The organism is Pseudovibrio sp. W74 (assembly GCF_001623085.1).
Taxonomy (GTDB): domain Bacteria; phylum Pseudomonadota; class Alphaproteobacteria; order Rhizobiales; family Stappiaceae; genus Pseudovibrio.
In genome coordinates this window covers 254874-300409 of the sequence record NZ_LMCJ01000057.1, presented here as the reverse complement: position 1 = coordinate 300409, position 45536 = coordinate 254874, and the positions used below count along the sequence as shown (strand labels likewise).

At 50.9% G+C, this 45536-nt stretch carries 41 protein-coding genes; 21 read left to right on the top strand and 20 right to left on the bottom strand.

All coding sequences use genetic code 11. The features are described 5' to 3' along the window. From PsW74_RS30025 to PsW74_RS24285, 7 genes are all read right to left on the bottom strand, one after another. The coding region (locus tag PsW74_RS30025; RefSeq protein WP_244277901.1) for a cytochrome ubiquinol oxidase subunit I at window positions 1–552 on the bottom strand (552 nt) is incomplete at its 3' end. 251 nt (window positions 553–803) lie between these two features. Then, a complete protein-coding gene (locus tag PsW74_RS24310) occupies window positions 804–1178 on the bottom strand; it encodes a DUF805 domain-containing protein (protein ID WP_063287109.1) in 375 nt (124 codons plus the stop codon). A 151-nt stretch (window positions 1179–1329) separates the two neighbouring features. Continuing rightward, entirely contained in the window at window positions 1330–1776 is a 447-nt protein-coding gene (locus PsW74_RS24305; RefSeq protein WP_208988131.1) for a DUF805 domain-containing protein, read from the bottom strand. Window positions 1777–1911: 135 nt separating this feature from the next. Then, the gene (locus PsW74_RS24300) at window positions 1912–2145 is read right to left on the bottom strand and encodes a FeoC-like transcriptional regulator (protein WP_063287111.1); all 234 of its coding nucleotides are present in this window, start codon (window positions 2143–2145) and stop codon (window positions 1912–1914) included. Window position 2146: 1 nt separating this feature from the next. After that, on the bottom strand, window positions 2147–4489 hold the full coding sequence (gene feoB / locus PsW74_RS24295) for a ferrous iron transport protein B (protein WP_063287112.1): 2343 nt from the start codon (window positions 4487–4489) through the stop codon (window positions 2147–2149). After that, window positions 4486–4806 carry a FeoA family protein gene (locus PsW74_RS24290; protein WP_063287113.1) on the bottom strand — a complete coding sequence of 107 codons (321 nt, stop codon included), beginning with the start codon at window positions 4804–4806 and terminating at the stop codon, window positions 4486–4488. The genes feoB and PsW74_RS24290 overlap by 4 nt, the downstream gene beginning before the upstream one ends. A gap of 143 nt (window positions 4807–4949) precedes the next feature. After that, window positions 4950–6518: a bifunctional aminoglycoside phosphotransferase/ATP-binding protein gene (locus PsW74_RS24285; RefSeq protein WP_208981720.1), complete on the bottom strand. Its 1569-nt coding sequence runs from the start codon at window positions 6516–6518 to the stop codon at window positions 4950–4952. Between the two features lie 299 nt (window positions 6519–6817). On the opposite strand from PsW74_RS24285, the gene PsW74_RS24280 reads away from it, so the two are divergent. Continuing rightward, on the top strand, window positions 6818–8491 hold the full coding sequence (locus tag PsW74_RS24280) for a thiamine pyrophosphate-binding protein (RefSeq protein WP_063287115.1): 1674 nt from the start codon (window positions 6818–6820) through the stop codon (window positions 8489–8491). Window positions 8492–8515: 24 nt separating this feature from the next. Here PsW74_RS24280 and PsW74_RS24275 read toward each other — a convergent pair whose 3' ends face one another. Then, on the bottom strand, window positions 8516–11233 hold the full coding sequence (locus PsW74_RS24275; RefSeq protein ID WP_063287116.1) for a bifunctional acetate--CoA ligase family protein/GNAT family N-acetyltransferase: 2718 nt from the start codon (window positions 11231–11233) through the stop codon (window positions 8516–8518). 197 nt (window positions 11234–11430) lie between these two features. Further along, the gene (locus tag PsW74_RS24270; RefSeq protein ID WP_057463776.1) at window positions 11431–12261 is read right to left on the bottom strand and encodes a universal stress protein; all 831 of its coding nucleotides are present in this window, start codon (window positions 12259–12261) and stop codon (window positions 11431–11433) included. A gap of 450 nt (window positions 12262–12711) precedes the next feature. Between PsW74_RS24270 and PsW74_RS24265 the strand changes: the two genes are divergently transcribed. From PsW74_RS24265 to PsW74_RS24250, 4 genes are all read left to right on the top strand, one after another. Continuing rightward, window positions 12712–13731: a C4-dicarboxylate TRAP transporter substrate-binding protein gene (locus PsW74_RS24265; RefSeq protein ID WP_063287117.1), complete on the top strand. Its 1020-nt coding sequence runs from the start codon at window positions 12712–12714 to the stop codon at window positions 13729–13731. Window positions 13732–13872: 141 nt separating this feature from the next. Then, on the top strand, window positions 13873–14544 hold the full coding sequence (locus PsW74_RS24260) for a TRAP transporter small permease (protein ID WP_063287118.1): 672 nt from the start codon (window positions 13873–13875) through the stop codon (window positions 14542–14544). Then, entirely contained in the window at window positions 14541–15908 is a 1368-nt protein-coding gene (locus tag PsW74_RS24255; protein WP_063287119.1) for a TRAP transporter large permease, read from the top strand. Before PsW74_RS24260 ends, PsW74_RS24255 begins: the two co-directional genes overlap by 4 nt. A 95-nt stretch (window positions 15909–16003) precedes the next feature. After that, a complete protein-coding gene (locus PsW74_RS24250) occupies window positions 16004–16891 on the top strand; it encodes a GNAT family N-acetyltransferase (RefSeq protein WP_063287424.1) in 888 nt (295 codons plus the stop codon). Between the two features lie 366 nt (window positions 16892–17257). On the opposite strand, the gene xseA is transcribed toward PsW74_RS24250, so the two are convergent. Next, entirely contained in the window at window positions 17258–18793 is a 1536-nt protein-coding gene (xseA, locus tag PsW74_RS24245) for an exodeoxyribonuclease VII large subunit (protein ID WP_063287120.1), read from the bottom strand. A 196-nt stretch (window positions 18794–18989) separates the two neighbouring features. On the opposite strand from xseA, the gene PsW74_RS24240 reads away from it, so the two are divergent. The 4 genes from PsW74_RS24240 (at window position 18990) to PsW74_RS24225 (ending at window position 23850) form a co-directional block, all read left to right on the top strand. Next, entirely contained in the window at window positions 18990–19718 is a 729-nt protein-coding gene (locus PsW74_RS24240; RefSeq protein ID WP_082830698.1) for a 16S rRNA (uracil(1498)-N(3))-methyltransferase, read from the top strand. A gap of 23 nt (window positions 19719–19741) precedes the next feature. Next, window positions 19742–21577 (top strand): adenylate/guanylate cyclase domain-containing protein, encoded by a 1836-nt coding sequence (locus PsW74_RS24235; protein WP_063287121.1) that lies wholly within the window; start codon window positions 19742–19744, stop codon window positions 21575–21577. A 146-nt stretch (window positions 21578–21723) separates the two neighbouring features. Then, window positions 21724–22542 (top strand): hypothetical protein, encoded by an 819-nt coding sequence (locus PsW74_RS24230; RefSeq protein WP_208988130.1) that lies wholly within the window; start codon window positions 21724–21726, stop codon window positions 22540–22542. 429 nt (window positions 22543–22971) lie between these two features. Beyond that, on the top strand, window positions 22972–23850 hold the full coding sequence (locus tag PsW74_RS24225) for a LysR family transcriptional regulator (protein WP_063287123.1): 879 nt from the start codon (window positions 22972–22974) through the stop codon (window positions 23848–23850). A 136-nt stretch (window positions 23851–23986) separates the two neighbouring features. On the opposite strand, the gene PsW74_RS24220 is transcribed toward PsW74_RS24225, so the two are convergent. Continuing rightward, complete coding sequence (locus PsW74_RS24220; RefSeq protein ID WP_057463768.1) at window positions 23987–24310, bottom strand: DUF1127 domain-containing protein; 324 nt, start codon at window positions 24308–24310, stop codon at window positions 23987–23989. A 194-nt stretch (window positions 24311–24504) separates the two neighbouring features. Here PsW74_RS24220 and PsW74_RS24215 point away from each other — a divergent pair, with 194 nt between their 5' ends. Further along, entirely contained in the window at window positions 24505–25404 is a 900-nt protein-coding gene (locus PsW74_RS24215; RefSeq protein ID WP_057463767.1) for a LysR substrate-binding domain-containing protein, read from the top strand. A gap of 50 nt (window positions 25405–25454) precedes the next feature. Here the strand turns inward: PsW74_RS24215 and PsW74_RS24210 are convergent, their stop codons facing one another. The 3 genes from PsW74_RS24210 to PsW74_RS24200 form a co-directional block, all read right to left on the bottom strand. Continuing rightward, window positions 25455–26393 carry an EamA family transporter gene (locus tag PsW74_RS24210; protein ID WP_063287124.1) on the bottom strand — a complete coding sequence of 313 codons (939 nt, stop codon included), beginning with the start codon at window positions 26391–26393 and terminating at the stop codon, window positions 25455–25457. A 125-nt stretch (window positions 26394–26518) separates the two neighbouring features. Further along, on the bottom strand, window positions 26519–27142 hold the full coding sequence (locus PsW74_RS24205; RefSeq protein ID WP_063287426.1) for a hypothetical protein: 624 nt from the start codon (window positions 27140–27142) through the stop codon (window positions 26519–26521). Between the two features lie 85 nt (window positions 27143–27227). Next, entirely contained in the window at window positions 27228–28412 is a 1185-nt protein-coding gene (locus tag PsW74_RS24200) for a Na/Pi symporter (RefSeq protein WP_193757737.1), read from the bottom strand. A 258-nt stretch (window positions 28413–28670) separates the two neighbouring features. Between PsW74_RS24200 and PsW74_RS24195 the strand changes: the two genes are divergently transcribed. The 3 genes from PsW74_RS24195 to PsW74_RS24185 all read left to right on the top strand — a co-directional run bounded on the left by PsW74_RS24195 (window position 28671) and on the right by PsW74_RS24185 (window position 31275). Further along, window positions 28671–29468: a transporter substrate-binding domain-containing protein gene (locus PsW74_RS24195; RefSeq protein ID WP_208980525.1), complete on the top strand. Its 798-nt coding sequence runs from the start codon at window positions 28671–28673 to the stop codon at window positions 29466–29468. 173 nt (window positions 29469–29641) lie between these two features. Next, complete coding sequence (locus tag PsW74_RS24190) at window positions 29642–30466, top strand: amino acid ABC transporter permease (protein WP_063287126.1); 825 nt, start codon at window positions 29642–29644, stop codon at window positions 30464–30466. Between the two features lie 110 nt (window positions 30467–30576). Beyond that, window positions 30577–31275, top strand: coding sequence for a type 1 glutamine amidotransferase (locus tag PsW74_RS24185; RefSeq protein ID WP_063287127.1), 699 nt, complete (start codon window positions 30577–30579; stop codon window positions 31273–31275). A 101-nt stretch (window positions 31276–31376) separates the two neighbouring features. Here PsW74_RS24185 and PsW74_RS24180 read toward each other — a convergent pair whose 3' ends face one another. Beyond that, entirely contained in the window at window positions 31377–32279 is a 903-nt protein-coding gene (locus PsW74_RS24180) for an MBL fold metallo-hydrolase (RefSeq protein WP_063287128.1), read from the bottom strand. A 15-nt stretch (window positions 32280–32294) separates the two neighbouring features. Continuing rightward, complete coding sequence (locus PsW74_RS24175; RefSeq protein ID WP_063287129.1) at window positions 32295–32960, bottom strand: hypothetical protein; 666 nt, start codon at window positions 32958–32960, stop codon at window positions 32295–32297. Between the two features lie 95 nt (window positions 32961–33055). On the opposite strand from PsW74_RS24175, the gene PsW74_RS24170 reads away from it, so the two are divergent. Then, complete coding sequence (locus PsW74_RS24170; RefSeq protein ID WP_063287130.1) at window positions 33056–33961, top strand: LysR family transcriptional regulator; 906 nt, start codon at window positions 33056–33058, stop codon at window positions 33959–33961. Between the two features lie 14 nt (window positions 33962–33975). Here PsW74_RS24170 and PsW74_RS24165 read toward each other — a convergent pair whose 3' ends face one another. Then, a complete protein-coding gene (locus PsW74_RS24165; protein WP_063287131.1) occupies window positions 33976–34869 on the bottom strand; it encodes a LysR family transcriptional regulator in 894 nt (297 codons plus the stop codon). A 101-nt stretch (window positions 34870–34970) separates the two neighbouring features. Between PsW74_RS24165 and PsW74_RS24160 the strand changes: the two genes are divergently transcribed. From PsW74_RS24160 to PsW74_RS24150, 3 genes are all read left to right on the top strand, one after another. Continuing rightward, window positions 34971–35900 (top strand): tyrosine-protein phosphatase, encoded by a 930-nt coding sequence (locus PsW74_RS24160; protein WP_208988129.1) that lies wholly within the window; start codon window positions 34971–34973, stop codon window positions 35898–35900. A 139-nt stretch (window positions 35901–36039) separates the two neighbouring features. Continuing rightward, window positions 36040–37020, top strand: a complete 981-nt coding sequence (locus PsW74_RS24155; RefSeq protein ID WP_063287133.1) for a DUF2332 domain-containing protein — start codon at window positions 36040–36042, stop codon at window positions 37018–37020. Window positions 37021–37204: 184 nt separating this feature from the next. Continuing rightward, entirely contained in the window at window positions 37205–38770 is a 1566-nt protein-coding gene (locus tag PsW74_RS24150; protein ID WP_063287134.1) for a hypothetical protein, read from the top strand. A gap of 165 nt (window positions 38771–38935) precedes the next feature. On the opposite strand, the gene fbaA is transcribed toward PsW74_RS24150, so the two are convergent. Beyond that, window positions 38936–40006: a class II fructose-bisphosphate aldolase gene (gene fbaA / locus PsW74_RS24145; RefSeq protein WP_063287135.1), complete on the bottom strand. Its 1071-nt coding sequence runs from the start codon at window positions 40004–40006 to the stop codon at window positions 38936–38938. 279 nt (window positions 40007–40285) lie between these two features. Continuing rightward, window positions 40286–41101 carry a (Fe-S)-binding protein gene (locus PsW74_RS24140; RefSeq protein ID WP_063287136.1) on the bottom strand — a complete coding sequence of 272 codons (816 nt, stop codon included), beginning with the start codon at window positions 41099–41101 and terminating at the stop codon, window positions 40286–40288. Between the two features lie 222 nt (window positions 41102–41323). Between PsW74_RS24140 and nfsB the strand changes: the two genes are divergently transcribed. Both nfsB and PsW74_RS24130 read left to right on the top strand, forming a co-directional pair. Next, on the top strand, window positions 41324–41980 hold the full coding sequence (gene nfsB / locus PsW74_RS24135) for an oxygen-insensitive NAD(P)H nitroreductase (protein ID WP_063287137.1): 657 nt from the start codon (window positions 41324–41326) through the stop codon (window positions 41978–41980). Between the two features lie 184 nt (window positions 41981–42164). After that, window positions 42165–42605 (top strand): GNAT family N-acetyltransferase, encoded by a 441-nt coding sequence (locus tag PsW74_RS24130; RefSeq protein ID WP_063287138.1) that lies wholly within the window; start codon window positions 42165–42167, stop codon window positions 42603–42605. Window positions 42606–42682: 77 nt separating this feature from the next. Here PsW74_RS24130 and PsW74_RS24125 read toward each other — a convergent pair whose 3' ends face one another. Next, window positions 42683–43081 (bottom strand): cytochrome c family protein, encoded by a 399-nt coding sequence (locus tag PsW74_RS24125; RefSeq protein WP_057463750.1) that lies wholly within the window; start codon window positions 43079–43081, stop codon window positions 42683–42685. Between the two features lie 340 nt (window positions 43082–43421). Here PsW74_RS24125 and PsW74_RS24120 point away from each other — a divergent pair, with 340 nt between their 5' ends. Together PsW74_RS24120 and PsW74_RS30020 are read left to right on the top strand one after the other, a co-directional pair. After that, complete coding sequence (locus tag PsW74_RS24120) at window positions 43422–44918, top strand: FAD-linked oxidase C-terminal domain-containing protein (protein ID WP_063287139.1); 1497 nt, start codon at window positions 43422–43424, stop codon at window positions 44916–44918. A gap of 35 nt (window positions 44919–44953) precedes the next feature. After that, window positions 44954–45536 (top strand): FAD-binding protein (locus tag PsW74_RS30020; RefSeq protein WP_244277900.1); only part of this gene is annotated, 583 nt, incomplete at its 3' end.

Sequence of the window (45536 nt, the reverse complement as noted above, 5' to 3'; positions counted from 1 at the left end):
GAGCCGGTAGGGGAAGGAGGGGTTGAAGATAATCGCCCACCAATCCGCAGGCACAAACTGACCCACGTCATTCATGGCGTAGCCTGCTGGTGTCTGCATCCAGCTGTTGACGGAAAGGATCCAGAAAGCGGAAAGGGCGGTGCCAATGGCAACAACCACGGTGGCAAAGAAGTGCAACTTCTTGCCCACGCGGTTCATACCAAACAGCATAATGCCGAGGAAACCTGCTTCCAGGAAGAAGGCCGTGAGCACCTCATACCCCATGAGCGGCCCAATGACCGATCCGGTTTTGTCTGCAAAAGCAGACCAGTTGGTGCCAAATTGATACGCCATGACGATGCCGGAAACGACACCCATGGCAAAAGATAGTGCAAAGATTACGATCCAGAACTTGAAGACACGCAAGTATACATCGCGACCTGTCCATAGCCATAAGCCTTCAAGCACGGCAAGAAAACTCGCCAAACCTATAGTAAAGGCAGGGAAAATGATATGGAACGCGATTGTAAAAGCAAATTGGAATCGAGCCAGATCAACTGCTAAACTGTCCATGTGACCACCTGTCGATGGGATGTGCTGATTTTAAATCATGGATTTACCTAGCGGAACACTATTAATAATTATGTTTTTTCCGCGATCCATGACCAGTGCACCCCAAAAGATAGGGCACTTGTCTTTGCTGTAGTAACCGTTTCCTTGAGAAAGTGAGTTGCATTGGGAGCTATGCGCTATGCAAAGTGTCGCATAATTTCTGCTTATGCCCGATCCGACACAGCACTATCCAGTTTGTATTAATTCTAATTCTAATATTTCGTTTTGCTATGGAATGATGGCTGCACAAACCAGTAGAGCAGCAGCAAACCGCCTAGAATCGGTATGAAAGCGATGAGCAGCCAGAAGCCGGATCGATTGATGTCATGCAGTCGCCGCACAGCCACGGCCAGATTAGGCAAGAAGAATGCGATGTTCAAGATGGAGCTTAACGGAGCACCATCCTGCACACTCCCCGTGGGCAATCCCAGAATAGGGGCGATCACAAAGTTATCGATAAGGTGAGCTGCGATCATCACTATGAGCACGAAAAGTACCCACCACCAAAACTCGGAGCGAGGCGCACGCCCAGTGAACTGCACATACTTCTTGAAACAGGTTCTGATGGCGCTTTGAAAACTAACCACGCTACTCTCCAAGTTTTTGTAGGGACGTTAGACCGCACATGCTGACCAGAACGTCGAGGTTGGCTGTCTAACGATGTGCCAGAGAGCAAAGAACTGAGGTCTGTGCTCCTGTTTTGCGTGCGTACTTTTTGCCTTAGCTGAGTTTGAGTGTTTACTCGTAATTGGCGTTAACGGTTTGCCTTGAAGGAAGCAGATGCCAGTACAATAGAAGCAATGCCCCAAAAAACGGGATCACCGTAATGAACACCCAGAAGCCGGAACGATCAACATCGTGAAGACGACGAACGGCTACCGTTAGTGTTGGTAACAACAGAAAAAGCGTAACAATCATTGTGAGGATGTTGGGCAGGAACATACCGACTGCCACTGCAGTTCCAGAAGTACCTGATGATTGCTGAAGCTCTGAGATGCCCAAAATAAGACCACTCACAACCAAAATATCAAAAAGAACAGCTGCGGTGATGACAAGCGCATTGAACAAAAACCACCACCAGTATTCAGCGCGTGATGCACGACCATAAAAGTTAAAGTAGTTCTTCAGGCATGAGATGATAGCATCTTTGAAATTAAGTTCATCTTGTGAGTGCGTGTAGGCCATTGAGCCCTCCTTTTTGCAGGAAAGGCTAGAGCGCGCTTTCTCACCAGAAAGTTGAGGGCATAGGCCAAATGCAAAACAGGAGAGCAAAGAACGGGTCTTTACTCTCCTGTTTGTGTTTATTTGCTTAAGCAGAGCTTATTGTTTGAGCTGATACTGAACCGTCGGCGCAAAGCTGCATCCCCCACAGGAGCTTGCACAGCTACTGGAGGCGGAGCTTGAAGAGCATCCCACTTCCTCAATGCGGCCTAATGCTTTGAGTTGGGAAACCATCGCCATAGCAAAATCACTTGGGATGTTCATATCCTGAGCGATCTCGCCAACAGTAGCGCCGCCACGTTTTGCCAAAACACCTTCGATCTGCTGCAACATTTTATTCTGCGGCCTCCAGTGCTGCCTGATGCGCAATGGTGCTCTCTGCTTTCTGGCGCATAAAGACCAACACACTGACAATTGCAGCCAGCAGTCCAATGATCCAGAGCGCAGAAGATGTTGGGTGGCGAGCGAAGGTGCCAATCTGATAAGCCAGAGAAGCGCCGGAGTAGGCCAGCAAAGTGGTCCAGCCTGCCGCAAACAGAGCCCAGTTGCGCCCAACCTCTCGCCAGATCGTGGCCAAAGCCGCAGTGCATGGAATGTAAAGCAGGACCGCAATCATGTAGGCAAATGCGCCTACTTTTCCGTCAAAGTGCGCCGCAAGTGCGGTGAACAGGCCCACCTCAACCTCTTGCTCTTCAGCAGCTACGTTATAGCTGGAGGTATCACCAATATCGATGCCAAGTGGATCAAGCATCTGCGAGGTCAGATCCACAATGCTGGTCGTGAAGATATTGATGGCCTCTTGTGCAGTCTCCAGCGGGGCAGGGGCACCGCCTTCCTCATCAGTGGTCACATAAAGCGTCTGCAAAGTGCCAACCACAGCTTCCTTCGCAAAAATGCCTGTGACCAGACCAACAGTCGCAGGCCAGTCATCTTCACTCAGGCCCATAGGAGCGAAGATTGGTGTCACTTGTTTGGAAACAACAGCCAAAACAGAGTTGCCATTGGCCTCGTTGCCAACGTTTCCTTCAAAATCAACGGAGTTCAAAATAGTCAGAACAGCCACCACCGTGACAATAATCTTACCAGCGCCAAACAGGAAGATCTTCAGACGCGTCCAGACCAGCTTCATCACCTGTGCAAACTGCGGCATCTGATAGGTCGGCAGCTCAATAGCAAGGCTGGTGGATTGCCCTCTGTAGAAGGAGTTGGACAGCGCCCAGCCTGTAAAGATAGCCACGCCAACGCCAAGCAGATAAAGCGCAAACACAATGTTCTGGCCGTTGACCGGGAAAAACGCCGCTGCAAACAAAGCATACACTGGCAGGCGTGCGCCGCAGGACATGAACGGCGCCATCATGGATGTCACCACCCGCTCGCGTTCCGTCTCCAGCGTACGGGTCGCCACAACAGCGGGCACAGTACAACCAAAGCCCAGAATGAGCGGCAGGAAGGCGCGACCGGGCAGTCCGATCCGGCGCATCAAGCCATCTGCAACCACTGCTGCACGGGCCATATACCCGCTCTGCTCAAGGAAAATCTGACAGAGGAAAAGCAAGCCGACGATAGGGGCGAACGTACCGACAGTTTGTAAACCTCCGCCAAGCGCTGTGATCAGCATTTCCAGTGCACCACCTTCAAGCCCAACCGCATAAAGCAGGCTTAGGGGTGCCTGAATAAACAAGGCATCTCCCAATCCATCAAACAGATCAATGAAGTAGGAGGAAACATTAATCGCGATGAAGAACATCGCATACATCGCGCCAAGGAACACAAACGGGCCAGCCCACTTGGAAAGCACAAAGCGGTCAATCTTATCTGAGAAGCTGCGTACATCCTGTGGCTCAGGTAGTTCCATCAGTTGCGCGAGAGAATAAGCCCGATTGAAGTAACTCGTCGCCATCACCAACTCAGTTGGGTCTTGCAGGCGAAGCTCACATCTTTGGGAAACAGCTTGAGCCTTCTCCAGCACAGCAGCAGGCACCATCTCACGCGCCAGCTTGTCTCCTTCCATCAATCGATGCGCTAATGGCATGGATTGATCTGACAAGGCCGGAGCTAGTCTGGCGATCCCATCTGCGAGCTCTTTGACAGGCTCAATCAGATCAAACGGATCTGTCAGCAAACGGGAGGGGACGTCTGGTGAGCGAACGGCAGTTGACAACTCATCACGCAAACCAGCCAGAGAATGCTCGTCGTGTACGGAAGTTGCGATCACCGGCATAGCAAGCGCAGCTGAGAGGCGATCAGCAGCTGATTGCAAAACACCGGCAGGCCACAAATCTGCTTTGGTCATCACCGCTACAATCGGCACATCAAACGCGAGTGCTTGTAGTAAAATGGCAAGTGAACGTTCCAGCGCAATCGGATCAAGCACAACGGCCAGTGCGGATGGGCGATCAGACAAAAGCGCCTGACGGGTAATGCGTTCGTCAATACGGTCATCTTCAGGAGAGGAAAGCGTTGCAACGCCGGGTAAGTCCAGCAGCGCCAGCGCGGTGGTCTGCGTTTCACAAATGCCAGTCTTGCGGTCAACAGTAACACCCGGCCAGTTGCCGATAACCTGACTGCGGCCAGTCAGCTTGTTAAACAGGCTGGATTTTCCGGAGTTGGCAGTTCCAAGCAAATGGACTTGGGGTTTGTCTTCACAGCGACAAGAGCCAGTGTCGTGGCAGCTCATTGGCTAACCTCTTCCACCAGAATAGTGTCAGCCAAGTCAACACCAACAGCCACGCGCTGAGAGCCGATGGAAAGGATACGTGCCCGTGAACCGCTGCCTTCAAAAATGGAAAGCGGACGATCACTGGTCAAACCAAGAGAACGCAACTTCAGGGCATCTGCCCGGTTGCGTCCAAGGCGAACAACCTTCAGCTCAACACCTGTACGTGCTTCTGTCAGCGGCATAGCCTGTACAGGTGGAACGAATGTTTCGCGATAAGGTGCGAAGACTTCTTTATGGGGTGCTTGCTCGAATGTTTCTCTGGCTAGCAAAGACATCAACGTCTCCAAAAATCTTATTTCTTGAAGACATAAAACTGCAACTGCGAATGACTTGCAATGACGGGAATCAAACAAGAAAGGAACATTGCTGCGTTATAGAGTACTGCTATCACTTTGGAATTATTATAAAAAATGGAATACTACTGTAACTGAGACAGCCCTGTCACTCTACGTGCTTGTTCTAAAACAGCTTCCTTGGATTTAGCGCTATCCAGCCTAACCCAGTGAATCTCGCCCAGGTCGTAACTTTGCTGCATCCGCACCACCTCAGAGTCTGCATCTGATGCGTCGCCGTGTCGCGCATCAACACGGTTGATAAGCGTCTCAACGTCAGCTTCCAGCCAGATCCCCTGAAATTCTGCACCTGTCTTTACGGCAAGTTGCTCAACCGAGTCTCTTTCTGCCGACTTGCTATAAACCCCATCGATAATGACGGAGTGCCCGGCTGCCAGCACCACTTCAGCCCGATCCAGCAACTCAGAGTAGACCTTGGCTGAAAACTCTGGTGTATATGTTTCCTTGCTGGCGGTTTCGACCTCACCGAGATCCAGCATCTCCTTACGCAAAACATCTGTGCGCAGATGCACCGCTCCCGGCATACGTCCCAGTAAAGGAGCCAGTCTTTGAGCGAGCGTGGTTTTACCAGTGCCGGAAAGGCCACCAATCACACAAAGCACGGGCGGAGTTGGTTCAAGTGCTCTCCGGCAAACCTTAAAATACTCTTGCGCCTGATACTCGGTCTTCCGCCGTGTTTCACCTTCTTGGTGCAATGACGCCGCTGCCCCGATCTTGGCGCGGATCGCAGCTCGCATCATCAGATAGAACCTTAATACGCGGAGGTCTTCCAGATGCTTTGGCTGTCGCGCCAACTGGAGATAGGTATTGAGCACCACATTAGCTGCTTCAGGCTCTTTTCGCTCACATAGATCTAATAGTAAAAAGGCGAGATCATAAAGAACATCTCCCGTCGCGATCGCATCATCAAACTCAACCGCATCAAACAGAAGCGGCTTCCCGTCATGCATCACTATATTGGCAAGGTGAGCATCGCCATGATTTAGACGCACGAGCCCCAACTCGCCGCGGTCCCGGATCATGCCCTCGATATGTTGGTGCTCTTTGCGGGCAGCTTCGTCCAGTGCCAACACCTGGTCACTAGGAAAGAACTGCGGGAACTCTCGAAATGCCTCAAGGTTTTGGTCGGTGTAATTGAGCAGGTCATCAATCCACGGCTGAGCTTCCCGCCGTGTTGTCCGGCTATGGGCATCTACCATCAGTTTCGCTAAGTCTACCGCCAGCTCTCTGCTGATACCCTTTTCCTCAGCAACCCTGTCCAGCCCGAGGTGCTCGTTAAAGCGGTTCATGTGGACCACCCATTCAACGACAGCGCCATGACCAGCCAGCTCTAAAGAGCCATCCCTCTCTAACGTGATGGGCAAGGTGCTGCGGTAAATCTGTGGGGCATACTGACTGTTGAGCTTGATCTCGGCTTCACAGGCCGTTTTCCGCTTCTCTAGCGTGGAATAGTCAAGGAACGGAAACTTCACATCCCGCTTCATCTTGTAGGCATCATTTCCAACCAGAAAGGCAATATTGGCATGTGTGTCGATGCGCTTGACCTCTTGCCCCCGGTGCGCCTCCGGAGAGGTGAAAAAGCTGATGATGTCGCTTTGGGTCAGAGTATCCACGTCAAAACTGGCGGCGGTCATGGGTCCATCCATCGAAACTACGCAAAAGCAAAATACCTGGAGATGTTGTGCACCTTCAGGCTGCAATTGCCAATCTATCAATCGGGCTTAGGACTTATTCTAGGGCGAGAGACTTTGCCTTGCAGTGAAAAACAAGGGTAACTCAATAAACCACTCAATCTGTCATGCAGGCTTCATCATTTGCATTGTGATTTGCCCAGTTCATTCCATCCGGGAATAATAAAGAGAAATACTGCAGATTTTCACGAGAGCATAATCCGCGTATCTTCGCCTCAATCGAATTAAGACTGGAGTGAGGGATGAGCCAGACAATGCGGACCGGTGGTCAGTTAATCGTGGATGCGCTGGAAGATCAGGGCGCCGAGCGTGTCTTCTGTGTGCCGGGTGAGAGCTATCTTGCTGTTCTGGATGCGCTGTATGATGCTTCCGTTCCAATCACCCTGTGCCGTCAGGAAGGCGGCGCGGCCATGATGGCAGAAGCTTGGGGTAAAATGACCGGCAAGCCAGGCATCTGCATGGTGACACGCGGCCCGGGTGCAACCAACGCATCTGCCGGCGTGCACATTGCGCAACAGGATTCCACACCGATGATCCTGTTTGTTGGCCAGATTGCCCGCGATATGCGTGAGCGTGATGCCTTTCAGGAAGTCAACTACCGTCAGATGTTTGGCAGCATTGCTAAGTGGGTGGCTGAGATTGATCAGGCTGACCGCATCCCGGAAATGGTCTCTCGCGCTTACCATGTCGCAACATCAGGCCGTCCCGGTCCTGTCGTTTTGGCCCTGCCAGAAGATATGCTGATCGAGCTGGCAGAAGCACAACGTGTTCCGGCTATGCGCCCAATTGAGACTTATCCGTCCAGTCATCAGATGGAAGAGTTTAAACAACTGCTGGAAGGGGCCGAGCGTCCATTCTTCATTCTCGGCGGTTCCCGCTGGTCAGAAGAGACCTGTGACACCTTTAAGGCTTTTGCTGAAAAGACCGGTTTGCCGGTTGGCGTATCGTTCCGCCGCCAAATGCTCTTTGACAACGGCCATACCTGCTACGCTGGTGATGTGGGTATCGGCATCAACCCGAAACTCAAAGCTCGCATCGAGAACTCAGATCTCGTTGTCCTGCTCGGCGATATTCTCTCCGAGATGCCAAGCCAGTCTTATTCCATGCTGAACATTCCAGTACCGGCACAAAAGGTCGTTCACATCCATCCGGGTGCAGAAGAACTTGGTCGCATGTACCTGCCAACGCTGGGCATCAACGCCAGCCCTGCTGGTTTCTGCGAAGCTCTGGCAGAATTAGACATAAAGCAGAAAACTGGCTGGAAAGCCCAGGTTGAAGAAGCGCATGCTGATTATCTGGCATGGTCAGGCGCTCGCCCAATTGTGACGGGTGATCTGCAAATGGCTGAAGTGATGGAGTGGATTGAGAACAACCTCGACGACACCACCATCTTCACCAATGGCGCAGGCAATTACGCAACATGGGTGCACCGCTTCCATCGCTTCCGCAAATACAACACGCAGCTGGCTCCAACCTCCGGCTCAATGGGCTATGGCCTGCCAGCAGCCGTCGCAGCCAAGCTCAAGTTCCCTGAGCGTGATGTGGTCTGTTTTGCGGGTGACGGATGTCTGCAGATGACCATTCAGGAGCTGGGCACTGCAGCTCAGGATGGCGTGAACATCATTGTGGTCGTTGTCGACAACGGAATCTACGGCACAATCCGCATGCATCAGGAGCGTGAGTATCCAGGTCGCATCAGCGCAACCACACTGCACAATCCAAACTTCGCTGATGTTGCCAAAGCCTATGGCTTCCATTCAAGCACGGTGAAAACGGCTGATGAGTTCGGTCCCGCCTTTGAAGCAGCAAAAGCAAGTGGTAAGCCAGCTCTGTTGCATCTGCATCTTGACCCTGAAGCGATCACGCCAATCCGTTCGCTGTCGCAAATCCGCGAAGCCTCTATGGCGACGAGTTAAGCGAAATATTGCGGAGGCGATGGCTTAGCTCATCGTCTCCCGATCAAGGGTTGTGACGTCCAGAACAACATCAGCAAGCGCATCATCATCAGGAGAGCGCTTCACGCGGAAACCGAGGCTGCGGCACATATCCAGCATGGTGGTGTTCTCGCGTAAAACTTCACCTTTGACGGTCTGGATGCCGTCCACCTTCGCATAACGGATAATCAACTTCATCAGAACCCAACCAAGACCCATGCCCTTGAGGTTGGACTGAACCATCACCGCATACTCACCCTCAGTATGGTCCGGGTTTGCATGAAGCCGGACCACTCCCAAAATATCGCCCGTTTCAGGATCAATAGCCGAAAATGCCATAGCCCGCGCGTAGTCCAGCTGCACGAGGCGCGCTAGAAACGTATGCGAAAACTCTTTGACGGGAGCAAAGAACCTTAGCCGCAAGTCTTCTACCGAAACCTTCTCAAAGAAGTTTTTCAACTTGCCTTGGTCTTCAGGTCGGATTGGCCGGATCAGGATCGTCTTACCGTCCTTCAGCTTATGTGTGTGCTCCCATTCAACAGGGTAGGGCACGATAGACAGGCGAGACGCGCCTTGCCGTCCGGGCCGTTTGTCCGGCGCACTGATCGCGACACGCGCATCAAGGACAACAATACCATTTTCATCGACCACAACCGGATTCAAATCCAGCTCCCGCACTTCCGGAAAGTCAACGGCAATCTGAGAGAGCTTCACCAGCAGGTGCTCCACCTCAGCCACATTAGCTGATGGCCTGTTACGAAAACCTTTGAGCAATTTAGCTGTGCTGGTACGGGAGATCATCGCCTTGGCGAGGTTAAGATCAATCGGCACCAGATCAATCGCCCGGTCACCAACCACCTCAACGGATGTACCGCCTTTGCCAAACACGACCACAGGTCCAAACACCGGATCATCTGCAAGGCCAGCATAGGTTTCTAATCCAAACCTGCGTGTCACCATTGGTTGGATTTCAACACCGGTAATGTCAGCGTGCGGGTAGGCGTGTTTCACATTGCCAAGGATCTTCTCAAAAGTTGCTTTCACACCTGCAACACTGTCAACGCCAAGATGCACGCCGCCAACATCAGACTTGAAGGTCAAATCAGGGCTGCTGACTTTAAGAACAAGCTGATCGTGTTTGTCGAACAAAACCTCAGCAACTTTGGCAGCTTCCTCAACGGTTTTTACCAGATGCAATTCGACTTGATTAACTGAATAGGCCCGCAGCAGTTCCCTCGTTTGCAAAGGTGTAAGCCACTTCTGTCCGTTCTCCAGCGCAACGCGGATTGTTTCCTTCGCCAGTCGCAAATTGGGCTTGTAATCGCTGGGCAAACTGTCCGGCACAGCGGAAAGGTGATCCTTCGCTTCCTTGTATCGAACCAGGTGCATAAAGGAGCGGATTGCGCCAGACGGGCTTGGATAACAAGGCACACGTGCTTCATCCAGAACCTGTCGCGGAATATTGGCACCACCAGCCAGCGTAGTCACAAAAGCCTGATGCTTGCCAAGGCGTTTGCGGTCTTCTTGACCTGCCTCAGCAAAGGCTTTTGCAACCTGAGAGAAATCTTCAAAAGCTGTTGGTGCAGCAATGGCCAGCACACCGTCGGAATTCGGGTCTCTCAATAAAGCGCTGATGCCTTCTTTGAACTCCTCAGGACTCGCAGCTTCAGACAAGACCAACGGATTGTCCGCCCGCGCATCGGTCCTAGTCAAAGAGCAAAGCTTCTCTTTGGTCTCCTCACTGATAGGAGCCAGCTTGCCACCAACCTTCGCAAGGCGGTCAGCAGCCAGCGTTGCCAGACTACGACCATTTGCGATGATAGAAAGACGCCGCCCCGCTGATGGAGCAACGCGGGTAACAGTCTCCGCGGCTTCAAACATCTCATCAAGGTCGTAAACACGAAGCACGCCAGCACGCTGCAAAGCTGCATCATAAACAGAATCGCGCGTTGCCAGACGGCTGGAGTGGGCGGTGCCTGAAATGTGCTGGTCACGGCTCGCACCACTGCGAATTACGATCACTGGTTTGGATCGGGCAGCAGCACGGGCTGCTGACATAAACTTGCGCGGGTTTGCAATGGTTTCAAGGTGCACAAGGATCGCTTTGGTCCGATAATCCTGCGCATACCAATCCAGCAGATCAGAAACATCTACGTCCAGTCTGCGACCAAGAGAAACAACACCAGAGAACCCGATGGAGTTGGCTTTGGCCCAGGACAATGTGGTGTTGAAGATAGTGCCGGAGCGGGAAATAAGCGCCAGTTCCCCCTTCAATGCTTGCTCACTTGTCAGCAGTGTAGAGAGCTTGGAATGTGGGGAAGCGATCCCGAGGCTACCCGGGCCGAGAATTCGAATATTGTATGGATGTGCTGCTTTCAACAGCGCATCAAGGTGTTCATCCCGCCAGCTGTCAAATCCGCTTGCGGGAATAACCACTGCGCGTGTGCCTTGCTCGCCGAGAAGCCTGATGTCATCTGCTGCTGTAGTATGATCTCCCAGCAAAATGGCAAGATCTGCTTTACCATCCACCTCTGGAATTGAAGCGATACTCCTAAATCCATCTGCTGAAGTTCCGGGCAAGTTAATAAACGCTTTAGGACCAGAAAACCCGCAACCGACAAGGCTGTCGATGAGACGCTGCAGGACCACCTCCTGCTTGCTGTTTGGGCCAACAATGGCAATAGAGCGTGGAGAGGTCAAACCCTCTAGATTGCAGATCGTCATAGCGCATTTCCCGTCAAACTCTGTTGAGTTTTAGGTGCTGTTACTAAGGTATTCAATTCAGACCAATGCCCCTCATAATGGAGCTGGAGGGCGTTTGATCTTCAAAATAGAAGAGAGGTGCGACAGCAAAGCGACACCTCTCTCCCTTTCAAAATGGGCAAGGATCGGGAGACAAAATGGGACGTCCCCCGACTAAATTAGTGAGCCATCAGAACTGGAATAGTCATGGAATGCAGAATGTCGCGGGTCGCTCCACCTACGAGATATTCACGCATACGGCTGTGACCGTAACCACCCATAACAAGCAGGTCTGTGCCATTTTCTGAGACATAGTTGAGAAGCGCATCGCCAACACCGATTGGTGGGTTGTTGATCACATCAACATTGATCTCCAGGTCGTGGCGAGCAAGGTACGTTGCAATGTCGGAACCTGGCTCACCTTCAAGAGGCAGACCTTTGTTCACGATCACGATTGTAACATGCTCTGCCATTTCCAGAATTGGAAGCGCTGCATGCACTGCACGTGCTGCCGTTGCGCTGCCATCCCAAGCCAAAACAACTTTCTTCGGCTTAAAATCACCTTTGGAGATGAATGGAACGATCAGCGTAGGCACGCCAGATTCGAACAGCAGGCCTTCGATCAGCATTTCGCGCATTGGCTCAGGTGCTTCAGGGTTGTCCTGACCAATCACAACCATGTCGCTCAAGCGGCAATGACCCATGATGGATTCAAGGCTGCCACCGGTGACGATCTCTTCCACACGAGTTTCAGTGGAGATACCAGCGAGTTCTGCATAGCCTTTGAACTTCTCAGTAGAAGTCTTGGCAGCATCGATGGCCTGATTTTTAGCAACCTGCAAATAATCGGTTGGCATTGGTGCAGCCAGAAAACCGGGCACGATTGGCTCGAATGCCAGCGCAAGCCCCGTCGCATGTGCACCTGCCTGACGGGCAAATTCAACAGCAACCTTAGATGCTGTTTGATCGCCGTTCAGGTCTGTAATGGTGAGAATGTCTTTGATTGCCATAAGCCTTGTCTCCTTGCCCTCTATTTCTTAGCGGTACGGGAGGTTGTCCCTCGCCTGAAATATTAGGTCAGCATTGCAATAGCTGCTTTGATCCTTGTCAACCTTAATCATTGGGATAAGGTTTTGAAAAATAATGCAGTTTCACTATTATTATAAGTAAGGGAGTGTAAGGTAGCCCAGTTTCGACCCAAATAGGTATACTTAAAGTCTTTATACTTTAGGCAAAGAAGAACTCATTGGCTGAATAAAAGCAGAGTTTTTATACACTTGCACCCTGCAAAGATATTTTGAACGAATGAACCTAGGGGCATGTGAATAGTCATTAAATCTTCGAATTACTAAGGTTTATTACTGAGAAAATTGTGATATTTCTATATCTGACGGAATTCAGGGAGGGGCTGGATTTGCGCCTATTGCAAGGACGGCCAATTTATTTTCGGGAGTTTATAAATGAAAAATCTTAAGGTTGCGACAGCTGCGCTCGCAGCAACAATGGGCTCCGCATTTGTGGGCGAAGCTCTGGCTGCAGATGTGACCTGGAATGTCTCGTTGTGGGGCAAACGACGTGCATTTACCGAGCACGTTGAAAAGCTATCGGAAGAAGTGGCGGCACGCACAAACGGCAAATTCGAAATCAAGCTGCATTACGGTGGAGCACTCTCCAAATCTCGCGAAAACCTTGATGGTATCTCCATCGGTGCGTTCGAGATGGCACAGTTCTGTGCATCTTACCATGCAGACAAAAACCCGACATTGACCACCACCGATCTGCCATTCCTCGGCGTGCCAGATCTGGAAACTCAGGTAAAGGTAGATTTTGCGCTCTACAATCACCCTGCAGTTCAAGAGGACCTGGGCCGTTGGAATGCAAAACTGCTGATGCCATCTCCAATGCCGCAGTACAACCTGCTGGGTAAAGGCGATGCACCTGCAAAGCTGGCCGATTTTGAAGGCATGCGTGTGCGTGCTCTTGGTGGCGTTGGTAATGCGATGAAGACCATTGGCGCTGTTCCAACAACCGTGACAGCTTCTGAGGCGTATCAGGCGATTGATTCTGGTACCGTGCAGGCCGTTGCTTTTGCACCTCATGCACACCTGTCATTCAAAACAGTGGAAGCTGGCAGCTGGTGGACCAACAACCTGAACCCAGGCACCGTGAGCTGCCCGGTTGTCGTCAGCAATGACGCCTACGACATGCTGTCACCTGAGTTCCAAAAGGCACTGGATGAAAGTGTAGCCCCTGCAGTTCAGCACTACCTGGACACCTACGCAAAGGTCTACGACAAGTTCTATCCAGCTCTGGAAGCAAACGGTGTAAAGCAAATCTCCTTTACCGAAGAAGAGCTTGAAGGTTTCAAGGCTGTTGCCGGTAAGCCTATCTGGGATAAGTGGGTTGAAGACATGTCTGCAAAGGGTCTCCCAGCAGCAGAACTGCTCACGCTCGTACAAAACACAATTGCAGGTAAGTAATTACCTATCAAAAGGCGCACCTTGTTTGGTGCGCCTTTTTTAATCCGATGGGGCTGCTCATCGGAGGTTTATTTAAGAGCCTGCTCGAATGTACTCGCTCAGAGCAGGGCACAACATTTCTCTTAAAATCGGGCTGATAACATGTCCAAATCAAACGGCCCCTCATATCCTAAGTCGGATATGGCCTATCTCCGCTTTAACGGCGTGTTGGGGAAAATCGAAAACCTGTTCAACCTCATTGCAGCAACATCCATCCTCGTCTTGATGTTGCTGGCTGTCGTTCAGGTCGCTGGACGCAACTTGTTCAACCAGCCCGTACCCGGTTTTATTGATATTACAGAGCAAGCCATGGCCGTGTTTGCGTTCATGGGCATCGCTTATTGTCAGCGTGTTGGCGGCCATATCCGTATGGAGTTGGTAATCGGCATCTTCAGAGGTCGTACTCAGTGGATTGCAGAGTTCCTCGGTGTGCTGGCAATCCTCCTCGTTGTATCGGTGTTGATGTATGGCTCCTTCCTGCACTTTGATCGTGCATGGACCTTTGGGGACAGCACGATGGATATTTCCATCCCGACCTGGCCGTCCAAGTTTATTGTTCCACTTGCATTGTCTTTGTTGTGGCTTCGCCTGGTTCTTCAGCTGTTTGGCTACTCCCGCCTGATCATCAACCCGTCAGCCTCAGTTCTGGATTTGCCGCACGTGATGGATGCTGCTCAGCATGCAAAAGCTGAAATTGAGGAGACATTCCATTCCGCCGAAAACGGAGAAGAGGAGCCTGAAATGAGAACACTTGCCCATGGAGGTGTATCATGACCCCGTTTGATATCGGCCTCATCATGACCGGGATGCTCTTGCTCCTCGTCATCATTGGTGTTCGCGTTGCCTTTGCGGCAGCGTTCGTTGGCATTATGGGCATGGTCGCAATCTTTTCCATGCGCCTCGGGTTTGAACGCGGTGTCATGACCGCTGCAAAAATGGCTGGCACGATCCCGCATTCCAAATCTGTAACCTACGCACTGTCCGTTTTGCCCACCTTCATCCTGATCGGCTTTCTGGCCTATTACGCTGGCCTTACAAAGCAGCTGTTTGAAGCCTCAAAGCGCTGGCTTGGTTGGCTTCCAGGTGGCTTGGCAATCGGCACCGTTTTCGCCACAGCAGGTTTTGCAGCTGTATCAGGTGCATCGACAGCAACCTCTGCCGTGTTCGCCCGTGTCGCTATCCCGGAAATGTTGGAAGCAGGCTACTCCAAACGCCTTTCTGCCGCAGTGGTTGCGGCTGGTGGAACACTGGCCTCGCTTATCCCGCCAAGTGCGATCCTCGTGATCTACGCCATTTTGGTGGAAGAGAGCGTTGGTAAACTCCTCATGGCAGGTTTCTTGCCCGGTGTTGTTTCCGTTCTCATCTATGCAGCCATCATTTATGTCATCGCCGCATGGCAGGGCGGAGCACCTGCAATCTGTGGCTACAGCTGGAAAGAGCGCTTTGAATCTGTACCCGGCACGTTCCCTATCATTGGCGTGATCTTGATCATCTTCAGCAGCCTCTATTTCGGCTTTGCAACACCAACAGAAGCGGGTGCGTGTGGTGCATTTGTGGTGCTGCTGGCCGCGTTTTACAAAGGCATGCGTACCAAGCAGCTTTTCCTGGCCCTTCACGAGACAGCAAAGCTGACGGTGATGATCTTCACGCTCATCTGGGGCGTGCTCGTCTATGTCCGTTTCCTCGGCTTTGCAGGCCTTCCGGATGCATTCCGTGAGTTCATTGTTGCACTCGATTATCCACCAATGATGATCATTGTTTGCATTCTGCTTGGGTATGCTGTGCTTGGCATGTTCATGGATGCAATCGGTATGCTGGTTCTCACTCTTCCAGTGGTCTTCCCAGCGATCATGGCACTGAATGGTGGTCTCGATGTCAGCGCGGCAGAAAGCACACTCGGCATGTCCGGTGCAGCCTGTGCAATCTGGTTCGGCATCATCGTTGTGAAGATGGCCGAGCTCTGCCTGATTACACCGCCCATTGGCTTGAACTGTTTCGTGGTCTCCGGTGTGCGTCCAGACATCCCGGTTCAGGAAGTCTTCCGCGGTGCGACACCGTTCTTTGTAGCGGATGTGGTGACTGTAGCTGTCTTGGTGGCTTTCCCGGCAATCATAACTTTCCTGCCATCCTTGATGTAAAATGGCTGTTCAATTGAGATAATGGAAAACCCCGGTCAGTGGACCGGGGTTTTTTATTGCGCCATACTCTGTGGTTTCCAACAAAGAGCATTGCCATGAAAATCAAAAAATTATCCAATCAACATCAAGAGATAGTCTGGTCGTTCTTGATGAAGCACGTCTACAGCTCAATGTTTTTGCTCAACAACATCGAACAAACTGGCCTTGAATATACGGGCGAGCTCTATTCGGGAGAGTATTGGGGCGCTTACGATGAAGCTGACGAGTTAAAGGGTGTTTTGGCACAGTTCTGGAACGGTAACTTGATGTCTCAGGCACCTGACTTGAACGCTCTGGAAACTCTCAGTTCGCACTTCCGTGAAGTTGTAAATCGCCCGGTTGCCGGAATGGTTGGTGATGGTGAGCAAACCAGTTTTGTATTGAACAAACTGAACTTTCCCGCAAATGCCTACAATACCAACCGCAGCGAAGGCCTCTATCAACTGGCCTTGGAGGACCTGCAACTCTCTGAGAAAGCAACTAGCGATCAGTTCAGTCTGATCCCAACGTCAGAAGCTGATACGTCATTACTGTTCGATTGGCTAAAAGCGTATGAGCTGGAAGCCTTTGACGGTGAAGCCAGCGAAGAGCATGACAAACACATCACAAACCGCCTAGTGGAAATGCAAAAAAGCGGCAATGCATGGGTCTTGCTGGATAGAGAGCAACCTGTTGCACTGAGCGGATTTAATGCAACCCTCGCAGAAATCGTGCAAGTCGGCCCTGTCTGGACACCACCAGAACATCGCAACAATGGATATGCCAGAGCCGCCGTTGCACTCACACTGGATCTGGTGAAGAAACAAGGCGTAAAGAGATCGGTTCTGTTCACCGATAATCCAGCGGCAGCAAAAGCTTATGAGGCTATCGGTTTCAAGCAAAACGGAAGCTTCCATCTTGCCTTGCTTAAGGAGCCTGTTGAATTATCGAGTGTCTCCGCCTGATCTGCCTTTATCTCGCTTGGGCCACACATACCCCTTAGTCTCTCGGATAGTGATTTCTACCGAAGCTCGATAGCATCCAGAAACCCATCTCCTTTGCAAAGCTGCAGCGTGAGCCAGTCCACGCAATCGGAGAGATTAGGCACTCCGATCGTAGCAATGCCTGGTGAAGGAGGTGGTAGATGGATGAAGCTTGAACTTAAGTTCAAAATAGAAAAAGCACGGAACAGACTGGTACTCTGGTTCCGCGCAAATCTAAAATAAGCCATCGGGAAAGGGGCAGTAGCTCCCTTTCTCTTCCTCAATATAGTCCCGATCTCTTAATCACGCAATAATGAGGATATAGAGGGTATTCCTCCGTAAACACTTCTAAAACAAGCTGCCTTGCGCGTCTGGGTCAACCACATTTTTCTTCTTTCTCGGAGAAGGCTTAGCCTGCTTTGCTTTTGTCTGAGCCACATGCTCTTCCAAGTTCTTTGGAGGAGAAGTCGGCTCCGCAGTAGCCTCAACGACAGGTTTTGACACTTGCCTTACTGCTCGTGGCGGTGTTGGTGTTACACCACCTCCATCAGCTACAGCACCAACAGTACCACCCTTCATCTCCAGCTTCAGGGCTTGCCCCGCCTGAACATCCTGCGCGCTAGCCAGTGGAACACCAGCCTCATCACGCACCACCGCGTACCCGCGCTCGATCACCCGCTCATAACTTAGCGATCCTAAAAGTCCGGCAGAGTTGGTGAGACGTAAACGCTGTCGTTGTACCTGGTTAGAAAACGCTGCAACAGCTCGATCTTTCAGCACCTGAAGGCGTTCTCGTCCTTGCGCAACCTGACGCTCAAGCGTGATTGGGCGCAATCCGGAAGAAACTGCTGTCAGAGAGTTCCGGTGGATTTGCGTGTTCATCTTCAGGCCGTGCTCAAGACGACCCGCCACCATATCAAAGCGCTGGCGTGGAAGAGCGAGAAGGTCTCGTGGAGCAGGAAGTGCAGCACTTGCTGCCCGCAGTTCTGTCCGGCGTGTTTGGATCAAGCGCAACAGGCCCGTTGAGAGACGACGAGATAAATCGTCCACCTGGGCGGTCATCTCAGCCTTTACCGGAACTGCAAACTCAGCCGCACCAGTTGGTGTTGGTGCACGCACATCGGCGGCCAAATCAATCAGTGTCCAGTCTGTCTCGTGGCCAACAGCTGAAATCAGTGGGATTTGAGAGTCTGCTGCCGCACGAACCACAGCTTCATCATTAAAGCCCCAGAGGTCTTCAATCGAGCCACCACCACGCGCAACGATCAGAACATCAGGGCGTGGGATCGCTCCGTTTGCCTCAAGTGCGTTAAAACCGCGAATACCAGTAGCAACTTCGGAGCCGCAGCTCTCACCCTGTACGCGAACTGGCCAAACCAAAACATGCAAAGGAAAGCGGTCGCTGATGCGGTGCAGGATATCGCGAATAACCGCGCCTGTTGGAGACGTAACAACGCCAATCACGCGTGGCATACGTGGTAAGGCAACCTTGCGCTCTTCTGCAAACAAACCTTCTGCCGCCAGTTTGCGCTTGCGCTCCTCCAGCAGTGCCATCAACGCCCCGGCGCCGGCTGGTTCAAGGCTATCAATCACCATCTGGTATTTGGATTGCCCGGGAAAGGTGGTGATTTTACCCGTCGCAATGACTTCAAGACCTTGCTCTGGCTGCACCTTGAGCCGTGAAGCATTGCCACGCCAGATAATGCCGGAAAGCACGGACTTGTCGTCTTTCACATCCAGATAGATATGCCCTGAAGCTGGTTTGCTCACACGACCCAGCTCGCCCCGCACACGGATATAACCAAACTTGTCCTCAAGCTCGCGTTTGATATCACCGGAAATCTCGGAGACGGTATATTCAGCAATGTTGGAGCGTTCAGACAATGTCAGACTTCTTTCATATGCGGCAAAAAGTAAACCATTCTCTCTTAGTGTAGCCCGTGACAATTGCAAAGGGGAACCGTGAGAAGCGCTTCCACCTGTTGAGACATTGAGTTCTCACCAGCAAATCTTTAAGCGCAAAGTGGTATCTGCCGTGTGCTTGGCATATGGTGCCCCCATGTCCCGCTATGAGTTTCGCATGCAACGTTTATTTGTCGATCAAAATCTCCGCGCAGGCCTTCAATTGGAGGCAGACCGCGCACAGGCCAACTACCTTCTGAATGTCCTTCGTATGAAGGAGGGAGGCGACGTGCTCGTCTTCAACGGCAAGCATGGAGAGTGGCGGGCCCAGATACTGCCGACGGGGCGTAAGTCCTGTCAGCTGATTGTGACTGAGCAGCTGCGTGAGCAGACACCGATGCCAGACTTGGACTATCTGTTTGCACCGCTGAAACTGGCGCGTCTGGATTATATGGTTCAAAAGGCCGTGGAGATGGGAGCAGGGCGCTTACGCCCGGTGCTCACCCAGTTCACCCAAAACCCAAAGGTGAAGCTGGAGCGCATGGAATCCAATGCGCTTGAAGCCTGTGAACAGTGCGGCGTGCTTTCAATCCCCTCCGTATTGGAGCCGCAGCAACTTAAGAAACTTCTTTCTGCGTGGGGGCAAGAAGAAGGTGATCGTCAGATTATCTTCTGTGACGAAGGCCATGGGACGCACAATCCGTTGGATGTACTGAAAGATGTTCCTAAAGGACCTCTGGCCGTATTAATCGGCCCGGAAGGCGGTTTCTCTGAGGAAGAGCGTGCGCTTTTGCATAGCAAACCATTTGTACATGCTATCCCGCTCGGCCCACGGATTTTAAGAGCAGACACAGCTGCCGTCGCGGCTTTGGCCGTTGTTCAGGCAAAATTGGGAGATTGGTTCTAAGGTACCTCCAAATGGAGGCCTGAATGGACCTGAACAACAAGACTGCTGACGCTGAAAAGCAGCCCCAAAAAGAGAGCTCAAAAAAGAAAGATCGCAAAAGATGGCGCCTGTCCATCTCCGCCGTCTTCAGCATTGGTGCGGCGATGCTGCTGGCCTTAATTGGCGGTTCCATGCTCCTTTATGTATCTGATGCCACAAACCGTCAGACAACCGTCATTATGCGCGAAACCGGGGCTCTCATTGTCGAACGTGGTCTTGAGGTTGTTGAAGATTTCTTCCGCAATGAAGAACGGATGGGGCTGTTGGCGGCTGAAGTCCTGTCAGATCCACTAATCTACAATGCGCCTGTCGCTTTGCGTGAGCAGTTGATTTCCATCCTATCACGCCAGACCAATATCAAGCGGATTTCCTACACCTTCCCGACTGGGCGACGGATCTCGGTTCAGTTAGATCATGCGAGCCAGCCGGTTCAGCAGATGGTGGTCATGCCTCCTAATGAACAGGATATGGAAGTCGGTAATCATCGCTGGGCTCCTCCGTATTACGATGAGGGCATAGGCGAAACGTTTATGCAGTTTGCCGTCTACATCAGAAATCCGGTCGACAATACAATCTCTAAACTCACGTTGGATTATCCAATATCTCTACTCGGTCAACTGATGGCTCGCATCAAGTGGCGGGCTTCCCAGATTCCGTTTATCCTTTATGGGCGAGATCAAGTTCTGGCGAGCTCAGAGCAAGCGTTTCTGAGCTTCAAGCCGAGTAAGGCAAAGCCGATCCCATTAATCTCAGATCTGCAGGACACACCTCTGAGCAATATCTGGTCTGAAAATGCCAATCGCAGGTCTCTCAATACCAATTATAAAGCCCACATCGACACAACCACACATGGCACCTATCTGTATCTTTATGACGATTTGAGAAACGGAAATCGCTTCCCCATCATCATCGGTAGCTATGTATTAGCGTCTGAGTTCAGTGTTCCCTTCGAGAACCTGCACAAAATCTTTGTTGCAGCCACGGCTTTTCTGGCTGTCGGTGTGCTTCTTATGTTTTTGATTGGCCGGAGACTTGCAGGACCGTTTGTGGCTCTCGGAACCCAAGCAAATGCTATCCGTAAACTTAATATGGAAGGGCTGAGTGCACTGCCAAGGTCGCGGCTTAAAGAGGTTGACCAAGCCAACCAGGCCTTCAACTCTGCAGGCGTGGCTCTGAGCGCATTCTCCAGATATGTGCCTAAGGACCTTGTCAGAGTGTTGCTGGAACGAGAATTTGAAGGTCTCAACAGCACGGAGCTTCGCGAGATGACAATCTTGTTCTCTGATATCGCTGGGTTCACTGGTGTTGCCTCTAAGCTGACAGCAGAAGAGACCACGTCCTTACTCAACACGCACTTCCAGGAGCTTGCCGATTGCATAAGCCACACCCATGGAACCATCGACAAATACATTGGTGATGGTTGTATGGCGTTTTGGGGAGCTCCGGAAACCATGGAAAACCACGCGCAAGCAGCTATTGATGCAGTACATCTCATTGCGCAAAGGCTGGAGACAGAGCTTAAAAACGAGGAGGGCGCGACTGAAAAGCCACGATTGCGTATAGGAGTTCACACAGGAACCGTTGTTGTCGGCAACATCGGTGCTATTGAGCGGATGAACTATACTGTCGTTGGAGATGCAGTGAATGTGGCTGCACGTCTACAGGAGCTTGGCAAAACGGTGGATCCTGATGCCAGAGTGATTGCCCTTGCCAGCAACGCGACGGTGGACCATCTCAGGGATAAATCTCATACGAAACATTTGGGAGATTATCAGTTGCGTGGCCGTGAGGAGGCCGTTGATGTCTACCGGATTGTTTAGAGCGGGCATCACTATTGAACCCAATTCAATCAAATTTCGTCTCTTAGACATAATATTTGCAGAATACTACATCCAAAATTAGGGAACTGACGTTACGTCTGATGAGTGATTAAATAGCCGTGAGAAGCTTACGAGGGGAAAACCTCATGTTACGACATCCCAATAACAATATGTTTTCCCTTATGGAAATGCTCAGCCAAAACTATGCAAAAGCCTATAAGGACTACTGTGAGACCAGCCACGGTTTTATGCCCTTCATGCAGAAAGAGGAAACGCCCTCTGGAAAGTCGGGTGCAAAATCTGCAGGTGTTCCTGAGTTCCCATACATGAATTGGGCTGATCCGTCTAAATGGCAAGGGATGACCGGATTGCCACAGCAGGCTATGCTCTCTCAAGTCATGAGCATGTTCAGTGGCGATAAAAACATCAGTGCAGCTATGCAGCGTCACCTCAGTCGCAAAGATGCCATGAATGTTGAAAGCTGGATGGAGCTAATGCCCATTTTACTGATGCTTTCCTATGGCAACATGATGAAGAATTATCTGGCAGGACCTCAGCGCACTATGATGGAGGCCTACTTGCAAGGCTTCGCAAAAGGATGCCCAGAGTTACATCAGGACACGGATGCTGCGCGTAACCCAATCTTGGATGCGCGGGAAGCTTTCTGGTCGCAGATGATGCCATTAGAAAATCCGATGCTTGAATTCTGGACAAATGCTCTGCAAGGCACAAGTTCAGCTTCTGATGAGCACAATGAGTCACCAAAAGAATCTACAACGCAAAACAGGCGAACCAAGAAGCCATCGTCTCCGGGGAACGGATCAGGCCGTAAGGCGCATCAATCCACTGCGAAGGAATCGGGTGTGCCATCCTTGTCTGGAGGTTTGGCAGCAATGCAACAAGCTCAGGGTGAGGCTTGGCGGCAATATTGCGACGTTTTTTGGCCAACTCGATCTCATAGGTAACAATATTTCACATATATCTGAGGATAACTTTTTGTGATGAAGATCACTAATTGAGGAAGTTGTTTACTGCAATTTCCTCCGTTTCCGTTCAGACCGAGAGTTCAGAACTAGCCTGATCGTCCAAGCTAATACAAACCAACATGAATTAATCTAGCATAACTCTCTATCTCAGAGAGAATTACTAGGTGTTTTTTATATCGTAACTCCAAGTTGATTGATCTCTTTCGGATTTTATTTTGACTATTGGATTCTTTCGAGAGTCTAACCCAGAATAAGAGTAAGTTTGATTATATGAAATATTGTGATGAGTCGTCTTAAGCTCCCTAAAAGAGGGAAACGACTGCGATAATAAAGTATTATATTCCAACTCTCGGTTTTCTTTCCACCAGTTTGCTGTATATTCATATCAAATTGTTATGGATTGGGGACATGACAGCACTATTAGACTTAGATTCTCTGCGAACTCTGGTAATGATTGCGGATACTGGGAGCTTCACAAGAGCAGCAGAAGAACTTGATAAAACGCAATCAGCGATTTCCATGCAAATGCGTCGTATGGAAGATAAGCTTGAGCGCACGGTCTTCCGGAGAGAAGGGCGGCACTCGAAACTGACAGAGGATGGTGAGCTACTGTTGCGCCATGCCCGTCAGATGCTGCGTTTGAATGACGAGACATTAGCTATGTTCTCGGAACGCGAAGTGACCGGTAAGGTTCGTCTTGGTCTTGCGGAAGGCATTGACGAAACCAGAACCGCAAAGATTATCTTCGAGTTCTCTAAGAACAATCCAAAAGCTGAAGCATCCATCGTCTGCGCACCGGCAGCAGATCTTCGTAAGGCTTTGGGAGAAGGCAAACTGGATCTTGCCATCATCGGCAGCCTAGCAGATGAAGCCGAAGCTGGGGAGGGGAGTGTTCTTTCTAGCGAGCGTCTCGTTTGGGCAGCTGGCAGCAATTTTAAACTTGCTAGTGAAAGAGAATTGCCACTGGCTGTTGGCTTGGAACAATGCCGCATCCGAAAAGCTGCTGTTGAAGCGCTTGAGGATGATGAACGCGCATTCCGTATCCAATACAGTTCAAGCAATCCAGGTCTTGTTGAGATGACAGCAGCAAGCGGTATGGCAATCACAATTCAGCCGCGCTCATCTCTTGTAGCATCGGATGCTGGGCTGCTGGAACTTGAAGGCCTGCCGCAGCTACCAAACTACGTGGTCAAGCTGGTTCGCGGTAAGGAAAGCCATTTCAAAGCAGCAAATGCTTTGAGTGATTATCTGGCGAAGTCCTTTGAGAAAACAGCAGCCTCTGCCTGAGTGGCTTGCAAAGAATAAGTCCGAGTTATCGGAAAAGAAAAAGGGCCTGCGCAATGCAGGCCCTTTTCATATGTGGGTGATGAATTTTTGGCGGTTCAATTAGGGGTAGAGCCGCCAATTGAGGCTCCCACAAAAATTATGCGCGCTGGCGGCGCTTTTCCATTTCGGCGCAGCGGCGTTCGCTGGCGCGAATACGTAGATGCCAGCTTGGGTCTTTGCCATCGCCAGCAGAAAGCGCGCTGAAAACGTCATCACGAGTAATGCCGATGTCGTCCAGCATACGGTCTTCCAAGCGTGCAAGCTCAACCATTGCGCGACGATCCTGATAGTGTTTCCAGAGCTTTAGAGGCAAAGCTGTCAGCAGGTGCAACGTGTGAGCCAGCGTCAGTGGTTCAAAGGTGCCTGCATTAGCGCGATTTGGGTTGCGATATTCAGAAGGGGTAGGGAATGCAAGCGTCATGGTATCACTCTCCCGTTTGGATAGGCTGCTCTGGCCATCCATTGGAACTGGTATAGGGGGTTAAAAAAAGAGGGAACGGTGTCGTTCGATGCGTCAAATATCACCGAAAAGTTGTAGACAAACAAGAGAATGTTTTCGATTGAAATCCATTCAAGATCGTGATTGATTGATCATCGTTAAATGGGAGGGAGCCCATGCCTTATTCGATCGATGTTGATCAATTGAGAACATTTCTGGCCGTCGCAGAATTGGGAAGTTTTACCAAGGCTGGCGATGCCGTACATAAAACTCAGTCCGCTGTTTCCATGCAAATGAAGAAGCTTGAGGAGCGTATCGGACAACCAATATTTGTGAAAGACGGACGTAACTCTAGGATAACAGAACACGGAAGACGTCTTGTCGAATATGCGCGGCGCATGGTTGCTTTAAATGATGAAACGCTCTCTGCGTTTCATGAACCTGAGATCGCCGGACGAATCCGACTCGGGCTGCCAGATGACTACGCAGAACGACTGTTGCCACAAGTACTTGCAGCATTTAATCGGCTGAACCCTTGCATCAATTTGGATGTGGAATGTTCCAGCTCTAACGAAATTGGGCGACGAATCCAAAAGGGTGATCTGGACGTGGGAATTGTCACCAGCGGTGACTGTACCAGTGTACCAGGACAGATTGTGCGCCGTGAGCCTCTTCAATGGATTGGCTCTCGTGAGCATATCGTCCATGACCAGCGCCCATTGCGCCTTGCGGTTGGTCCAACAACTTGCTCATGGAGACAGGCAGGCGTTGCCGCGCTTGATCATCTGAACGTTCAGCATCAGGTGGTTTATACCAGCGCCAGCGCCGCAGCTCTTGCTGGTGCCGTGAATGCCGGACTGGCCATCGCAATCCTGCCAGCCAGTGCGTTGCGTCAGGGACAGCGTATTCTTGGAGAAAAAGAAGGCCTGCCACCACTGCCACCTTGCGACATCACCATCATCAGATCTCAAATGGCAATTGAGCCGGTTCATGATGCGCTTTGCCATCACATCGTGGCGTCCATTGGTAACGTCACGATGGAGTATAACGGAATGGAAACAGAAGCCGCTGAATAAGCGACTTCTCTACTGAAGTGCTTTAAGTCCGGTGGTTCAACACCCCGGGCTTATTTTTTGGCAGAACGGCTGAGCACGATCCAGTTGCCACCCAGCGCAAACATCAGGCCAAGAATGGATGTTGCAGTCCAGGTGTAACCTTCCATCGCAGTGGAAACGCCAAGCGCTACAATCGGGAACATCACTGTCGCATAGCCTGCGCGTGCAGAGCCGATCCGGCCAAGCAATGTCAGATAAGCTCCAAAGGCAACGATGGAGCCGATGACCACCATATAAAGGAAACTCCAGATAAACTCCGGCGTAAACGGAACCTCAAAGCTGGCACCTTGTAGCAGGCCGTTCACACCAAGAAGGACAGCGCCGTACACCATACCCCATGCACTGGCTGAGATAACCGAGATCTTTTTGGCAGTCGCACGTGCAGAAACGATGTTGCCAAAACAGAAGCTTAAGGTCCCCAAAGCACATAGACCAAGCCCGCCCAACGCTGCGATATTCCAGGTACTGCCTGCAATCTCTTGATAAAACATCAGACAGATACCAGAGAAACCAAGAACAGCACCAACCACAAGCGCACGGCTTACTTTTTGCTTAAATAAAACGAAGCCAAGGACGATGTTGAACACGGATGCAAGCGAAAACACCACCGACAGCAAACCTGATGGCAGCTCTCGTGAGCCATGATAAAACAAAAGGAAGTTGGTTGAAAACAGCAGCAGACCAAGCCCCGCAAAGCTCAGATGAGCCCGCAGCGGAAAGGCCATCTTATGACCGCCAAAAATGGCCCAGCCCCACATTAGGATTGTCGCAAACAGAAACCGCCAGAAAAGTGCAATCTCAGGGGTAATGACCGCCTGCAACTTCAAGGCGTACCAGCTGAAGCCCCACGCAAATACGGTTGTGCCATAAAGGGCGAGATCGAACATACTAAGTGCTTGAGGCTTTCGAGAAATAGCAATGCCTGCATCAACGTCGCTAGCACTTGTCATGAAATATTCCTGCCAATTCAAAGTGTTCCAAGCAACTTCCTGCATGAAATCGCGAGATGAAACAAATGAATAAACGTCATCTATTCATTTGGAAAACGAATGATTTAGAGGTCTATAGGTCAGTATTAGAGATTAAAGATGCCCCATTTGGGGCTGTAGCCATCTCTCAGGATCGCAATGATCTGTGGCGGCGTAATAAGAGTAACATCCTCGGGCAACTCCCGGTCAGCCGCCGTGTATCCCTCAAAACTCCAGCTCCACCATTTACGGTTCCTCAGAGCATAAAACTTGTCGCCACAATGAACCACAGCACCTTCCGGCCAATTCTCGTGCGGATTGATCTGCGGAAGGGAAGCCGGTGATTTCTTGTGGCCGCACCGTTGGGAATGCAAAACCAGATCCATTTCGTCAGAGCTTGGGGGCACCTCTAATCCTTCGCAGCATTTCCAATGCTCAGCAAAACGACGTGCATCCTCCTTGCGGCAGAAGAAACAAGGACGATGGCCCGCGGCCAGCGCGGTCACCTCGTCAAAGAAGAAGAGTTCCGTATAAAACTTGCCCCAGACATCACGGTGCCAGTCTTTATAGGTCGTAGAGCAACACAGCCACCTGCGAGAGGCATGCGTTCGGCCAGTCAGCTTCTGCGTCTCTGGATCATGAATACGGCCACCACGATTGCCCATGAACATGCCACGGGCAGGGACAGCACACAGCTCACCATTGGGAGCAACACGGTTTTGCAAAGGCATAACAACAAGCTCATGTAAATAGAGAGCAGCTTTTGGCACACGAAAGAGCACAGCGCTGCAATAAGGAAAGATGACTGGAGCTAGGTTATCTGCTCAGTAGGAAGATGCCAAGAGCGGGGATCAAAAAGAAAATACCGACCACATAACTGGCGGCAACTACAAACCGACGGGCACCCAAGTCACCAACAAACTCGGCAAGGCGTACAGGTAAATAGCGCGTGAATGGCAAACTGTAGATCAACACAACACCCAGTACGTTATAGACCAGATGAACAATCGCGATCTCAAACGCCAGCTCTCGCTGCCCAGTCACAGCAAATGCAGCCAGAATTGCTGTTAAACAAGTGCCAATATTTGCGCCAAGTGTGAACGGATAAACCTGCTTTGTTGTCAGAACACCAGAACCCGCCAGCGGTACAATAAGGCTGGTAGTTGCTGAAGATGACTGCAGCAGCAAGGTCGCAATTAACCCTGTGAAAATGCCGGAGGACGGAGCGACAGACGTCATCGTCTCAGCCAGACGACGTGCATGTCCGGCAAGCAATAGCTTGAGCAGTTGGCTCACAAACGTGATGCTGATAACAATCATCACAAAACCAATTGCCGCAATCACGAGGCCGTTCCACGGTTGCGCCAGCCCATAGGCTAGCTCACGGATTTCTCCAATGACGGGCTCGGTTAAGTAATTGACGAAGTTGAAGTTTGCGGTGATCAGATTGTCGGCAGGATCGAGCGCCGTAAAGAAATCACCAACAGCCATAGCGATCTTCTGCAAAAAGCCAAAGGCCAACTCCAGCGGTAGAAAGATCAGCAGGCAAATCAGGTTGAACGCATCGTGAACTGTCGCCGCACTAAAGGCGCGCCGGAAATCTGCACGGTCCCGCGCATAACCAAGGCTCACGAATGTGTTGGTGAGTGTCGTTCCAAAGTTGGCGCCAATCACAATAGGAATGGCAATGGAGATTGGCATCCCTGCCGCAACCAAGCCAACCACAATGGACGTGGTGACAGAAGAACTCTGCACTAAAGATGTGGTGAGAACGCCAACCAGCACGCCTGCAATTGGATTGGTGGCATAGGAAAAAATCTGCTCGGCTGTCTGATGACCAATAGCAACAAAGCCCGCTTCAATGAGGCCAACAGCACAAAGAAGAAAATAGATCAGGAATCCAACAGAGATCCAGTTGAGCAAACTTATGCCCAGTGGCATGTGATGCTCATCCTCAAGATAGGGCTCGTCGTTGTTCAGGGGATCTTTTTGCACCGACATATCCGTCTATAAAAGTTCACCACGACATTTAGCCGTATCTTCTAACACCAGTAGCACAACCTAGGAAATCACCAAGGCTTTCGTTGACCGCCTCTGCATTTGCAGGGTAAATACTCAAGCTAACTACGGTATTTTACAGGTCAATCACCTGCATCCTATTGCTCACTGATCGGCTAACTGTCAACATCTGCCGGGTGTGATTCTGCCAGATTTTTCTACGTGGTGGCCAAATTTTCCTTGGAGGGGACATACCCGATGATGAAGAAATTTAAACTAGCATTAGCAACTCTTGCTCTTTCTGTCGGTTTCGGAGCAGCTGCTTCCGCAACGGATCTGCCAGATCTGAAGGGCCGCACCGTTGTTGCCGTAACCGAAAATGCATACACACCTTTGAACTTTGCCGACCCCAAGACCGGTGAAGGCATCGGTTGGGAATATGACGCGTTCAATGAAATTGCGAAACGCCTCAACATGAAGGTCGACTGGCGCCTGGCCTCATGGGACAGCATGATTGAAGCTGTTCGTCAGGGCCAGTTTGATGTGGGCATGGATGGTATCACCATAAACGAAGAGCGTGAAAAGCAGATCGACTTCACCGATCCTTACATGACCTCCGAGATGTTCATGTTGGTGCGGGCGAATGAAGACCGCTTCGACAACTCAAAAGCTTTTGCTGACGATCCGGGCTTGTTGGTTGGCGCGCAGCCGGGCACCACAAACTTCTACACCGCTGTTTATGCTGTGTTGGATGGCGATGAAAACAACAAGCGCATCCAACTGTTCGAAACCTTTGGTGCTTCTGTTCAGGCATTGCGTGCTGATGATGTCGACATGGTGCTGATGGATGCAACTGCAGCAGCAGGCTACATGGGAGCATCACCAGACAGCTTTAAAGTTGTTGGCGGTCCAATCGGCTCTGAAGATTTCGGCTTCATTCTGACACCAGGTTCTGATCTGCGCGAGCCGATCAACGCAGCACTTAACTCCATGCGCGAAGATGGCACCATGGATGCTCTGAACCAAAAATGGTTCTTCGACTATAAGTCCAAGAATTAACAGTAACCTGGTTGATTTTGGCGGGTACTTGCGACCCGCCATTTTATGTCTGGGTATTGCAGGAGCGTCGAAACCGATTTTCGCACGCAAATACACCCAACAATCTGCTTCTGGTATGACTACGGATTTCCGCATCTCTTCAGGAAATTCAAACGAGATTTAAAGGAAACGCGATGGGCATGCGTTCTGCCACAAGATCCCGGTTGAACAAGCTTCCATGGTGGTTGCTCGCATCATTTGTTCTCGCAGTTTTCTTTCTCTGGCTCATCGCCGCCAACGGTGATTATCGCCAGATCTTTGAGACCCTTCTCAGAGGTGTCGGCATTACCCTGTTTGTCACCTTTGTCTCTTTCATCATCGCCAGCATTGTAGGACTCGCCATCGCATTAGGGCGAGGGTCTAAACACCGCGCTATCCGTGAGTTGTGTTCGTTCTATACCGAGATTATGCGCGGCGTACCAATGCTGGTGCTGCTCTTCTACATTGCCTTTGTCGGTGCCCCACAAATGGTTGCAGCTTACAACTGGCTCATGGGGCCGCTGATTGAATGGGAGATCGTCGACAAGCTGCGGGTGCGCGATCTTTCCATGCTTTGGCGTGCGATCATTGCGCTGTCCATCGGCTACTCTGCCTTCATTGCGGAGATTTTTCGTGCAGGTATTGAGAGCGTGGATGACGGTCAGTTGGAAGCAGGCCGGGCACTTGGCCTTTCCAGATGGCATACGTTCCGCTTCATCATCTGGCCGCAAGCACTCAAGAACATCCTGCCGCCACTTGGAAATGACTTCATCGCACTCATAAAGGAAAGTGCGCTGGTCTCCGTGCTTGGTGTGCAAGACATCACTCAGCTTGGCAAAATCTATTCTGCCTCCACATTTCAGTTCTTTGAAACTTACAATGTGGTTGCGTATCTCTACCTCATCATGACAGTCTCGCTGTCTCTGGTCGTTCGCGGTTTGGAACAACGCATGAAGCGAGCCTTTGAAAACGAAGCTTAGAGCCTGTCCCTAAAAAGCCCACAGAGGTTTTAGGTCGGGTTTCTACCAAACAATGATAAATGCAGCATGCCCAATAAAGAAGGCACAGCTGCTTATGACAGGAAGTTGGAATGACCGTTCTCGTTATTGAAAACTGCGAAAACGTAACGCTTGGCCTGCTGGGACAGGCACTGGATGAAGCGAAAATGCCGATCGATCTGCGTGTCATGGCAGAAAGTGATCCTCTGCCATCAGACATCTCCAAGTTCAGCGGGCTGGTTGTTCTGGGCGGTTTGCAACATGCCAGAGCAGATGAGGAGTTCCCATTCCTGAAAGGCGTTTGCGACACGATCCTTGCATTTCACGAAGCTGATAAGCCGGTGATGGGCATCTGCCTCGGAAGTCAGTTGATCGCACGCACATTCGGCGGCGAGAATATTTTGGGCAATCCGGTGGAAGCTGGCTGGCTACCACTGCAAGTCTCAGAGCAAGGCAAACAAGATCCGGTCATCTCCGCCTTCGAGGAAGACGACCACATCTTCATTCTGCACACGGATACTTATACTCTGCCAAAAGACGCCGTACATCTGGCATCCAGCGAGATGACACCCAACCAGGCCTTCAAAATGGGCCGCGCTACATACGCCATCCAGTTCCATTTTGAGTGTTCTGTCGATCAGGTGAACCATTGGAACGGCTGCTTCCATGGCCCAATCAATGAACTGGTGCCGCACTGGAACGAAATTCTGGAAGAGCAAGGACCAAAATTCGGCCCAAGAGCCGACGCGTTGGGACTGGAAATCTCCCGCCGCTGGATTGCTCTGCTGTAAGAAAGGCGAGTAGCAAGAAATGTGCTTGTGCCTCAGTAGCTCAATTAGAAGCAACGACAGGGAAGCCCCCGCAGAAAACTGCGAGGGCTTGAAGCCTTCGATTATTCAGCAGGCCATTTCATCTCGCCCATCACCACCTTGGCTCCAAGAGCAAGGTCACTGGTTCTGCGCTCTTCCAGTGCTGGAAACTCTGTCTTCATGAGCGTCACCAGTTCATCAGAGTTTTTTGCAAGAGCGGCATTTTTCTCAACCGCAGCCACATAGGCCTTGGTAAAGGCGATAGAACCCACCGTCTGGCTGTTGGTGTTACCAAGAAAATGCCCAGGGATCACACGTTTCGGGTTCAGAGCAAGAAGATCATCAAGGCTCTTTTGCCAGTCCTCACGCTTTTCTGAGGTCGGATTATCAGCCTGCCATATATGAGAGTTGTCATAGACCAGCACGCCGCCAACCACAGTACGCTCTGAAGGAACCCAAAGACTGGTGTGGGATGGGTCGTGTCCATCAAGACCAACAATCTCAACTGGAGTTCCATCCACCTCAAAGCTGTTGCCATCAATGACCTCAGGAACGATCAACTCCTGTGGTGCATCATCTTTCAGGATCGGTCCCCAATAAGCAAACTTGCCCTCAATGGTGGCTTTGATCTTCTCTACCGTCGGCTGCGTGGCAACGATCTTCGCATCAGGAAAGGCCGCATGAAGCGCATCCAGACCGAAATAGTAATCAGGATCACCGTGACTGATGTAAATCGATGTCAGCGTCTTGCCACTTTCCTTAATGATTGAAATTAAGTTCCGGGCATCGCGGCGCTGAAACTGGGCATCCACCAAAACAGCTTCCTTTGGGCCTTCAATCAACACCGAGGTAACTGGGAACAAACCCTCATCACTCGGATTGTAGACCTCAAAGGTGAGGGCAGCAGTATCCTGAGCATAGGTAGCAACAGGCGCAAGAGTAGCGGTTGCTGCAAGGCTTGCAGCAAGAGCAAAAGACTTTATCATTTGGTTTCCTTGGGGTTAAAGAGCAGGAGTGTCCTGCTGAATGCTGTGAAAGAAGTTGTTCAAAGCTTCCGTTAGTTGCTCGTAAGAGCCGTAAAGCAAATCAGAAGGCAGCAGCACGCGCTCACCGACCATGTCTGCAACAAGTGTTGGCACACCACGCGCACCCATCTGGCTTAAAATCACCTGTCCATGAGTAACGCGCTGTGAAGTCTCCGCCTCAACAGACGTCATATGGTCTTGAAGCAGAGTGGCAGCATCCACAAAGCCTGCATCGGAAAGCAGATCCAGCAGGATGGAAAGGTCGGTGATGTCTTTGCCGGCCACATACCGGGCATCTTGGATGAGCTTCAGCGCTTCTGGCCCTCTCGTAGGTTCCACGATTGAACATGCTGTCATGGCAAGTGTCGCAAATGTTGAGTCTAGCGTTTGTCTCTCACCATTTAGAATCTGGCTTTGATAGGCCCGGCTAAATGTCTGCCCTGTCAGCCTCGCAATCTTCTGGTCACAGGCCCATGCATCAGATGCAAAAGAATGGTCCAGAGGGCGAGCTCCAGCACCGCTAAACAAGCCCGCTGGTAACATCTCAACCTCGTAGTCCTTCGCCAAGTCCGCCAGTCTGGGAGTTGTACCGTAACACCACCCACATAGCGGATCGTAGATGTAGAGGAATGAGTGCGTCATAAGTTTCTCCTTGTTGCGGGGGAACCTAGGACAACTTGACTATCTGTAGAATACAGATAATTTCGACATACTGTCTGTAAAATAGAGACAATAATATGAGCCTCTACAATCTCAACCGCCTCCGCCATTTTGCTGAAGTCGTCGAAAGTGGTTCCTTCACCGCAGCAGCGAAAAAGCTCGGCCTGGGAAAAGCCATCGTCAGTCACCAAGTCGCAAAACTGGAAGAAGAGCTCGGCGCAGCCTTACTGGTGCGCACAACACGCTCTCTTCAAGTGACAGAAGCAGGGCAGCGGTTTTATGAAAACGCCGCAGAAATTCTCGATCAGGCAGAACGAGCGGTGCAGGAACTCCAGCATGAACAAGAGGTTCCCAGCGGTTTGCTCACAGTGACAGCGCCAGAAGATTATGGCCAGTGCGTTGTCGCCAAAGCGCTCATGCGATTGAGGGTAAAATATCCAAAAATCAGGGTCAATGCGGTCTTCACGGATGAAAAGTTGGACCAGCTTAAAGAGAAAATAGATGTCTCCATCCGCGTTGGTTGGTTAGAAGACAGCTCTGCTATCGCGAGGAAAATAGGCAGTTTCCAGCAGTTTACTGTGGCCTCACCGCAATATGTTGAAGCGATGGGACCGGTCTCCACACCAACCGATCTGCAAGATAAAGACTGGATCTACCACTGCAAGCTACCTGCGGGAATATCGTGGCGAACAGCTGAAGGGGAGGAGGTGCAATTTGTACTCCAAAATCCGCCGATCACAGTCTGGAACACACTGACTTCGCACGCATGTGCGCTCAGTCACGGCGGTCTATGTCTCCTCCCGTCCTTTCAGGTTCGCGAAGATCTGGCATCAGGTCGCTTGCAACGGGTTTTGCCGGACTGGCACCATAAGGAAGGTGGAATTTACGCGCTCTTCCCAAACAGCCGCTTTCGCCCAGCCAAGACCAGGGTGTTTGTAGAAGAGCTGATAAAGACGCACAAAGAGGCTTGCGATGTATTTTGAGAAGGTCGCTGACGCTATACCCAAGTCTTCTGGTGCAGCTGGCACATCCGGTTGATCAACCATTTACAGGCAGGTGCTTGCGCCTGCTGTTTGCCCCAGACAAGAGAGACCTTGTTGAGAATAGCATTCTGCTGAAAATCATAGGAAAGCTCTTTCAGCGCACCAGCCTTCACCTCATCATCCACCATCTGCGCAGGCAACTCTGCCCAGCCCACACCGCCATGCACCATGGTGTGTGCCACGCGCGGATTATCTGTAATCAGCAGATGCGGTCCTTTCTGGCGTGAAAACTCAGGCGAGTTTCGGTCAGTCTCTGTCTCAGAAATAATCTGTCTGTACCCGCGCAAGTCCACCAACCGGACTTCTTTCAGCTCGGCGAGAGGATGGTCCTTGTGGCAAACCGGGATCCGGCGCTCAAATCCAAGCCCACGGAAATGGTAGCCTTCCTTGTAGGGGTGCCGCTCGATAATAATCCCCAGTTGAGCGCTCTCTTCCGTCAGCCTGGAAAATACATCACCAAAAGAGGTGGTTTGGACATGCAACTCTACCTTCGAAAACTGCTTGTCGAAATCATGAAAAACCTGATTAATCTCAGAAACATAGGTCCCATACTCAAACACCACTTTGAGGCTGCCTTCTGCCCCTTCACTAAGGGCGCCAGCCTTCACAAGCAAGTCCTGCCTGCTCTGCAAAATAGATCTTGCATAATCCAGTAAGGAAACACCGGAGACAGTCAGCTCTGCACGGTAACTGCTGCGATCAAAAAGATCGGAGCCAAGATCAATCTCCAGATTGGAAATTGCAGCACTTACAGCGGATTGAGCCTTACCCAACCGTCGTGCAGCAGCAGAGAAAGACCCTAACTCTGCGGCAGTCACAAACGCTTCCAACTGGTCAACACTGGGCATCCAACCTCAACACGATCTGAAATTCTGATGGAGTTCAACTTTACTACATAGGTCAAACTGATCTTTATGTCACCCAAATTTGCAAACTGAGAGGAATGACCATGCGAAAAATAATCGGGCTGGCAACCGCAACAATGATTGGCTCACTCATGACGTCAGGGCTCGCCATGGCAGAAACGATGCCGTGCGAAACCAAACTGCCAATTGACATCCCCTCCAATTGCGATGCCATCAAGGTTATGAAACCAATCGAAAAACTGGAGAACTTTCGCCCACTAACCACGCCGAAAAATGGCCCGGCTTTAAAGCCGCAAACAGTCTTCCGTTCTGACCAACTGGACAGCCTGACAGAAGCTGATCAGGAAAAACTCAGTGCATTGGGCATTGAGACCATCGTGGATCTGCGCGCTCCGGATGAGTTGGAGAAACACCCGAACAAACATATTTCAACAGTAGACTTCAACATCAATCTGCCAATTGGCTCAGACCCGGCAGACGTTGAAAAAATCATGCCTTTAGATGTAGCCTCGCAAATTGGCCCTTTATGGTTCAGCGGTAAGTTTGATGAGATTGACCAACTGCTGAAAGACCATAATGTAGACCTCTACAACACCCGGATTGATCGCTATAAGGACTTCGCCCGTAAGTTTACACCGCAGATCTCCCGCTTCATGCATGTGTTGTTGGAAGAACAGAACTACCCATTGGTGTTCCACTGCGCAGGGGGCAAAGACCGCACCGGTTATGTGGCAGCCGTACTGATGTTGTCTCTGGGTTTTTCTGAAGAAGACGTCATGCGCGACTACCTTACCACCAATCTCTACACTTATGATGAACTGAGCAAGTTAGTCGCAGACGGCCCGCATTCTCTCCGCCCGGCTTTCGGTGCACATAAAGAGCAGATCACGGCTGCTCTACAAGCGGTGAAAGAAGACTACGGCAGCTTTGACACCTACCGCCGCGAAGCATTGGGCATTTCTGACGAAGAGCTGGCCCACATCAAAAAGAACCTGCTGGCAGACCCAAGTTAAAGGCCTCTCAGCACCCCTCGTGCTGCCTTCCCCCAACGTTGGCGGCACGAGGTTTTTTTGAAAAACATCCCACCTAGGTCCCATTTGCTTCAAAGAGCACATCCAGCTTAGTCTTCCCTTATATTTTAAGGGGAATTTCATGACTGTATTATCTGCACCAATTGAACACGGATACTTGGGTTTCGCCTCCAATGAAGCTAGAGGCAACTCTCCGATTTATGAGGAATGGGCAACCCATATCGCAAGCTCTCCAGTATTTCACGATTTCCTGATGGCATTGCCCGAAACCAAGCAACAACCTAACCTTCTCTTCGCTGCCATTAGATGGGTAACAGGCCGTGTCCCTGCTGTAGGGGAGCTTGATGAGACGCTGAAGCATCATGGTACAGCAATCAAACATGAGATGATGAACCGCAGCACGCAGACCAATGAAACCGGCCGTTGCGCTGCTCTCCTTCCACTGCTCGCACGCTTGCCTCAACCCGTGGCTCTCATTGAGGTTGGTGCCTCCGCTGGTCTCTGCCTGCTACCAGACTGTTACGCCTACAATTACAACAGTGGTGCACACGTGTTGTCCCCAGCGTCAAATATGCCTGATACACCGGTGTTGCACTGTCTGGTGGAAGGAAATGTCCCATTACCAATTGAACTACCAAAAGTAACCTGGCGTGCCGGACTGGAACTGAACCCATTGAACCTTGAGGATGATGATACAGTTCAATGGCTGCAAACTCTTATCTGGCCGGGTCAGGAAGCTCGCTTACATCGCCTGCGAAAAGCCATCGCCGTCGCCAGACAGAAGCAGCTCCAACTTGTTAAAGGCGATCTTCTCACCGATTTACCTGCTCTGCTGGAGCAAGTCCCAACAGGAACCACACCCGTCGTTTTCCATAGCGCCGTCCTCTACTATGTCCGCGACACGTCTAAGCGCGAAACCTTCGTTGATCTAATGCTCAACTCCAATGCCCACTGGATCTCCAACGAAGCCCCCGGTGTCCTTCCTCTGTTTGCAAAGAAAGTCTCCGCGCCTCCCCCTTCTGGTCGCTTCCTCCTTTGCGAAAATGGAATCCCTCGTGCATGGACTGGACCACACGGACAGTCGATTGAGTGGATCGAGTGACAGCTTCGTTGAGATCCTCGTGCATTAGAGCGCCAATTAGCTCCAATTTATGGGAAAATACGTAAATTCTGGAAAGTTTTCATTTTTGGGCACGTAGTAGTCTGCGCAAAGCGTGAAAACATCGGTGTTTGCCTCGTTGAAATTGGGGTGTGGGAGGCAGCCTGGCATGCTTTGGAGTTAATTGATGCCCCTGCAAAAACTGAGCAAACAAGAGCATAAATGGGCTCATGATATGGCCCGTCATTTAAACCTGAATCTTGCTGAAGAGGGAGGTGAGCAAGAGGGCATACAACAACAGGTTGAGGTGACAAGCGCTCCCGCTGATCCATCAGAAGAACTTGCTGCCATAGAGAAGACAGCCGATGCTCTCTTTGCAAACATGGACTTCGTGAAACACCAAAGCGCAGTCTTCTCACCATTCAAAAAGGCAGGTCAATCCGCTCGCTCAGGTATTGCAAGTGCGAAGAAGGATTTTAAAGGCCGCAAAACTCAAAACGCACAGGCAAGGATCACAAAGGTTAAAGAGAACATCGCCTCTATGGAGCAACTCATTACAATTGCCAAATCTAACCAGATAGGTTTAGAGGCGCAGCTACCTTGGGTGAAAGAAGACCTCGCGCAACTGGCACTCGAGTTACCTATTGTTGACAGCCTTGCCATTGCTAAGAAAATCCCGAGCAAAAAGCACAAGAAATTCCTCAGTCTTGATCAGGAAGCCAACGGCCTGATTAGTGAAGCAGAGACGCTTTGCGCAGACTTTCAGGTGGATGCTGCGAACAAGATCCTGAAGAAACTCAATAAGACGCTTCAGAACTATCAGAAGGAAGTCGATTGGCTGCATGCTCTGCCCGAAGTTACTGGCGTCGGAGCTAGCGAAAACCCACATGTTTCCAAACTCGACAAACTCGACAAACTCGACAAACTTGCTGCTGCATTTATGCGAAAAAAGACTCAGGAGCATAAAGTCGAGCTGGTCAAAGCTGAGCCGGATGAGAAGACGAAGGCTTTTCTTAAGACTTGGAACAGAGAGAACTTCTCTGATCCTTCCGAAAGGCTCGATCTCCAAAAAAGAGGCGGCTGCAAAGCACCCTTCAAGTTCATCGTTCGAACAGGTTCAATGGATGATTTTATCAATCAAAAGGGTTGTTTCTCTGCTCAGGGAGCTGAGTATCTGGAGAACAAGGATGCCATTTGTACGTCTGTCGTGACAGACGAAAAATGCTTTGTTTACGGCGCCTTCGGCGTCATCTTGGATGTCCCGCCACAAAACGTTCTGGTCTCTAGTCCTGATGATCTTATGAGTGAACTCAACATTGGACGCAAAGATAAAAAGGACAGAATGGTCAATGTCACACAAGAGCAAAATGAAAAGCTTCTTGATGTGCCAGACCACGTTCGCAACGGTTACTTGAAGAATGAGCTGGACAGATACCAGTACGACAAACGTCAGCAGAACGTTGATGACTTGATGGACAACACCTACTATGCGCATAACGAAGTGATTGTTTCATCCAAGGACGGCATTCAGCATAAACAAGGTGTAGACGCAACTGAGCCTGTCAAGATCAATGGTATTTTCCTCATAGACGCTGAACCTTCACCCGACACAATTGCGTTTCAGGAATTTGAAGGCAAAAAGGCCCTGACCAAGGAAGAAAAATACCAGATCTTCATGGAACACGCCGAAAAAGTAGCCAAAAACCTCGGCGTACCGATCCTGTTTTTAGATGGTGAGAGCACGATGGCTTAATCAGCTTAGAACAGGTTAACTACTAGATGTTGGCTCTGCCAGCACCCACAGTGCGGTGTAACCTTCCACGAAACGTAATGCACTGCGTCCCAGCATAAGTGGACAAATAAAAAAAAGCCCGACGCGTCTGCACCGGGCTCTTCAATCTTATAAAATCTAGTCAGCTTACTGGCAGAGGCTCTTGCCAACGCAGTTCAGGTCTTCGCAAGCTTCTTTCAGGCGTTCAACAATGCCCAGCTCACCTTCACGCAGCCATTTGCGTGGGTCGTAAGCCTTCTTCGTTGGGGCACCAGTTTCCGGGTCGATCTGGTATTTGAAAGCATTTGCGTTTGCTTCCACGTACGCACCAACCTTTTCAGAGAAGGCGAACTGTGTATCGGTGTCGATGTTCATCTTGAACACGCCGTAGTTCAGGCTCTCTGTGATCTTGGATTTCTCAGAACCGGATCCACCGTGGAACACAAGTGCCAGCGGGTTTGCACCAAGGCTGTGAGTTTCGCTGACCAGCTTCTGGCTTTCACGCAGAATTTCAGGGCGCAGCTTCACGTTGCCTGGCTTGTAAACACCGTGCACGTTTCCGAAGGACGCAGCAACGGAGAAATGGCCAAGCGGGTTCAGACGGTCATAAGCCTGCAGAACATCTTCAGGCTGGGTGTAGAGCTTCGGATTGTCTGCACCGATGTCATCATCAGAACCGATACCGTCTTCTTCGCCACCAGTCACGCCCAGCTCAATCTCAAGGCTCATTTCCAGCGGAGCCATCATCTTCAGCAGGCGTTCGCTTTCAGACAGGTTAAACTCGATGTCTTCTGCAGAAAGATCCAGCATGTGAGAGGAGAACAGTGGCTTGCCATTTGCCTTGTAGAATGCTTCACCGTGTTTGATGAGCTCTTCCAGCCAAGGGATCAGGCTCTTGTCTGCATGGTCGGTGTGCAACACAACGCCAACACCGTAATGCTCTGCCAGAAGGTGCACGTGCTGAGCTGCAGCAACTGCCCCAAGCACTTTTGCCTGGAAGCTGTCCTTGATGCCTTTACCGGCATAGAACTGCGCACCACCGTTGGAGAGCTGAACGATAATATCTGTATTGTTTGCAGCTGCTGCTTCAAGAACTGCGTTGATGGAGTCCGTTCCAACAACGTTGACCGCAGGCAAGGCGAACTTACCTTCGCGGCATGCTTCAATCAGGGTTTTATAGTCTTCACCAAAGATGACGCCCGGCTTGAGCTTTCCCATTTTTATAGGCTCCTGTGTAACAGCAGATAGGGGAGACAAAGTGCCTCACACTGTGAACTGGCAACAAAGCCGGACCATGGCCTTGGCCAGTTGCCGCGCACACTACTCAGCAATACGCAGAACTACAACATTTGTAAGGGCATTCTGAGGAATTTAATGGATTTAAGAGGCAAATCACTGGCCTTAAGCAGTATTTCCCGTCATGCAGAATTTGTGTTTTTCACAAGCAGCACCGGGAACCACAATCCCTGCGCAAGGTTCGGTGACGACCTAGGGGAATCAGAGGATGGACTGACCTGCCATCACACGAGCACTCAAGCCAATCGGCATGGACTGGGTATCACCTGCCAGAACCTCTAAAACAGGTCTGAGTTCAATAGCAGACCCATAGCGGCGCAAATGGGTGGAAAGCTCCATCAGGAGCGCCAGATCTGTCGAGACAAGCGTACCAGCCCCACAGGAGCGCACCGCATGCAGCAAACCGCTCAAATCACCTGGACCCAGTTCAGGGGAGATCGTTCCCTCTGGAGCGCCTTTGACCTGGGAAGCGCAGATCTGCGGCAGGTCAACAACGCCCACTTGCTCCATCTGACCCAGCAGAGTGCGGGAAGCGACCTGACTGCCAAATAGATTTGGCGCGTCTGACACATCCAGAAACGCGACCTTACCTGCAAAGCCTTGCAAGCTCTGCCCAAACTCCGGCGCAGCCAGCAACAGATCAGAGACTTCAAAACACTTACGCGTAAACTTGGCGGTGATCTTCATGAGTTCTTCAGACTGCTCGGAAAGCAGCGGCGCGTAGGCCCGTTCAAACACCTTGGCACAAAAAGGAGAAAGCACAGCCACATAGTCATAATGACCAAACTGAGAAATCACCTCCTTCGCCATATCTCGCGCATCCTCCAGCTCATTGGAACGCAGCGACACAAGCCCGCAACAACTCTGAATGCTGGGCGCTTCAACCTCATAACCAGCTCTGTCGAGCAAATGAACTGCAGCTTTTATGAGAGACGGGCGAAAGAGATTGGTAGTGCAGGAAACAAACAATCCGACCCGGGCATCCTTCTTGTATTTGGGGCGTCTTGGTCGGGCCATAAGAGGAGAAGTCCTGCAGTTTCTGAGCAATGCATAAATGAAATCGCTACAACCTGCCTGCCACAATTCAAAGGGGACTTCAATGCTTTATCAGGCGTCGGGTACGGAGCCTATAGTATACATCTTGTGCCTATGTGCATTTTCTGTGCGTACTTGCTAAGAAAAAACTAATGGTTATCTTCCGGTCAGAACATCACTTAAATAAGAAACTGGAAAATGAGCATGAACCTGAAAGACGTCGCGCTGAGCCGCTATTCCACCAAGGAATTTGATCCATCAAAGCAGATTTCCGCAGAGCAGTTTGATCATATTAAATCCCTGCTTCGCTTCAGCCCATCAAGTGTGAACTCACAACCTTGGCACTTTATTATTGCAGACACCCCAGAAGGACGTGAGCGCGTTTCAAAGGGAACGCAGGGCATGTTCTCCTTCAATAACGGTAAGGTGCTCAACTCCTCCCATGTCATCGTCTTTTGCGTAAGAACGGACATCTCTGATAAGTATCTGGACCGCCTGCTGGAAGCCGAAGAACAAGACAAACGCTTCGCTGACCCAGCTGTAAAAGAGACAGTCAAAGCAGGCCGTGCCACCTTTGTGGGTATTCATCGCGACCAGCTCAAAGACGCTGACCATTGGATGGAAAAACAGGTCTACCTCAACATGGGAACCATCCTTTTGGGCGCAGGCGCGCTGGGGATTGATGCTGTGCCGATTGAGGGTGTGGACGTTGACGCGCTTAACGAAGAGTTTGGCCTTCAGGAAAAAGGCTACCGCGCAGTTGCTCTGATTGCCCTGGGTCACCGTCATGAAAGCGACTTCAACGCCGCCCTCCCCAAATCCCGTCTACCGGAAGGCGAAATCTTCACAGAACTGGCTTAATCAGTTCTACAGCTGACGCAAAAGGGGATGCTCCGCGCATCCCTTTTTACATGAAATGACCGAGTTTTATTCTGCATTTTGACTGTACTAAACTACAATCAAAAGCAGGCGCACAAAGTCACCTCAATTGCCTGCCATCAAAAGATGAGGGAATCGAAAAACATATATACTTAGAAAGAGTTGAATGATGATCAGGCCGTATCAGGAAGCAGACCTTCCAGCTGTGCTAGACATTTACGCGAAGTCCAAACTTGATGAGTTTGCCTATGAAGATAAGCGGTTTGAATTACTTCCGCTTGATCAGGACCCCAAGCGGTATACGAGTCTAATCACGTCGCAAATCTCAGTTTATGAAGAAGAGAAAATGCTGGCTTATGCAGCTCAGGACGGAGCTGATCTCAGGTCATTGTTCGTCCACCCGCAAGGCAGAGGCAAGGGCATCGGTAGAACGCTCATGCAACACATGCTGGAGAGGACTGAGGGGGAGGCAACTCTCTATGTCGCTAAATCCAACCTGCCGGCCAAGCGGCTCTATGAGCAATTTGGTTTTGTCATTACCAGCGAGTTCATGACCGATTATAACGGCATTCCGATCCTTGCAAACAAGATGGTGCGCAAGGCTTAAGCCACTCACCAACATAGCAGCAATAAAAAAGGGCCGCAGAACTGCGACCCCCGATCTTTAGAATCTCTGGAATCCAATTATTTCTTGGAGCCGTCTTTATTGAACTGAGCGAGGTACGCGATAACGTCCTGACGCTGAGTTTCTTTCTTAAGACCAGCGAAAGCCATCTTACCTTTCGGGATAACTTTCTTCGGTTTTGTAAGGTATGCGTCCAGGGTAGCTGCGTCCCAAGCTTTACCTTCTTCTTTACCTGCCAGAAGAGGCTTGGAATACTTGTAGCCTTCGACTTCACCCCAACCAGCATCGATGATGCCGTTGAGTTTAGGTCCTACCTTGTTCTTGGCTTTTTCACCAACAGCATGACAAGCCTTACATTTTTTGAAAACTTTTGCGCCCTTAGCAACATCGCCTTCAGCGAATGCCGCACCGGAACTCAACAGCAATGCAAGCGCTGCAACGACGCCAAACTGCTTCATATTTTATCCTTCCCACTATATCCTAAGAGATAACCGCGAATAGAGAACAACATAGTCTAACTCATGGGGTAGTTCCCACAGATTCGACGTTACCTTCGTATATATTGTTACGGCATATTGTCGCGGACGGAATTGATCATAAGCATAAACGACTGAAAATAACTTGCTTTGAGTCAAACTCACCAAAAACTGAAGCCGTTGTTTTGTGGGCGACAATAGACTTAATGCGGCTTTTATCTTTGCAAAAATTATGAGAGTCTCAGCTATTGTATTCAGTAAGTACGGTTGGGTTGGTGGCTTGGAAATATAGTTTCAAACCACAACTCAGGAGGGAGGCCTGATGGCAGCGATCGCAATGCCAAAACCGTCACAGGAAACACTAAAAAAGCGCTCCAAAATCGTCGCTGATTTGCAAAAAATCGTGCGTGGAGAAGGTGTTATCTGCGATGAGATCGAGATGCGTCCCTATGAGACGGATGCCTTGACGGCATACCGCCAGCTGCCGCTTGTGGTGGTCTTGCCTGAGACCGTAGATCAGGTCTCGCAAGTGCTCAAGTACTGCTATGACAATAATGTAAAAGTGGTGCCTCGTGGTGCCGGAACTTCCCTGTCAGGTGGTGCATTGCCGTTGGAAGACGGCGTTTTGCTGTCCATGATGAAATTTAATCGGATTTTGGAAATAGATCTGGAAAACCGGGCAGTTGTGACCCAGCCGGGTGTAACCAACCTGGGGATTACGACGGCTGTACAGCAGGATGGCTTCTATTATGCTCCTGATCCGTCCTCCCAAATCGCCTGTTCCATTGGCGGTAATATCGCAGAAAACTCCGGCGGCGTGCACTCCCTCAAATACGGTTTGACCACCAACAACCTGTTGGGACTGGAAATTGTCCTTATTACCGGAGAGGTGATCCGCCTCGGCGGCAAACATCTGGATTCTGAGGCCTACGACTTGATGGCCCTGCTCACAGGCTCCGAAGGATTGCTCGCAGTTGTCACTGAAGTCACTGTCCGCGTACTACAAAAACCGGAAACAGCCCGTGCAGCACTCATCGGCTTCCCAACCTCAGAGGAAGCTGGCAAGTGCGTTGCTGAAATCATCGGAGCGGGCATCATCCCCGGTGGCATGGAACTCATGGACAAGCTCGCAATTGATGCTGCCGAGGACTTCGTACATGCCGGATATCCGTTGGATGTTGACGCCCTCATGATCGTGGAACTGGACGGCCCTGAAGCTGAAGTTGATGACTTGCTCAAGCGCGTCAGCGCAATCGCGGAAAAGAATGGCTCATCTTACTTGCGCGTCTCTCAGTCAGAAGAAGAGCGCAACACATTTTGGGCAGGGCGCAAGGCTGCCTTCCCTGCAGTTGGTCGCATCTCGCCGGACTATTTGTGCATGGATGGCACCATTCCGCGCGCAGCTCTGCCACAAGTCCTGCAGGAAATGCAGGAGCTGAGCGAAAAACACGGATTACGCGTCGCTAACGTGTTCCATGCAGGTGACGGAAACTTGCATCCACTCATCCTTTATGATGCCAACAAGCCGGGCGAACTGGCCGCAGCTGAAGCCTTTGGCGCAGACATCCTGCGTCTTTGCGTAAAAGTAGGCGGCGTCCTCACAGGGGAACATGGTGTCGGCATTGAGAAACGCGATCTCATGCCAGAAATGTACTCTGAGGATGACCTGAAACAGCAGCAACGCGTGAAGTGTGCGTTTGATGAAAAGCAGCTTCTCAATCCGGGCAAGGTGTTCCCGGTCCTGCACCGTTGTGCAGAACTCGGCTTCATGCACGTTCATCAGGGCCAACTGCCATTCCCGGATATTCCACGCTTTTAGAGCGTGATCCTAAGACAAGAGAACAGGACGAAACCATGGGAGAGGGTTTCCACCCAACAACAGCTGACGAGCTGGAGGCGGTCGTCAAATGGGCCGCCGCCGAGCGAACTCCGCTGGAAATAATCGGCAGCGGCTCCAAGTGCAACTGGGGCAGGGCGGTGCAGTCCGCGCATACTTTGCGCGTTGACGGCATCTCCGGCGTGATCGACTATGAGCCGGCAGAACTTGTGCTCACTGTGAAGGCAGGCACGCCACTGACGGACGTTCAGACCCTCTTGAAGGAGCACAATCAGGAACTCCCATTTGAACCAGCAGACCTAAGTGCAGTTCTGGGTGGCCCAAATCAGGCAGGCACCATTGGCGGTGTGCTGGCAACAAACCTGTCTGGTCCGCGCCGTCTCAAAGCGGGTGCAGCACGCGACCATGTACTTGGTCTGGAAGCTGTTTCTGGCCGTGGCGAGATCTTCAAGGCAGGCGGACGCGTGGTGAAAAACGTGACGGGTTACGATCTGTCCCGGGGCTTCTGCTCCTCCTGGGGTACTCTTGCTGTTGCCACAAGTTTCTCCATCAAAGTTCTCCCTCGAGCAGCCAAAGAATGCACCTTTGTATTGCTGGGCC

What these genes read in the sequence shown, in the direction of transcription:
- PsW74_RS24305 (WP_208988131.1), bottom strand. Translation starts at nt 1,776, where the DNA reads ATGGCCTACACGCACTCACAAGATGAACTTAATTTCAAAGATGCTATC.
- PsW74_RS24300 (WP_063287111.1), bottom strand. Translation starts at nt 2,145, where the DNA reads ATGTTGCAGCAGATCGAAGGTGTTTTGGCAAAACGTGGCGGCGCTACT.
- feoB (WP_063287112.1), bottom strand. Translation starts at nt 4,489, where the DNA reads ATGAGCTGCCACGACACTGGCTCTTGTCGCTGTGAAGACAAACCCCAA.
- PsW74_RS24290 (WP_063287113.1), bottom strand. Translation starts at nt 4,806, where the DNA reads ATGTCTTTGCTAGCCAGAGAAACATTCGAGCAAGCACCCCATAAAGAA.
- PsW74_RS24285 (WP_208981720.1), bottom strand. Translation starts at nt 6,518, where the DNA reads ATGACCGCCGCCAGTTTTGACGTGGATACTCTGACCCAAAGCGACATC.
- PsW74_RS24280 (WP_063287115.1), top strand. Translation starts at nt 6,818, where the DNA reads ATGAGCCAGACAATGCGGACCGGTGGTCAGTTAATCGTGGATGCGCTG.
- PsW74_RS24275 (WP_063287116.1), bottom strand. Translation starts at nt 11,233, where the DNA reads ATGACGATCTGCAATCTAGAGGGTTTGACCTCTCCACGCTCTATTGCC.
- PsW74_RS24270 (WP_057463776.1), bottom strand. Translation starts at nt 12,261, where the DNA reads ATGGCAATCAAAGACATTCTCACCATTACAGACCTGAACGGCGATCAA.
- PsW74_RS24265 (WP_063287117.1), top strand. Translation starts at nt 12,712, where the DNA reads ATGAAAAATCTTAAGGTTGCGACAGCTGCGCTCGCAGCAACAATGGGC.
- PsW74_RS24260 (WP_063287118.1), top strand. Translation starts at nt 13,873, where the DNA reads ATGTCCAAATCAAACGGCCCCTCATATCCTAAGTCGGATATGGCCTAT.
- PsW74_RS24255 (WP_063287119.1), top strand. Translation starts at nt 14,541, where the DNA reads ATGACCCCGTTTGATATCGGCCTCATCATGACCGGGATGCTCTTGCTC.
- PsW74_RS24250 (WP_063287424.1), top strand. Translation starts at nt 16,004, where the DNA reads ATGAAAATCAAAAAATTATCCAATCAACATCAAGAGATAGTCTGGTCG.
- PsW74_RS24240 (WP_082830698.1), top strand. Translation starts at nt 18,990, where the DNA reads ATGCAACGTTTATTTGTCGATCAAAATCTCCGCGCAGGCCTTCAATTG.
- PsW74_RS24235 (WP_063287121.1), top strand. Translation starts at nt 19,742, where the DNA reads ATGGACCTGAACAACAAGACTGCTGACGCTGAAAAGCAGCCCCAAAAA.
- PsW74_RS24230 (WP_208988130.1), top strand. Translation starts at nt 21,724, where the DNA reads ATGTTACGACATCCCAATAACAATATGTTTTCCCTTATGGAAATGCTC.
- PsW74_RS24225 (WP_063287123.1), top strand. Translation starts at nt 22,972, where the DNA reads ATGACAGCACTATTAGACTTAGATTCTCTGCGAACTCTGGTAATGATT.
- PsW74_RS24220 (WP_057463768.1), bottom strand. Translation starts at nt 24,310, where the DNA reads ATGACGCTTGCATTCCCTACCCCTTCTGAATATCGCAACCCAAATCGC.
- PsW74_RS24215 (WP_057463767.1), top strand. Translation starts at nt 24,505, where the DNA reads ATGCCTTATTCGATCGATGTTGATCAATTGAGAACATTTCTGGCCGTC.
- PsW74_RS24210 (WP_063287124.1), bottom strand. Translation starts at nt 26,393, where the DNA reads ATGACAAGTGCTAGCGACGTTGATGCAGGCATTGCTATTTCTCGAAAG.
- PsW74_RS24205 (WP_063287426.1), bottom strand. Translation starts at nt 27,142, where the DNA reads ATGCCTTTGCAAAACCGTGTTGCTCCCAATGGTGAGCTGTGTGCTGTC.
- PsW74_RS24200 (WP_193757737.1), bottom strand. Translation starts at nt 28,412, where the DNA reads ATGTCGGTGCAAAAAGATCCCCTGAACAACGACGAGCCCTATCTTGAG.
- PsW74_RS24195 (WP_208980525.1), top strand. Translation starts at nt 28,671, where the DNA reads ATGAAGAAATTTAAACTAGCATTAGCAACTCTTGCTCTTTCTGTCGGT.
- PsW74_RS24190 (WP_063287126.1), top strand. Translation starts at nt 29,642, where the DNA reads ATGGGCATGCGTTCTGCCACAAGATCCCGGTTGAACAAGCTTCCATGG.
- PsW74_RS24185 (WP_063287127.1), top strand. Translation starts at nt 30,577, where the DNA reads ATGACCGTTCTCGTTATTGAAAACTGCGAAAACGTAACGCTTGGCCTG.
- PsW74_RS24180 (WP_063287128.1), bottom strand. Translation starts at nt 32,279, where the DNA reads ATGATAAAGTCTTTTGCTCTTGCTGCAAGCCTTGCAGCAACCGCTACT.
- PsW74_RS24175 (WP_063287129.1), bottom strand. Translation starts at nt 32,960, where the DNA reads ATGACGCACTCATTCCTCTACATCTACGATCCGCTATGTGGGTGGTGT.
- PsW74_RS24170 (WP_063287130.1), top strand. Translation starts at nt 33,056, where the DNA reads ATGAGCCTCTACAATCTCAACCGCCTCCGCCATTTTGCTGAAGTCGTC.
- PsW74_RS24165 (WP_063287131.1), bottom strand. Translation starts at nt 34,869, where the DNA reads ATGCCCAGTGTTGACCAGTTGGAAGCGTTTGTGACTGCCGCAGAGTTA.
- PsW74_RS24160 (WP_208988129.1), top strand. Translation starts at nt 34,971, where the DNA reads ATGCGAAAAATAATCGGGCTGGCAACCGCAACAATGATTGGCTCACTC.
- PsW74_RS24155 (WP_063287133.1), top strand. Translation starts at nt 36,040, where the DNA reads ATGACTGTATTATCTGCACCAATTGAACACGGATACTTGGGTTTCGCC.
- PsW74_RS24150 (WP_063287134.1), top strand. Translation starts at nt 37,205, where the DNA reads ATGCCCCTGCAAAAACTGAGCAAACAAGAGCATAAATGGGCTCATGAT.
- fbaA (WP_063287135.1), bottom strand. Translation starts at nt 40,006, where the DNA reads ATGGGAAAGCTCAAGCCGGGCGTCATCTTTGGTGAAGACTATAAAACC.
- PsW74_RS24140 (WP_063287136.1), bottom strand. Translation starts at nt 41,101, where the DNA reads ATGGCCCGACCAAGACGCCCCAAATACAAGAAGGATGCCCGGGTCGGA.
- nfsB (WP_063287137.1), top strand. Translation starts at nt 41,324, where the DNA reads ATGAACCTGAAAGACGTCGCGCTGAGCCGCTATTCCACCAAGGAATTT.
- PsW74_RS24130 (WP_063287138.1), top strand. Translation starts at nt 42,165, where the DNA reads ATGATGATCAGGCCGTATCAGGAAGCAGACCTTCCAGCTGTGCTAGAC.
- PsW74_RS24125 (WP_057463750.1), bottom strand. Translation starts at nt 43,081, where the DNA reads ATGAAGCAGTTTGGCGTCGTTGCAGCGCTTGCATTGCTGTTGAGTTCC.
- PsW74_RS24120 (WP_063287139.1), top strand. Translation starts at nt 43,422, where the DNA reads ATGGCAGCGATCGCAATGCCAAAACCGTCACAGGAAACACTAAAAAAG.